Below are 57,671 nucleotides of genomic sequence, written 5' to 3'. Positions count from 1 at the left end.
GGCAGCCATCTTCATTGGTAATAATCTTATGATATGCAAAGGCATGGGAATAAGATGATTCAAAATTCACACTTTGCCCTCCATCAAAATTCGCCCATTTAAACTTATAAACTATTATATTCCTTCCATATTCTTTCTTTATCTGTAAACTCCTTCTTTGGAAAGCATTTTATTTACTCTAATTGAAAATTATGTTTTGGGTAAACTATTTTCTGGTATGTTCTGTTAGGGAGGTTTCTTGACAAGTCGTAAAATGAAGTTTATTGTACTCATAGGAAATTTAATAATTACAAGGCAATTGAAAAAATATACAAAGTATCACAATATGTCAATTTACATTCTGGAGGAATCAGATGAAAGATAAATATACCATTATATTCATTCCGCCTGATGATTCTGACACCCGCCAGCTTCAATTTTCGAAGCTTGGGAAGCGGTTCATTAAGGCAGGCCTGCTTCTTATAGGAGTATTAATTATCGGTTTATCGGCGCGAAACCTGTATCTAAGCTATTACATAAACAACTTAAAACCCACGAGTGAACACATTACTCAACTCAAATCCACCATTGCAGAGCGCGATCAAGAAATATCCGACTTAAAGGAAACTTCCATTCAAATGACCGAAGATCTCTCACGAATTAAGGACTTAGAGGGTAAACTCTCTTCTATGCTACAAATTAATCCGACATCCTCTGCCTCAACATCCCTTAGTCGAAGTATCAACCCAGACGCTCAGAATTTCATTTTAGCAAACACGCCCGTTCAAACTTCTAACCAAAGTGCCCAAATTGTAGCTGACCATTTAAATCTCTTAGAGAAATACTATGAAGCAGCTGTTCTACAAAAGGGACGTCTAGACCATACCCCGAGCATACTTCCAGTCGAAGGTGAAATAACCTCCCCTCACGGTTATCGCCAGAATCCCTTTGGTGGCTGGTCAAAAGAATTTCATAACGGAATCGATATAGCCTGTAACTACGGAACTCCAATTTTAGCTACTGCCGATGGTATTGTTACCTTTTCGGGCAGAAACTCAGTTTTTGGTCTTAGAGTTGATATTGATCACGGCGACGGAATCAAAACCTTTTATGGTCATAATTCCCGTCTCCTGGTAAAGGAAGGGGATTTAGTAAAAAAACGTGACCTTATCGCCTACAGCGGAAATTCCGGGCGAAGTACAGGATCTCATCTTCATTATGGCATCACAGTTAATGGAAAGAATGTAGATCCCTTAACGTTTACAATTATAACAAAGGAGCGTAATGAGGATGTTTAAAAAACTTTCAAACTCTCAATTAAATGGAGACACTACGTTTATTGCTACTGAGTGCCAAATAACCGGATCCCTTATCATCAATGGAAATGCAAGAATTGATGGAAAAATTGAAGGTAGTATCCAAGCTACCGGGGATTTGACGGTTGGTAATAGCGCTTACTTAAAAGCTGATATTGAGGCTAACACTGTGAGCATTGCCGGGGAAGTACACGGAAACATAAAGACGACAGATCTGTTAGAATTAAATGCTACTGCACGCCTATTTGGTGATATCTGTACACGTCAATTTAAGGTTGAACAAGGTGCTCAATTTATGGGAATGAGTCAACTCTTCGAAGAAGCTGCTCCTTCTTTAGTTGTTCATGAAACTAGTAAGGAACCCCGCTCGGCAAAGGAAACAAAACGAGTATCATCAGGAGCCTAAATCGGAAATTCAATCTAAAACTCTCCTCATTAACTCTTAAGGGAAGTCGAACTGTCATTTCAGTTTGACTTCCCTCGTTTTCGTGGCTCTGTTACGTTCTTCACACTTTGTTGATTTGAAACCTTTCAGGTCCCTTTATACAACCTTTGCCTGCGAAGTGCGAAGGTCTTTCTTATCCAAGGCATTAATATATGCCTTAGCACTAGCTTCAATAATATCCGTAGAAAAACCCTTACCTACTACAAGGCGACCATCCTCATAGCGCAATTTAACCGTTGCTTCACCTAGAGCCTCGCTGCTCCGGGTTACAGATTTCAGTGTATAGTCTTCCAAAGTTGCATTATTTCCTGTTATCCTGTCAATGGTGTTAAAAAGAGCGTTCACCGGTCCATTCCCACAAGCAGCATCCGTCATCATCGTTCCTTCTATTTCTAGGGTCACGGTGGCTGTTGCCATCTCGACGCCATTTGTCGCAATAGACATACTCTCTAGGACAATACTATTTGCTATACTTCCTGAATCCCCCATTAGCACATAGAGATCCTGGTCGAATACCTCTTTCTTCAAATCCGCTAACTGCAAAAATCGTTGATACACATCATCAAGCTGATCCCCTTCTACCTTGTACCCTAACTCCTCTAAGCAATGCTTCAGAGCATGCCTTCCTGATCTAGCAGTAAGGCTGATAAGGTTTTGTGGAACTCCAATAGTTTCAGGTTGAATAATCTCGTAGGTTTCTCGGTCTTTGAGAACTCCATCTTGATGAATGCCTGAGGCATGATTAAAGGCATTAGCGCCGACAATCGCCTTATGGTCCGGGACGGTCACGCCTGTAATCCTGGAAACAAGCCTACTAGTGGCCGATATCTCGCGAGTATTAATGTTGCTCTTTACCCCATAGCCGTCACGCCGGGTGTAAATTGACATGATTACTTCTTCCAGGGAAGTATTTCCCGCCCGTTCGCCGATACCATTGATGGTTCCCTCCACTTGGCTGGCACCCGCTTTAATACCTGCTAAAGAGTTGGCCGTTGCCATTCCTAAATCATTGTGACAATGAACGCTCACAATCGCTTTATCGATGTTCTTGACATTTTTAAGGACAGATGCAATCAGTTCTCCGTATTCCCACGGATTTGCATAGCCAACCGTATCCGGGATATTAACAACAGTAGCTCCTGCAGTTATTACATTCTCGATTACTCTTGCTAAGAAGATCGGGTCACTGCGAAAAGCATCTTCTGCGTAAAACTCTACATCGCTTACATATTTTTTTGCATATCTGACAGCTGCTACAGCCTGTTCCACAACTTGGTCAGGGTTTAATTTTAATTTCTTCTCCATGTGAACCGGTGAAACCCCAATTCCCGTATGAATTCGGGGATACTCTGCTTTGCGTAGAGCTTGAGCACAAAGATCAATATCTGGGGCTACAGCTCTGGTCAAACCACAGATGATAACTCCTTTAAGTTCTTTGGCAATGGTTTGGACAGATTCCATATCTCCAGGGGAAGATGCTGGAAAACCTGCTTCAATGATATCCACACCAAGCTTGACTAATTGGCGACCTATTTCTAACTTTTCTTTGACATTAAGAGTAATCCCTAAGGATTGCTCCCCATCTCTGAGGGTAGTATCAAATACATATAATTTACGCATTTTCAAATTCCTCCTTCAAAATAAATAAACCCTTCGTCTCTGATTGAGACGAAGGGTTAGTTCGCGGTACCACTCAAGTTGACAGCAAAATGCTGTCTTCTCTGCAGATACGGGGCTTATCGATATTCGTGGTTCGTTGTTCGTGGTTCGACCGAAAAGAATTACATAGATCGAACGACTAACATCGAACGACGATCTTCGAGTCATCCGATATCTCCTTCCTTTTAACGGTGGAAGCTCCGTCCGAGCCTACTTTAAATTATTTCGGTCGGCTACTCGAGGAAGAGTTCCAAACCCATGCCTTTACTGCCTTTCACCACCCGGCAGCTCTCTAAAAACGGCAATAGGGAATGTACTATTTCCTCTCATCGTCATTTTACCAGTTTTAAATATTTTACACTAGTTTCAGTGATTGTCAAGATCAATCGAAGGCTATTTTGAAACATTAGTTGCTTTGATATAATTTTTTCGGCTGTAGGATATTACTGCTGCAAGAAGAGCAATACCCATGGCGACTAGCATCACCGAACGATACGCAAACATAAATTCTTCTACTTGACCCGGTTGGGGCAGTGAGACACCACCCCATAGTTCAAATAATGAAACAGATAGAGCAATACCGATCACCATGCCAAGATTCCTGACGAGGCTATTAATCCCCCCTGCAATACTTAGTTTTTGAGGGGAAACCGAGCTCATCACGCTGCTGTTGTTCGGAGATTGGAACATGCCAGCTCCTAAGCCCATCAACATGGGGCCGGGAATAATCCGGATGAAACTTGCTGTGGTGGAGAGTGTGGAGAAATAAAACAAACCGAGGGCAGTTATAAGCAACCCGCTCGTTGTTAGAATCATAGGTCCCAATCTGTCCGAAGCATGACCACTAATTGGCGCTACAATAGCCATTACCATTGGGAAGATCATCAGTATCAATCCAACCTGTGAGGGTTTATAATTTAAAATTCCTTGTAAGTAAAAGGGCAACAGCATAGTGTTAGCAAACATAGCTACAAAGGACAGCCCACCTGAGAGATTACCAATAAGAAAAGGACGATTCCGGAAGAGAGATAAGTGAATCATTGGATGTTGGACTTTACGCTCAGTCATAACGAAGAGGATGATGGATACCATTCCTAGTATTAAACTCCCCAGAACAGGAAGACTTGACCAACCCCACGCCTCACCATTAGTAATTCCCAAAAGTACAGCAAGCATTCCGAAGGTAAATGTAAAAGCACCCGTAAAGTCAAAACGTTCTTTTTCTTTGTTCGGAACATCGTTAGGCAAAATCATAAGGACAGCAGCATAGCCAATAATGCCAATGGGGATGTTTATAAAAAAGATCGAACGCCAGCTAGTTAAGCCAATGATGACTCCACCTAAAGCTGGGCCTGTCAGCGAACCTAGGGCAACGACTGTCCCAATCAAGCCAAGGGCTCTTCCCCGCTCCTTAGGCGGAAATATTGCTGTAATAATAGCAGCACTATTTGACATTAACATGGAAGCTCCTATCGCTTGCAGAACCCTAGTCCCAACAAGAAACCAGATAGTTTGGGCAAATCCACAAAGAACTGAACCTAGAGTAAAGATTATAAAACCAAAGGCAAAGATCCTTTTGCGTCCTAACATATCAGCAATCCGTCCGAAGATTGGTAATAAACTGGTAATTGTTAAAAGATAGGCGCTAACCACCCATTGTAGTGTTGAAAGATCTGAATGGAGTTGACTAGATATAGTTGGCAGGGCTACGTTTACTATGCTGCTGTCTAGGGTAGACATAAATGTGCCAATAGCAACCGTGGCTAAAACATACCAGCGATAATTTGGAGAATCTTTAATTGTATGTAACATCATCTTTCTCCCCTCTGGTTACAAAGTATCTTCTAAAATTTTCTAGCTTATTATATCAAGGCTCTTTACAACCATCAACAACTTGGGTAATTAAGAAAAACGCTACGCGTCTTTTACGATACATGTCTTTCTGAGGCATAGCCGAAGAATCTTGACTTCTGCACTATTCCACACAAGTTAAGATCCTTCGCTGCGCTCAGGATGAAAGCTACTCAAGGGCTATATCATCCTGAAGGAGGTACAACTGAAGGATCTAGGGCTTATGATTCTTCACTTCGTTCAGAACGACAAAAGCGTAAAAAAAGAACCACGCAAAGGTGGTTCCTTTCTAACCATCACCTGAGTATTCTCTCCTTGCTTGGAAAATCTGTATAAATAATCTCTTTAAAAAATCTCTTTAAGGCGTTTACCTTCATTAAGCTCTTTTAAGTTAGGATCTTGCAAAACAAGATCCCCCTCGGCTAACCCTTCCTTAATTATTACTTGACTGTCATTCTCTAATCCCTTTTTAACCGGTATAATGGCAGCTTTGCCTTCCCGAATTATCCAGACTGCATCCCCGTCTTGATAGGGAAAAAGGGCAGTTTTGGGGATCATTAGCTGATCAGGAACCTCTAAAATAGTGAATTTTACATCGACGTTGCTGCCTAGGACGACCTTGGGAGCGTTTTCTGCCAGTTGAATGGTAACCTTAACACGGTTTTCCTTAAGCCCAAGGGGAGATACCCTCTCAACCGCTGAGATAGCGACTTGATCAACCGTACCTTCAAATGTCTTATTACCTGAGCTGGTTGCTTGAATCACTTGAACTAAACTCCCTACATTGACATCAAGAGCATCGCTGGCCAGAACAAAGCTCTCTAATTTATAACCTTCATTTGTGAACACGGTCATAATTTGTTGACCTTGAGGGATGACATTACCTTCTTTAAGCGTAAGATCTTTGATAACCCCGTCCTGCCAAGCGATTACAGAGGCTTTATTTATCTTATCTTCTAACTGGTCGATTTTTGCTTGAAGAGCTTTTTTCTGATGACTATAATACAGTTCCGTCCCTTGAGAGGTCTGATGTTGCTCATATATAAGTTGTAAGCCAAATCTCTGCTGCTCTAAGAGATTTTTTGCTCTCTCCAAGGTTCTTTCTGCTTCTTCATATTGAACACGTGAGATCGATCCGGCATCATAGAGCGCCTTCATTCGAGTCAAATTATCTTCCTCTGCCTGAGCATCCTTTTCCGCTAGCTGTATGAGTAAGGTTTGTTGGGCGATTTGCGCCTCATTAGGACGTTTATAACTCTGTAAGCGTTGCCCTTCGATGCTTTGCAATTGGGACTTCAGCCCTTCCAGTTGATACTGTAAATCACTGGTATTCATCTCCAGAAGCACTTGTCCTTTTTTTACACTATCCCCATTCTGAACCTTGAGAGATTGAAGTTCTCCCTCAAAGGGGTTGAAGATCGGCCACTCCTGGGCTACCATAACCTCCCCTTCCTCTGTAAACCCTTTACTAAAGTCTTGGGTCTGTAGAGCAATAACATTGACGGGCAAAGGCATGGTTTTAGAGATTGTGACGGAAATAAGCATCACAAGTATAAGCCCTCCAAAAATTAAGACCTTACGTTTAGGTAGTTTAAACAGTTTGGGGGATAGATTTAGCTTAGATTTTTCAACGGCCATTTTTCTCCTCCTACTCTTAATTTGAAATTTACAATTTAAACACATAATTACTAACTAACCATGGATTGCTTTAGTCCCGAGTTGCAAGAATCTCTACATAAGGAAGGGATTTTATTTTGTAGTAGGCCCTGCTTTGGGCTACCAGAACCGAAAAGGCAGTTCCTGCAGCTGCGCCTAACAAAGCTACCGGCGGCAGGTCGGCCGGCAGAGAGTACATATCATTGCTCATTGACTGCGCCATACTTATGCTTAAACCGTAAGCCATGGGTATCCCGAGCAAGATTCCAAAACCATACAATGTCCACTGTTCTGAGGTGATCACCCTTAATACCTCTCTGGGTGTCATTCCTAGCACTCGGAGGGACGCTAATTCGCGCTTCCTTTCTGATAGAGAGATGATACTAGCATTATAAATAAGCGCAAACCCGCAAAAACCTCCGAGAATGGCGAGGAGCCAAACCGTAAAGCCAAAGGATCCCATCATTTTTTCGATTTTTGCTCCTGTATCTTCTAAGGATTCGATAGAAGATACGTTACTGGCATTTTGGTATTTGCTTTTCATGGCCCCTATTTCAGTAGAATCCATCCTGATCAACATGGCTGTGCTGATTTCTCCTTGCCTTAGAAATCGCTGTAGTTCTGTATCTTTCATAAAGGCATTAAGTCCGACATATTGGGGGACAACCCCTTGGACCAACAAATTCTGACCCTTTTGACTAAGGGTCTCTCTCCGCAAGGGACTTTCTACGTAAATGGTATCCCCAACTTTAACGTTTAAGGATTTGGCTAAATGTTCCGATAGCAAAACTCCGTGGTCAGGAACCTCCAGACGTCGGCCGTTTTTATCTAGAATATTGTAGAGTGTCGACTCTTTAGAGAGACCCATAAGCGCCACTTCTTTCTTTAACCAACCGTTTCTCAAAGATGCAGGTACTTCTAACAAAGGTTCAACCTTTGATACCCCAGGTTCATGGGCGACAGCAAATTTCGTCGTTCCGGTAGGGGAAGGTCGGGCTAGCTGTAACTTGACATCAAAGGTTTGAACCTGCTCTAACTGGACCACGGTTAATAATTTAGTCATGTTTTGCATGGACCAAGACACTGTCATTAGGCTAAAAACAACAGCGATCCCTATGATATTAAAGAGACTCCTGGTGGGAGTGCGAAACACATCTCGAATACCCATCTGGGCTTGAGACGAGAGGGTTTGCCAAAACCACGTAAATTTTTCGATCAAGGTTTTGCGCGCAGTCCCTGGGGCCGGAGGCCTCATGGCTTCGGCAGGTTGCAAACGCAAAATATCCAAGCTCCCTTTTACTCCACTGAGAACGCTAAAGATAAACGCCAGGGCTAGGCTGAAAAGGAGGTATTTCAGTGAGAATTCACTTTTAAGACCGGGTAGAGCAAAGAATTCTTTGTACAGATCGGTTAAGGGAAAGGAGAGAGCTACTCCAGATAGTCCTCCGAGCAATCCCCCCGCTGTTCCAATAACTACAGGATAGGTTAGATAATGCAAGACTATCTCTCGATCCGTAAAGCCAAAGGCCTTTAAATTCCCGATGGACACTCGCTGCTGTTCTATAAGCCGTCTCAACATAGTGTATAAGATAATGGCCGCTACTCCTAAAAAAACCACAGGAAGGGTTTTGGTCATGGTTCGTATTTGTTTTATTTCACTGGTAAGAATGGCGTGACTTGTTTGATCTTTACGGGGAACAATACTTCGTACACCATAAGGTTTTAACTCAGCCTGGAGACTGTCTTTTACCGAATCAAAGCTTGCTCCATTCTTCAAAGTAATCACAATATCATTGACTTGTCCTTTTTCCTTCACAAGGGCTTTGAGGGTATTAAATGGAACGTAGGCAATGCCAAATTCTTCAGGCGAAGGATAAATATCTTGAGAATTTCTCATAATGTAGATAAATTCGGGACTTTGGGCAGTTCCTGTAATGTAGAAGGAAACTTGATTCCCATCAATACTTACGTTAATTAAATCTCCTAGCGATAAATGGTTGGCTGCTAAGTATTTAGGATCTACCAGAATTTCTGGTTGGTTTTCTTTGGGAAGTTGTCCCTCGATAAGATGAATCTGATTAATATATTGGGTATTGCCCGGGTTGAGAGTAACCATTTTAAGATATCGATTCGAGTCTTTCTGCTCGTCTATGACACGAACTTCTTTGACAATACGCCCTGCTGCATGATCGATCCCAGGCAAGAACGTGAGAGAATTCACTTTGTTCTCTGGATACCCTGTTACTGTTATAAATCCCTCAGCAAAATTTGTTTCCGTATAAAATTCCTGCTGTGCCTGATCCATACTCTCCACGGCAACGGACATTGAGGTATAGAGGATTAAGCCTAAGGCAATGACCATAACACAAGCGAGATAAACCCCAATATTCTCTTTGATATCTCTCCAAGTCTTTCTTCTAAGCATCACCATGATATCTCCTCAGGACAAAGTGGTTTTTCAATCACTTTAACATCGTCCAATAACCCGTCTTTTAAATAGAAAACCCGGTTGGCCATTTTGGCGATTTCTACATTATGCGTGATAATCATGACAGTCTTATGGTATTCCCGATTTAACTTCTGCAAGGCTTTTAGAACCTGAATGCCTGTTTGAATATCTAAGGCACCCGTCGGCTCATCACAAAGGAGAAGCTCAGGGTTTTTAACAATGGCTCGAGCAATGGCCACTCGCTGCTGCTGTCCTCCTGAGAGTTGGGATGGAAAATGACCGGACCAGTTTTCCAGACCGACTTCACGTAAGATATCTGAGACTGAGAGTGGATTTTGAGCAATTTCCACCGCTAGTCTTACATTTTCATAGGTTGTGAGATTTGGCATTAAGTTATAGTTTTGAAAGACGAAGCCCACTTCATTGCGCCGATAAAGTGTAAGCTGTTGGTCATCAATCATATGCAAGGGCTGTCCCTTGTAATAGAGCTCTCCTGAGGATGCCTGAGTCATCCCACCGATAATATTTAGTAACGTTGTCTTCCCTGAGCCGCTTTGGCCCAATACAACAATAAATTCTCCGTAATAAATCCGGAAGTCAATCCCCTTTAAGACTTCAATTTCCACTTCACCAGTACGATAGAGCTTACGCAAATCCTTTCCTTCCATAAGAACGTCCATCCTCTGACCTCCTCGAAAATTACTAATTCAGTCCATTGCCATAAAACAACTCAATGGCTATGTCATCCTGAAGGAGGGACGACTGAAGGATCTAGATCCTTCGCTACTCTCAGGATGAAAGAATCGCTTAGATCCTTCGGTATCACTCAGTTTGACGCGGGTAACGCATGGTAATTCTGAGGGTACATTCCATACTTTAAGATTTCCATGTACTCCATGTATTCTGCCAGGATTTTATCGTAGTTATCTAACATCTCTCGTTCCTTACCTTTATAGTCTTTGAGATATTTTTCTCCGAGGGCTCCCAGAAAAAGCATGATAACTTGAATTGCCTTAGTGGGGTCCACATCGTTTCGGAACCTTGAATAATCAATATTCTCGAAGAACATCGGCATGAATTCCTTTGAGACTCGAATATATTTCATCTCAATCTCAGAACGCATGTCTTGAGGAGAACTTGCAAGCGCTTCCATGAATAGTTTAACTATATAGGGATGCTCTTGAGCTATCTTAAGCTTGATCACTCCTACTTCACTTACCCGTTGAAAGATATCCTTAGTCTCTGTTAATGGGTATTTCTTAAATTCATCCATTACTGTCTCAATACAGTAATCAATGATATAGAAAAAGAGACTTCGTTTATTCTTAAAATAATGAAACAAAATTCCTTTAGAAATAGCTGCTTCTTTAATTATCCTATTTGTTGAGGCTTGATCAAATCCTTTGTCAGCAAATTCATGAATACAGGCATTTAAAATGATTCTCTTCTTATCGTCCTTTAGATTCTCGAAGTTATCGTACAAAGTGTTCTCTCCTCGTAAGATTTTGCTTATGATGATAGGATTATACACCTCTTTTGACCAGGTGGTCAATGCTTGAAGAAACTAAAGAAAACAGGGGTATCCCCTGCTTCCATTATTATGATTCCGTCTTATATCAGTGTATTTAAAAATATTTATTACTTTCTCCTACTTTAGCAAAGGTGCTAACCTTGAGTCTTTGCCTATAAGTATATATATTACAACAACTAAATTTTCAGGCTAAAGATACCTCTAGATGGAAATAACTAAAGTACGTAAGCTAAAGGGGGGTAAACGCTTGGAAAAGATATTTTCACCCAACAGCATTATAGACTTAGGTCCTGCTAACTTAGTCATTGTACCTCTGTTAAATTCAAATCTCGATACTACAACCTTAAAAGTTTTTGAGCGAGAACACTATTTCGCGAATCCTAGTCCTCCTCTTAATGACGATCAAATTGCGGTTTATTCTATTTGTTCGAGTTGCTATGACCAGGCTGTTGAAGATATCCGCAATTTATACGAAGGATGGTCCAAAATCGATAAAACTGAGACCACGAATGTGATTGGTATTCATAATCAAAATCCTAGGATTCTGTATATCCAGTTTTCCCACGGCGAACGTTATTTCATCTATAAACGATGCTTAACCATCAATAAAGATATGGTTTACGAAGAGTTATTCGGCAAAAAACAAAGCCTCAGTCGACGTGCACTAAGCAGCGAGGATGAACAGTATCTTATTTCAAAGTTAAGATTTATGCCAAAAACGAAAAACGCAATAAGCTTTTATGCTTTCAAAGCCCACATTCGTACCCGAAGACATTTTGCCTTTTCCCATTAAGCTTAAAAGCCTACAAGCCAAACCACAGGAGCGTAAAGAAAGATACTGACGATATTAAGACCGAAGCAATGATCATTGCTCCAATTGGACGCAGCGCCCGGTTCCGTAAACTTGATAGATGGACATTAAGGCCTAATCCAACCATGGCTGCTGCCAGTAGGAAAGAGGATGCTTGGGAAATATCGTTTAAAACAACTTCAGGAATTGGCAGATAGGTTCCTGCTAAACTTGTTAATATGAATCCTACTAAAAACCAGGGAAAGGGTGCACTTTGATTGCCCTCCCCCTCTCCTTTGTGCTTCATCCAAAGGGAAAGGATTAAGCTAAGAGGGATCAGCAGAAATACTCTACCGAGCTTAGCCAGTAAGCCCATTGCCAAAACATCCTGACCCGCAGGCATGGAAGCCGCGGCCACATGAGCGATCTCATGTAAACTCATACCACTCCATACTGCGTATTCAACTGGGCCTATAGGCAAAATCGGCATAAGGAAGGTATAAGTTAAGGCGAAGAGTGTTCCGATTAGGGCGATAATGCCCGCTCCAATTGCGGTATCTTCGTCATTAGCCTTAAGAATAGGGGATACAGCGGCAATTGCAGCAGCTCCACACACTCCCGTACCAATACCTAGAAGCAAAGATAAGTTCAGGTCTGCTTTGAACAACTTCGCTAAGAGCATAGTTGTTGTAATTGCAATAACTATGATCATTGCGTCATAAACAAGAAGCATCCCGCCCTTGTTGAGAACCATATCAATATTTAGCTTGAATCCGTAGAGTACGATGGCAAAACGCATCAGGTAGCGTGCAGAAAACTGAATTCCTTCGCGAATACTTTCCGGGTAACCTATAAGATTTCGATAAATTACAGCAAGTAAGATGGCACTTAGCATTGCTCCGATTCGATTGATTCCTGGTAAGTCCCCCAACCATGTTCCGGTGGCAGCAAAAACCATTGTAAATAGAATTCCGATTATGAATCGGTTCCTTCTTTCTGGATCTATCACTAAAGCATTCTGAAAGCTTAAATTCTCTTTTGCTTGAAACCACATTGTCATTGTCCCCCTAATCATTCTCTATAGTAAACGTCTGGTTGCCTAAAAGGCTTGCGTCTCTATCTAAACTATAGATTGATTGGGGTTATGGAGCAATATAGGTTCCTTTAGGATATCATTAGAAAAACGTATTACTTCTTCATTCTAAAATGGTGTATTATTATGTCGAACCATATCGAACTATAATGGCACAGTTATGGTATAACAGTGCCTAATTGGACTTGAGGTGCAAATAATGATTGCTGATCCTTTAAAGATCTTTGTAACCGTAGCTGAACTTAAGAATTTTTCCCGTGCAGCTGAAGAACTCTTTTTATCCCAACCTAGTGTAAGTTTACAAATACGAAACTTAGAAAATGAACTAGGCTCGAAGCTCATTAATCGTTCTCCGAAGCATTTAGAGCTAACACAATCCGGCGAAATCCTTTATGGATTAGCTAAACAAATATTATCACTCTATGACAAGGCTAAACAGGAAATTAACCAGTTAACAACCACAGTCACTGGATCCCTTAAAGTTGGAGCTAGCTACACAATTGGAGAGTACATATTGCCCTTTGCATTGGCAGAATTTGCGGCTCAGTTTCCTAATGTAGACATCGATGCATCAATTGCCAATACGGTAGAGATTACTCAGGCAGTTCGCACTAATCATCTGGACCTCGCATTGGTAGAAGGGGAAGTTAATCACTCAGACCTTGAAATCCAGGCTTTGATGGAGGATGAGATTATTCTAGTTGTCCCTAACCAACATGCTTTAGCAAGACTCCCCATTGTCACTGCCGATCATCTTCAAGACCAAGTCTGGATTTTGAGAGAAACTGGCTCCGGAACACGTGACTTCAGCGACAAACTAATCAAAGATTGGAAGATTAATATAAAAAAATCCCATATCTTCGGTAGCAGTCAAGCTGTAAAACAGGCGGTTATTGCTGGTCTGGGCATCGCACTTGTTTCAAACTGGATTGTACGTAAAGAATTGAAGGCCAAGGAAATGACAGCTATCCGAATAAAAGGAAAACGATTAATCCGTTCGTTTTCCATAATCAGACCAAAAAATAGCGAAATGTCTAAAGCTATGAGAGTTTTTACAGATAACCTCCTTTCACATGACCTTATTTCTTCACTTATTGATAACAATTCTACCGAACCTAGTTGAGAATTAACCCCTGTAACAAAGTTACAGGGGTTGTTTTTTGCTTACTTAAGTTATAAAAAACTTCCATTACTAAGCAATTCCGAAGGAATTTTAAAGGAGTAGCTCGAAGACTACTTTAGGCTCTTTCTGACTTAGGTGATCTCCATGGACTAAAGGTACAGAGACACAATGTTTATCACTTCATGATTTAGAGGAGGAATCGCGATGAATCTCAAGAAAAGTATCCCCACTGCCGTTATGACTCTTATCCTGTCCCTCATGGCATTATATGCCTCTCTACTCGGAGTGTTGGATGAAACCCTTTACAAGGATGTATTCTTAGCAGGTTCCTTAGCTGAGAAATTAATTGCCGGTTCAATGGCCCAAGATATCATATCTATCCCAGCCTCCCTTATTTTAGCTTTTTTGTCTCTTTCTTTTATGAAACACCATGGGGAGAAAACCTTTATAGCCCTTCTAGGGTTGGCAGGGTACTTCTTGTATGGCTACGGACTCTATACCATCCAGGGACAGTACTCAACCCTTTATCTCGTCTACCTGGGCATTTTTGGTCTCTCCTTATACAGCCTTATCTTTGGACTTCTAAGTTTCGAACCCGAAAGTGTGAAGTATTATCAGTTGCCAAGGTCACTGCAAACAGCTATCAGTATTTTTATGATTCTCATCCTCATAGTCCTTGTACCTCTATGGATCATCTTTATTAACGCTGACATTGCCAAACATATCCCCCGGGATACTTATGCCGTTTTTCTTTTAGATTTATGTGTGGTCTTTCCTGCCTTCGGTATTATAATATATCAACTACTACGCAATAAACCATTTGGCAATATTCTCGCAGGAGTCGCACTCTTTAAGGCAGGAACACTCTGCCTTTCCGTAGCATTCGGGGAGTGGTTCGGACCACATTACGGCGGATATGAGGCAAATAGTTTTAATATTACACTTTTCGGAGTCTTGACGGCCGTTAGCCTTGTGCTTACTATCCTGTACATAAGGAAGCTGCGAACGCTCCAATAGAGAAGGGACAAGGCATATAATCCTTGTCCCTTTTTCCGGTTGTATATAAGTTGAAATACATTATGGGATAGGAAGATTAGCATCGATCCAATCTAACAATTCATGGACACTATTTACTGTTAATCCAATATTCGCATGGTTTCTTTTAATAAGTACTATGTCTAAACCCAACTCTAAGGCAGCCGAGATTTTCGTATCTGTTCCCCCTGCAGCCCCACTATCACGAGTCAAAAGAATATCAGCTCCATAAAATTTCAGAGATACTTTATTGATCTCTTTTGAAAATTGGCCTTGCATAGCAACAATATTTCTAGGCGGTATACCCATGTCTTGGCACTTCTGTACCAAACGTCCTTCCGGTAGAACCCTTACAACAATACGAGCCAATCGGGCAAAAGGGCTTCGTATAATACTTTCCAATTGGTGACTTCCCGTTGTGACAAAAACCGTTATTGGTCTCCCTTTTTCTTGATGTAAAGCTCCTACGCGCTGTTCCAATTGGAGCAGTGCTTCCTCCCAGTTGCGGACTGTATATATTAAAGGGCTAACAGGAATGATTGTCTCAGGTCTTTCTAAGCGAAGATAAGGAATATCCCGTTGATCGCACCATTGACGCAAACTGGCAAACTTTACACTACTCGAAGGAGGGCTGGCATCTATGATCAAGGAAGGCATATATAGACAGGTTTTTTCACTCCACGTTTGCATCCGTGTTAGCTCTAGCCTTCTGCTATTAAGACATTCACTAATCTCACGGGCCGCGGCAGTTTCCCCTAAAAGTAATATCATGGTGTCCTCCATTAAGCTGTTGATCTAAGCTGTTTGCTGCCCGCTCTTAATCGGTATGATCTTAAATAAATCTTCTTTTGATTTCGGCAAAGGAGTAGACGGAAGTATCCATCCTTTCTTTAGCAACTCATTATATGTCTCAATCAGCCATGGCATTGTCAAATCAGCGTGTTGTACAAGCTCTGACCTTGAAAATAATTCGCCGGGTAATCCTTGGGCAATGATTTCTCCACGGTACATAATGGCTAAACGATCTGACCAACTATAGGCTAAATCCACATCATGAGTGGATAGAATAATCGTCTTACCTTTGTCACTTAACTTAGTTAATAGTTGCATAAATTCCTGAGAGTGCCGAGGATCCATTCCGGCGGTTGGTTCATCAAAAATAATGACATCGGGTTCCATAGCCAGAACACCCGCAATGGAAACACGTTTTTTCTGTCCGTAGCTTAACAAATGAGTGGGCTTATCTTGAAGATCTGTGGTTTCTGTATCTATTAGAGCTTGTTTAACTCTCTCTGTTACTTTTTCTTCTGAAAGTCCCAGATTGAGTGGGCCAAAAGAGATGTCCTGCCAAACACTGGCGGAAAACAATTGACTATCAGGATCCTGGAAGACGATTCCTACTTTCTTACGTAATTCTATTAATGCTTTGTTTTTGTAGGAAATTTCCTCACCCTGGTATTTAATACACCCTGAATCCGGTCGATAAATCCCGTTCATCTGCATGAATAACGTGGACTTTCCGGCACCGTTCGAACCTAAAATAGCCAGCTTCTCTCCCTGATGAATCGGTAAATTCACGTTACGTAAAGCGTTTGTGCCGTCTGGATAAGAATACTGTAAATTAACTGCTTCTAGTATGTACTTCGACAAACGCATTACCTCCAAAGAAAATTTATTAAGATTAAAAAAATTTCAAGCACTGTAATAATAACATAATTTTTCGGATTAATTGGATATTTTTTGGTCAGAACCCTAATTTCTCCCGTGTATCCTCGCGCTGACATTGAATCGTAAAGATCTCGTGATTTTAGGAACATCTTGCCGATAAGCGCTGAGAAGAGCTGACTTATCGAACGATAGGTACTTTTCATCGAAACATACCCTAGTCGGGAGGATTGAGCTCGGCGTATGGTGATGGCTGTATCCATAAAGACAAAGATAAAGCGATAGATAAGCACCATTAATTCTGTAATAATATAAGGAACTTTGATCTTATGAAGGATTGTTATTAGTTCGGTGATCGGAGTCGTAAGAGCTAGAAAGTAAAGGCAAGAAACCGCTCCTAAGGATTTGAGAAAGAGATGAACTGCTTGGACAAGGTCGGGATAGTGTATTCCGATAGTATAACCGTACAGGTTCTGGTAAAGCCAAAGACCTGAGGGATCCGTCGAAACCGTAACGACGATTGTGACTACACTAATCAGTAGAAAGGCGAGAGGAATCAGCAAAAGCTTGATAAAAACCCGAGCTGGAATCCCCGCTTTAACAATAATTCCTCCTGCCATTAATGCTAATATGACCAGAGGGGTAAGGATTGTTGGAGATGTTATACAAATGACCATGGTCATTATTGCAAATAGACTTTTTTCCGAGGGGTGAACTGTTTTTAACTGATTATTATATGCGTAAGAATCGATAGCTATCACGTTTGATCCCTCTTGCCCATACTATTTTTACCTTTTTTAAACCCAATATAATAAAAGACAAACCCACTTCCGAGAGCAGCCTGTAATGCAAACAAAAAAGATTCAACCTCTCCGCTTGGGGGTTCCCAGAATGACTCAAACCAAGGCGAGTAATTAGAGTTGAGGGTGCTGATCATCTCTGATGCTTGAGTATCAGCACCACTAAATTCAGCACCACGCGCAATATAAAGCGGCGCAAAAGCCAGTAGAACAACGAAAAATAAAAGTATCATATTTTTAGTCAACGGTTTCATGCTTTTATTCCCCCTTTTACGGTAGATATAGCCTTTCCTGTAAAGGCAGTTAAAACCTGCAACTCTTTTTGACTATAGGTATTGAGAATATTAAATACCATGACAGTAAGCAAACCTTCGCTGATAGCTAAAGGAAGCTGAGTGAAGGCAAAAACACCCAAGAATTTAAGTATTGATGCCAGTACCCCGCCCGTAGCTGGGAAAGCTAAACCTAATTGAATAGAGGTTGTAACATAGGTCATTACATTTCCTAAAGTAGCAGCAGTAAAAATTGAAAGCCATTGGGGAGCTCCCAATTTCTTTAGGCCTCTATAAGTACCGTAAGCAACGAAAGGACCAACCACCCCCATAGAAAACGTATTTGCGCCAAGGGTTGTTATCCCACCATGAGCCAGCAAAAGAGCTTGAAACGTTAACACAATCATCCCTAATACGGTCATAGCTGTAGGACCAAACAAGATAGAACCCAGGCCGACTCCAGTCGGATGAGAAGAACTACCGGTTACTGAAGGAATCTTTAAGGCGGATAGCACAAAGGCAAACGCCCCAGCCAGGCCAAGTAACATCTTTAGATTAGGATAGAGCGCAATGGTCCTTTTGATTGATCGTACTCCAGCAATAACAAAAGGGATCATAGCAACCCACCAAAAAGCTGCCCAGTTGAAGGGTAAAAAGCCCTCCATAATATGCATGGCATAAGCATCCTTCGGAAAGATGATATAGATTGCCAGTACATAAACTAATAGTAACCCAAATGCTTTTATTCTATGAGAATTCATTTATGTAACAACTCCTTTCATAGCGACCCAACTCTTACACTTTGTCCTCTGATGTTGTAAACCTCAGACAATAAGTTAAATCTGATTAAAAAATAACGAGACAACCTCACATTACTCGACTTTAAAGACAGCAATGTACTGGTTGCCTCGAACTATACGGTCTCTTCCACTTTCAAGTAGCACTCGCATTTTGAAGCAGATCCCGCTTGCACAAGACTTCTACCCGCAGGTCGGTTTCCCTCAGGAAACCATTATGTAAACGATAAATAGTTAAAGCCCTCCATGAGATGGAGGGCTGAATTAACATATAAACCCTGCCACCCATCCATCGTGAGTTAAAGCATGCGAGCAGTCAGGTCTCCTGGCTTAGGTTCCTCGTTTATGCCTCCTTCCCAAGTTTCCTCAGTGGATATGGCAATAAACTCCCCATTTACAGTGGCGGGACCGCGCCGGATTCACACCGGCTTCCCTGTTTAATTTTTCTGAAAGAAAAATTAACTTGCTCGAACTATTCACTTTTTATAAATTTAACACGAAAACTCTCCCTAGTCAAGCAAGAGTTTTCTCAATTTGCTAACTATTCAACCTCTTGAATTATTGGCAGAATCACAGGTCTGCGCCGTGTTTTTTCGTAAAAGTGTTTACTTAAAACATCACGAATCTGGTTTTTTAAGACAGCCCATTCCGTAATCCGATTTTCTCGGCATCGTGCCATAGTCTGCCGAATTTTTTGTTTAGCTTCATCTAACATTGACTCCGATTCACGAACATATACAAAGCCCCGTGTTACAACATCCGGTCCTGCAACTATTCCACCACTTGAGCGGCTTATAGTCATTACGACGATTAGAATGCCATCTTGGGAGAGTTGTTTACGATCTCGTAAAACAATATTCCCGACATCACCAATCCCTAAGCCATCAATCAAGACCTTACCTGCCATAACCTTGTTGCCTAAAGCTGCACCATGACGAGTAAACTCAACGACTCCGCCATTTTCAGTAATAAAAATATTTTCTCTTGGGATTCCAAGCTGCTCAGCTAATTGAGCATGCTTGATCAACATGCGATACTCCCCATGGACTGGCATAAAATATTGCGGTCGGACCATACTTAACATTAACTTTTGCTCTTCTTGGCTCGCGTGGCCCGATACGTGCATTCCCTCTGCCGATTCATAGATTACGTTTGCTCCGAGCTTAAATAACTGATCCACGGTTTTTGCCACAGACTTTTCATTGCCTGGTATTGGGCTGGCTGAAATGATGACCGTATCCCCTGGTTGAATCGCTACATGTCGATGGTCATGGTTGGCCATTCGGGTCAAGGCGGACATCGGTTCACCTTGGCTTCCTGTTGTTAAAATACAAGCTTGATTTCCAGGCAAGCCGATGATTTCATCTATATCCATCAGGGTTCCCTCTGGAATATCTAGATATCCAAGTTCCTCGGCAATTCCTACGATGTTCACCATACTTCGTCCCACAACCGCTACCTTGCGGTTGGTATTAACGGCAGCAGTGATAGCCTGTTGGAGGCGATATACGTTGGATGCAAAGCTAGCGAGAATAACACGATCCTTAGCATTGCGAAATGCTTCATCAATCATCTCCCCAACATGGCTTTCTGACGGCGTAAATCCAGCTCTTTCCACATTCGTGCTATCAGATAGTAAACACAAAACTCCTTTGTCCCCAAGTTCTGAGAACTTGTGGATGTCGAGGATTTCGCCAGAAACAGGCGTATGATCCAGTTTAAAGTCCCCCGTCACAACGACCGTACCTAGCGGGGAATGGATAGCTATCGATACTGAGTCAGGTATACTGTGGTTGACACGAATAAATTCAATGCGAAAAACTCCGAGCTTAATAACATCGCGAGGTTGTACAACCGTTGATTGAATGTTATTTAAGTTATTTTCTTTCATCTTGGATTGTATGATTCCCAAGGTTAAACGTGTTCCGAAAACGGGCACATCCAAATCTCTCAACAAATATGGAAGGGCACCGATATGATCTTCGTGTCCGTGGGTGAGTAAAATGCCTAATAGCATCTCTTTGTGCTCAATCAAGTATGTGTAGTCAGGTATGACAATATCTATTCCGAGCATATCATCATCTGGAAACGCTAATCCTGCATCAACTAATACCATTTGATTATCATAGCGAATTACTGTCATGTTCTTTCCAATTTCACCAAGTCCACCTAGGGGAATAATTTGTAATTTATGTTCTTTTGGCAATCAAATCCACCTCCAATTATATATATCTCTTGTGCCTAAAAAGCTACGGGATCCCCGTGGTTTCTTCGAAGCCCAAAATAAAGCAACAAAAAGACGCGAAATAACATAACGAACACACGACGCCCAGTATTCGCCAGTACTTCGATAATCATCTATGAAACTAGCCGCACAATCAAGATACTACATTATAGCGCGAAAAACGAAGGCATGCAAGTTAGTTCATATTCTCTCAAAGCACCTAAAATACGCTATTCTGACAGGGAATATGTATTAAAAACCATAATTCGGGAACTATAGCCTTGATGTCGTTTAGAAAGGTGGAATAGTAATGACCAATGTTGTTTGTTCTGCAACCCAATGTAATCATAATGAGGATGGACACTGTCAGCTTGAAACATTAAGTGTTACATCCAGTCTAATGGATCGTGAGGCTGAGTGTGCTTTTTACGAGCCCGGAGATAAATAATCCGTGCCATCTTAATCATTAGCTTATGAATTACTCATTAAGTCATCACCTCTTTTGGTGATGGCTTATTATTATTTTGGTAGCAGGAATTTACAATCAGCTAGAGAATACTATCTTAATATATAAAATATTCAATCATCTACTAGTTATGTAGTGAAGGGAGCTAAAAAAATGTTAAATTCTAAGGAAGATCTTACCAGAGACCAAGCTTTAGCTTTATTAGAGGACTTTGCCGTGCGTTGGTTAGCACACGATGGGCTTTGGTTCCAAGCCATTGAGAAGGCGCGGGGGCTCGACGAAGCAGTCGAGCATGATATTGAGGCTTGGCGAAATTTCACTGTCTTAGAGGCTAAACGCATCATGAAGTTTTTGAGTTTACCTAAGGATGGTGGGCTTGACGCCTTAGAAAGAGCACTTAAATTTAGACTTTATGCCTTTATTAATGTGCAAGAGTGCTTAAGGCCTGATGATCACACCTTAATTTTCCACATGAAAGATTGCCGAGTCCAATCTGCTCGAAAGCGAAAGAATATGCCTGACCATCCTTGTAAGCCCGTGGGTGAAGTCGAGTACTCCTTATTTGCTTCTACCATCGACTCAAGAATTAAGACAAGCTGCATCGCTTGTCCCCCCGACCCCCATCCAGAAGAATTCTATTGTGGCTGGAAGTTTACCCTGAACGAAGAGTAAAGGGCTGTCCTACAATTGTACAATAAAAAACAAGCGTTCTCACTCCACTTAACAGTGAAAGGAGAACGCCTTTTGATTGTGTAACACTTTGTATTTGGAAACCAGTCTATTAGACGATTGGGTAGCTTGGTTTCTCAGAAGCAACTTTCAATTCTGATAAACGCCCTTGAGTTGTATTATTGGCCTTCGATGGTTTAATACTTTTCAAAAGATCTTTCAGAAACTTGATTTCTTCAGCTGTTGCCTCAGCTAAGGGCAAACGAACTCCGCCAGCTTTGATGCCAATCATATTCATAAGTGCTTTAATAGGAACTGGATTTGATGTGACAAATATACCTTTGAAGATTGGATAGAGTTCTAAATGCCACTTTGTTGCAAGGGCTGTATCCCCATCAAACCATGCGTCGACCATTGCCTTCATCTCGTTTCCGATGATATGGGCGGCAACACTTACAATACCACTACACCCTAAAGCCAGCATTGGTAAGGTCATGGAATCATCTCCGCTGTAAACTTCAAACCCAGCGGGTAATAACCTCTTAAGCTCACTAACTTGATCAAGGGAACCTGCTGCTTCTTTTAAAGAAACTATGTTTGGAATTTCAGATAATCGCTTGACCGTATCGGGCAATAAATTAGCGGATGTTCTACCGGGAACATTGTAAAGCATTAATGGTAAGGGTGTCGCCTCAGCGATGGCCTTGAAGTGTTGAAACATACCCTCTTGAGAAGGTTTATTATAATAGGGTACAACGGCCATCACTCCATCAACACCCGTTGTAGATGCCTGGCGAGCAAGCGAAATACTCGAATTAGTCGAATTTGACCCGATTCCTGCAATCACGGTTGCCTTTGATCCTAAGGACTCTTTCACTACCTTAAAAAGTTTAAGTTTCTCCTGATCTGTTACTGTGGGAGATTCTCCTGTCGTACCACAGACTACAACCCCATCGGACCCGTGGTCAACTAAATAATGAGCTAAGCGTACGGCTTCTTGATAATTTACCTCTAACTCTTCGTTCATGGGAGTTACCATGGCGGTCAAGATTCTTCCAAAAGACATCTTTCTCATCCTTTCTGGAGGCTTCTCCGCTGAGTTAAAACGTGGGTCGACAATGTCTGCAAGAAGGACTAATACGTGGGGCGACAATGTCTTCCTGTGTGGTGGGCGCCAGACAAAATTTCTTTACTGGGTTCCCAATTTGCATACTATATGTCTAACTTGAACTTTTTGTGCAAGGCTTGTACTGCTGTCGCCATATCTTCCTGATGAACCAATACCCAAATCGTCGTATGGGAATCAGCCGATTGAAGGATAGTCACTCCAGCATCCGAAAGTGCCTCAACCATATCCGCCATAACACCTGGTACACCTGCAATTCCAGCCCCTACTATGGACACTTTTGCACAGCTAGGCACAACGTCAGGCTCAAAATCCATATTTTGTAATATCTTGACAGCCTTTGCTGCGACTTCATCAGAAACGGTATAAAGCACGGATTCCGGTTGCACACTAATAAAATCGACACTTATATCAGCTAAGGCCATTGCTTTAAAAATTCGTTTATCCGTAAGTTGTTTATTCGACATATCCACAGTTAGTATTCTTAGTTGCGTGACATTGGGTGTATGTGCAATCCCAGCGATTATTCGATCATTAGTAATATCCGTTCCTACTTCTCGATCTGGGTGCATGTTAGTAACCAATGTACCAGGGGCTTCCGAAAATGTCGATTTTATTCTCAGCGGGATATTCCGTTGCATTGCGATTTCCACTGCCCGGGGATGAATGACTTTAGCTCCTTGATAAGCCAATTGACATATTTCGTTGTAAGTGACGGTATCTAAGATACGTGCATTCTCTACGATCCTAGGATCCGCTGTCATAATTCCTTCGACATCAGTGTAGATATCGATTGATTCTGCATCAAGGGCAACCCCAAGTGCTGAAGCGGTAGTATCGCTTCCTCCGCGCCCAAGGGTTGTGATTTGACCGCCTTCCGTGACTCCTTGAAACCCTGTCACGACAACCACATTACCTTCTGCCAATTGCTCAAGTATCCGACCCGGCTCAACTCGTATTATCCGGGCATCCCCAAAGTCATTATTAGTAATTATCCCTGCTTGCCCTCCTGTTAAGAGAACCGCCTCAAAACCCAGACTGTTTAATGTGCTTACTAAGACAGTTCCTGAGATTACTTCACCGCAACTCATTAGAAGATCTAACTCACGTTTAGGTAAGTCAGGGTGTATTGCTTTGACCATACTCAAAAACGTATCCGTTGCGTAAGGGTCACCAGAACGTCCAATTGCCGATACCACAATAACTGGAGAATATCCTTCCTGAACAGCTTCCGAAACTTTGGAAACCACCTGAGCTCTCCGCTCTTCTGTAGCAAGGGAGGTACCACCAAACTTCTGTACTAAGATTCGCAACTCCCAACCCCCCTTTTCGTGGTTCGAGGTTCGATATTCGTGGTTCGAACCCCAACCGCTAACTTTCTTTTATCTAAGTTTTCCAGTCTTTGATCATCAATCATCGTATAATACCCTAAAACTGGGCATTAACTACCAAGCAATTCGAACTCAATCTTTGACCCTCGTACTTCGGACCACAGCAACTTATGTCAGATTTGTATCAAGGGCTACAAATACGCACCTCGCTTAAAACCTTATCTTGATTCTCAGCCAAGCACTCTAAATCTCGAACCACGAACCACCAACCACGAATATCGATTACAGTAGTAGCTCTGCAATCTGTACGGCGTTTGTTGCTGCGCCTTTACGAATTTGATCCCCTACTACCCACATATTGAATCCCTGAGGAATAGAGAAATCTTTACGCAAGCGTCCTACATAGACTTCATCTTTATCTGAACTAAACCAGGGCATCGGATATTGATCCTTACTAGGATCATCGATCACTATAACACCGGGAGCTTTACTTAATGCCTCACGTACTTCTGAAACACTGACTAACCTATCTGTCTCCACATTAATGGATTCCGAATGACTGCGGAACACTGGAACACGAACTGTTGTGGCAGTGATTGCCATATTGGGTACATGGAAAATCTTTTGAGTTTCTTTAACCATTTTCCACTCTTCTTTGGTATAGTCGCCCTCTTGAAATACATCAATACGCGGAACGAGATTGAAGGCAATTTGATGGGGAAAAACCCCCGGTATAAGCTCCCCTCCCTGAGACCAAGCTTTTACCTGTTCACCTAATTCTTCGATTCCTTCCCTTCCAGCTCCAGAAACTGCTTGATACGTGGAAACCACCACACGACGGATTCCAGCTAAATCATAAAGTGGTTTGAGGGCGACGACCATAATAATGGTGGAACAATTAGGGTTAGCAATAATCCCCTTATGCCATTTTACATCTTCTGGATTAACCTCGGGTACTACAAGCGGCACTTCCGGGTCAAGTCGAAAAGCGCTGCTGTTATCGATTACAACTGCTCCACTATCTACAGCGGAACGGGCATATTCTGTACTCGCTGATCCACCTGCAAAGAGAGCAATGTCTATTCCTTTAAAACTCTCGTGAGTCGTCTCCTGGACCTCTAATTCCTGACCTTGCCAGGTAATGCGTTTCCCTGCAGAACGTTTGGATGCTAATAACCTCAGTTCATTGACCGGAAACTTACGCTCGGCGAGAATTTTTAGAAACTCTTGTCCTACTGCACCTGTGGCTCCAACAATTGCTACATTAGACATTACTTATGTTCCTCCTTACATTTATCTAGGATCGAGACTAGGTAGGGGGTGCCCTACTGAATCAGCAAGGCACCTTGTGTTCTCAAAAGATGATCATTTTGCCGAATAATCCACTAGTACCGGTTGAATTTGTTTTCCAGCATAAGCCATGAGGATCGTATCTGGAATTTTATCCATATGCGCCACTAAAGAATTCGCTTTATCTACTGGATTATCTTGCCCAAAGGGCACTAAGAAAATATTTTTTGTAATGAGTAAGGTTCCAATATTACGAGCATTTAATCCTAGTCCATCATTACTAGAGATAGCTAATACCAAAGGCCTCTGATTTCGAAGATGAGATTTTGCTGCCATCAGCACCGGGGTATCAATAATGCCGTTGGCAAGTTTTGCTAATGTGTTTCCGGTACAGGGAGCAATTACTACACAATCAAACATCTTCTTGGGTCCAACGGGCTCAGCTTGGGGAATCGATTGAATGATTTCCTTATGAGTGATGTCCCGAAATTGATGTTTCCAATCCTCAGCCTTGCCAAATCGCGTATCCATACTTTCAACAGAATAAGAGATAATTGGTGTTAACTCAGCACCTTCATCAACTAGGCGTTTCATAACTTGGGTAACCTCATGTATGGTACAGTGTGATCCTGTAATAGCAAACCCAATTTTTAACCCAGCAAACTTCATCCCTTTACACCTCCACTTTACAAGTAGTGTTCACTGTGGTCAAGTGACGAAGAATAAGTTGCGGGTAAATATGAGCAAGAATTCGTCCGGCTGTCTTAGGAGCTACAGTGCCTGGCAAGCCAGGAGCTAAGAGCGCTTTTATGCCTAGATTCTGAGCATACTCAAAATCTGTGCCTCCAGGTCTGGACGCCAAATCAACAATGACCGCATCTGGCGTGACCTTTTCTAACATCAGTCGATCCAAGACCTGATGGGGTACAGTGTTAAAGATGATTTCAGCGTGACCAATCTCATCTTTAAGATTTGCAAAGTCGACGGCATGTAGTCCCATCTCGACTGCACGTGCTAAATCGGAAGGCTTACGAGCAACACCAGTTACCCGGGCTCCAATTCCTTTTAACATGTGAGCTAGAGTCCAACCACAGCGACCTAAGCCAAGCACAAAACTATTGCTGCCATGAATTGTGATCGTTGTGGCTTCCATTGCCATTTGAATAGCTCCTTCTGCCGAAGGAATAGAATTAAGGATTACGAGCTCATCCAACCTAGAGGTTTCGACCAATTTGATACCTAAATTGTTGGCTTCTGACTTTAAATCTGGTCGCGCAAAGCCGATGACCAGTGGTACCTGTGCTGGAATGGCTTCAAGTACTTTCTTGTTTAAGACAATGGGTGAATCTGAGTATTTTGCTTTGACTACTCCACATTCATCTGTGCCGAACAACGGAAAAAGCAAGACATCCACTTGACCAACAGCCTCTTCCAGAGATGGCGCAAGCGTCATTCCCGAAATGGGAGAAGCCTTTTCGAATCCGACCCCGACTATGTAGGCTCCCTGTTGTTGAAGTTCGGAAATTAAATAGAGTTCCCGATCATCTCCCCCGATAACAGCACAACGAATTCCTTTCAAACCCGCACTCATTTTTTATGCCCCCTTTGAGACAGTGTCCAATTGACTACTATTCATTATATGAGGGTATGCAGGCTGCGGTTACGCTGAAAGTCATCTAATCGAGGAAATTATCCAGTCCTATTACGAGGTCGGTCAGTTCTGCAGATTTGCGTATACTCAGAATAATTCCAGGCATATAGGTCTCTCTGGAGAATGCATCATGCCTAATTGTCAGGGCCTGCCCCAGTCCACCGAATAAAACTTCTTGGTGGGCGATTAAACCAGGTAAACGCACGGAATGAATATGAATCCCTCCAAGGTCAGCACCACGGGCGCCTGGGATTTTTTCGTATTCATTCGGGTGCCCTTGAACCATGGGGGCACGAACCTCTAAGATCCCCTCCGCCGTTTTTAGGGCAGTTCCCGAGGGGGCATCTAATTTTTGATCATGGTGCATTTCGATAATATCAACATTCGGAAAATACTTTGAAGCTTCCCTGGCAAAACGCATCATTAAAATTGCTCCAATAGAAAAATTCGGAGCTAGAAAAGCTCCAACTTTTTCTTTTTCTACAAGAGTACGAATTTCACTGATCTCAGTTTCATCTAACCCGGTGGTTCCAATGACTGGAACCACTCCAGCCATAATTGCAGTCTTAGAATTTTTAAAAACGGACTGGGGATTGGTAAAATCAACTAAAACATCGGCTCTAGAAGAACGCAAAGATTCAAGCTCCAAGGGGCCTGTTATATCGATACCAACTCTGGGGGAACCAACGACAAACCCGACATCCATTCCCAAATGCCGTGTATCTGAAGCTCCTACTAAAAGGAGATCATCTTCTTTCAGTATAGAACGAATCACTTCTTGGCCCATCTTCCCACTTGCTCCAGCAACAAAAACACGAATTTTCTTCAACGAAACCCCTCCTGCGATGCTAAGGCAAAAACCCCGTTGCTTAACGCAATGCGGGGTTAAAGCTTTTCCATACATTTTATTGGGTATCACGTCCTCTGTCAAATTGAATTTTCACCGAATTCTATCGTTTCTATTCTGCAAATCAACGATAATAACCTCAGACCCTACTTTTTTCACGGTTTGCCACGGGATACTCAAGTGTTCACGCTCTCGATCCCCTTTAGAACCCCAAAAACCTGAAAACCCTCCTCGGGAAGTAAGGATGATCGCTTCAACAGATCCATTCAAAGAAATGTCAAGATCTGCATCCCCCACCAATCCCAATTTTGCGCCATCAAAGAGGTTAATGATTTCTTTCCCCGCCAGATCACTTAAAAGCATTGTATCCTCTCCCCTATTCACTTCCGCAAATTCATCCAGGCCTTTAATACAAAGGGTTGCAAAATAGCCAAAAATAAAGAAATAACTGCTAGTGGTTCAACAAAAAACACTGAGGTACTCCACCAATCTTCTGGTATCTTTAAAAAAGAAAACAAGAGTTCCAAGGATAGGTAAATCCCCCCTGCTGTGCCTACCAATTGACTTAAGGCAGCAGCCAGTACGTTTGATGAGGGCTGAGATGACCGCCACATCATCCTATATTTTCGTTCCCGGACAGATATAGAAATCCCAATAACCAGAAGTATAACCCCAAGGGCTTGCATTCTTCACTCCCCCTCATGGGGAGTTTATGAACAGACAAACTTTGTTAGAACAAAAAACAGAAGGATTTTACATCTGCCTTCTGTTAGAGTGTTCCCTATTTAAGTTTAGTCACGAAGTATAATGAATGAAGGTGATCGCTATATGCCCGTAGAACCGAATCCACCTGTTCCTCTCGCAGTTTCTTCAAGCTCAGAGACTTCTTCAAAGACTGCCTTGAAAACTGGCATAAATACCATTTGAGCTATTCTATCTCTAGGATTGATTACTACGTTTTGTTGACCTAGATTTTGCATCAGTACTTGAATTTCCCCTCGATAATCAGAATCGATAACTCCTACCCCATTCGTCAGTCCAATTGCGTACCGACTGGCTAGCCCGCTTCGAGCAAAAACAAATGCCACAACCTGCGGACCTGGAAGTTCAATAGCCAATCCAGTGGGGATTTTAACATTCTCCCCCGGACTCACGGTTAAGGATTCATTAATATCTGCACAAAGATCAACTCCTGCCGAGGCAGCTGTTGCATAGGTAGGAAGGGCCAACGAATTGTCCCTTACCCTTTTGATTTTTACCTTTATAGAGTTTAACACTAAAAGTCCCCCAAACTCGTTGTTCGATATTCGGTATTCGTGGTTCGATATACGACTGTGGCTCATTTGCTTTATAGTATTAAGACAATAAGTTGAATTTCATAAAGTTGTCATCCTGAACTTCAGCGAAAGATCTTACGGCTTCAGAGAAGATCCTTCACGACCTTCAGGATGACAATTAGGACGCACTTTTCTATTAATGAGTAGATGAGCTTCGGACTATTGTCCAGATATTCGAACCACGATCCTCGAACCACGGACCTCGATTTACTCCCATCCTGTTTGCTTCAACAAATCGGATAATATCACTTCATGTCCAGCAGGTCCTAGTGTCATAATACTGATTTTATCCTTTTGCCATAGGCGCTGAACCAAGCGCAAAACATCCTCGACAGTTACATTTTCCAGCTTCTCTACCACTTCCTCTGGTGAGAGTACACGATTGTAGGTTAACTCCGTCTTTCCAAGACGACTCATCCGACTGCTTACGGCTTCTAAGCCGAGATATAAGCCACCTTTTATTTGGGCTTTTATTCTAACTAATTCCTCAGAGCTAATTCCTTTTTGCTTAAACTTCAGTAATTCTTCGAGAATACAGGCGATGACTTCTTGAGTATTTTTTGGGCTCGTTCCCGCATAGATGGCGAATAACCCTGTATCCACGTAGGTTGAGTGATAAGAATACACTGAGTAAGCCAATCCACGCTGTTCCCTTATCTCCTGAAATAATCGAGAGCTTAATCCGCCACCCAGAATATTATTAAATATATGCATAGCATAGATATCCTCATCATCCTGACCTAGCCCCGGTACTCCCAAGATGATATGCATCTGTTCTGTATCTTTCTTCTGATTATATTCAATAGTGTGGCCTCTCGGTGTTTCCTCAAGTACTCTTCGCCCTCCTCGCTTAAATGTACCAAAGTGAGGGGAAAGCTTAGCTACAACATCCTCATGGTTTATTTTACCAGCGACAGAGATCACGACATTATCTGGAGCATAATGTTCCGTAAGAAAATGCATAATCTTGTCTCTATTCAGAGATCTTATGCTCTCTTCTGTTCCCAAAATAGGCTTTCCTAGGGGATGATCATTCCAGACATGCTCTGAAAAAACATCATGAATTAACTCATCAGGAGAATCTTCATACATTTTAATTTCTTCTATGACAACGTTCTTTTCTTTTTCAATTTCCTTTTCATCAAAGAGGGAAGAGAAAAACATATCACTCAAGACGTCAATAGCAAGGTCTAGATCTTCATCAAGTATTTTGGCATAGTAACAGGTATATTCTTTAGTGGTAAAGGCATTCAGCTGGCCACCAACCGCTTCTAAGGATTCCGCTAAAGCACGAGCACTTCGATGCTCTGTGCCTTTAAAAAACATGTGCTCAATAAAGTGAGAAATCCCCTCAAACCCTTCACGTTCATCTCGAGACCCGGCTCCTACCCATATTCCTATTGCAGCCGAACGAACGTGGTCAATTTCTTCTGTAATAATCCTAACTCCGTTAGGAAGCAGCGTCTTCTTATACAATTAATTCACTCCCTCTTACTTCCTCCAGTGAAGGGAAATAATCGTCTTCAGGAACGATCTTTCTTGGACTTCATTTTCACTAATTAATGGAACGCTTTTGATCTTTTGTTCCCCCAACCATACTTCGAATCGGCCTAATCGTTCTCCAGCATGAATAGTACTATTGGTTGGCTTCTCCCATTCAATACGAGTTACTAGTTTCTCACGGTTAGCCTTTGCTAGACTTAACTCTAGAGGATCCGACGTAAAGACTTTAACTGGCTTCTTGTCATGAGGGAATTCTGCAATAACCTGTCCAACCTCTGCTAGACGAACAGTCTCCGTGTTCTGGAAGCCCCACTCTAAAAGCTTCTTTGCATCTCCAAACCGATCTGGTGCATTCAGTACAACAACTAACAGCTGCCGTCCTTCCTTCGTAGCGGAAGCAACCAGACATTTTCCTGCCGCTGTCGTGGTCCCTGTTTTTATACCATCTGCATAGGGATAGTTCCAAAGTAATTTATTTGTGTTCCTAACATCCATGAAAACGTCCGGCTCAATAAAGTGAATTTCTGTTTCCTTCTGCCGGGTAATTGATTGAAATTGCGGTATCTGCAAACCATATCGAGCCATTAAAGCGAGATCATAGGCCGTGGAATAATGTTCTTTACGAGGCAGACCATTGGTATTTATGAAATTGGTATTTTCAGCGCCAAGAGCCAAGGCCTTACGATTCATAAATTTGACAAACTGTTCTTCACTTCCTGCAATGTGTTCTGCTATTGCTACACATGCATCATTACCAGAACGAACCAAGGCACCCGTTATAAGTTCATAAAGAGTAATTTTTTCTCCAGGGTCAAGATATATGGTTGATTCTCCAACAGCAGCCGCTTTGTCACTGACGGTAACAACTTCCTCCGGGCGACCAAGCTCAAATCCCAGGATAGCTGTCATTATTTTAGTGGTACTTGCCGGTGGACGACGTTTATGTGCCTGTTTACTAAAAAGAATGTCCCCTGTAGCCACGTCCATCAGAACAGTTGCATCAGCGGTTATTCTCGAGGGACCTGCTACAGTTACTGGCTTATCTACGGCCTTTTTGGCTGGAGCACCATATACAGGGTTTACCAGTAGTAAGCTTACGCTAATAACACTAAGAAGAACGCAGTACCAAGCCTGCGTGCACTTTAGCCTGATCATTTAACCACCTCAACTTTTAATTTGTCATAAGGTAGTATCTCCGCTCTGGTCATATGTTATTAGCTTATCAAGAGGTTGGAAAATATAACCCTCCAAGGTCAGTCGTTCGAGAATAACAGGCAAAGCTTTGACGGTATTAGCTTTAGGATGCATTAATACTATGGCACCGGACTTATTTGGCTTAATTCCAAATCGTATTGCTGGATTAACAATTCGTTTTATAATAATTTCCGGCGTACTGTCTGGTCGCCAATCCACCGTGTCTAGTGTCCATAGTATAGTCTTGTAGCCTAGTTCATCAGCTGCTCGAAGTCCAGGTACACCCTTTTCACCGTAAGGCGGTGCATACAGGTGGGTTTTCTTTCCGATAATTCCCTCAATAATGCTTTCTGTCTTTTTAATTTCTTCTCGGTTTGCCCCTACGGACAGTTGATCAGGATGTGGATGCGAATATCCATGATTTTCGATTTGGTGCCCTCGGTTAAACATTTCCTTTAATAATTCTGGGTTTTTCTTCGCCCAACGCCCGGTAACAAAAAAGGTCACAAACGCCTTTTTCTTATCTAATTCATCTAAGATCGGTGGTATAAATTCTTCGCCCCAATCTACATTGATCGTTAAAGCCATGATTTTCTGATCCGTCTTAATTTGCTCAATGGGCTTGGAAACTGGCGTGTTGGAAGTTGCAACCCAACGTTGCGCTAAAACCCCAGCAAGTAACAGAAAGAAAATCCCGCCAAACGAGAGTATTCGTCGCGAGATTTTTAAGTTAATGAACATATGCGTCCCCCCTTCCTTAACATTTATGCGGAAAGGAGGACTCAAAGACTGATCATTCGTGGTTATTTCATTAAAAATCCTTAAGGTTTTGGAATCGTTGGGTTTTCCTTACGAGGCATAGCTTCTTTACGAGATAAATTCAACCTACCTTGTTTGTCGATGGCAGTTGCTTTAACGGTAATCTCATCTCCAACTTTGACAATGTCTTCTACCTTTTCAACGCGTTCGTGAGCCAGCTGAGAGATATGGACTAACCCTTCCTTACCTGTAAGTCCCAAGACCCCTGGTATAACTTCTACAAAAGCACCAAAGTCCATAACCCTAGTTACTTTACCTTGATAGATTTTACCTACTTCTACTTCTTGAGTTAGGGCTTGAATAATTTTTAAAGCTTTGTCTCCACCCTCACCACCGACAGAAGAAATAAAGACACGACCATCATCCTCAATATCGATTTTGACATCCGTTTCCTCAACAATCTTCTTAATGGTTTTTCCGCCAGGTCCAATGACATCCCTAATTTTATCAGGATGAATCGTTGTGGTGATGATTCTTGGTGCATAGATAGAAAGTTGTGGACGTGGTTTATCCATTACAGCTAGCATCTTATCTAGAATAAAGAGGCGTCCTGCTTTAGCCTGGGTTAAAGCCCTTAATAGAATCTCTCTGGATACACCCGCAATTTTTATATCCATTTGCAAAGCAGTTACCCCTTTGCTGGTTCCTGCCACTTTGAAGTCCATATCCCCAAAGTGATCTTCCATACCCTGGATATCTGTAAGAATAGCAATCTGATCCTCTTCCTTAATGAGACCCATAGCAATGCCTGCTACAGGCGCTGAAATTGGAACTCCAGCATCCATAAGAGAAAGGGTGCTACCGCAAACCGACGCCATGGAACTCGATCCGTTGGATTCTAAGACCTCAGAAACTAAGCGAATGGTGTAAGGGAAGTCGTTTTCGTCCGGAAGCACAGGGAGCAAGGCACGCTCTGCTAAAGCACCATGACCAATTTCTCTTCGTCCGGGCCCTCGCATTGGCCTAGTCTCTCCCACGCTGTAGGGAGGGAAATTGTAATGATGTATATAACGTTTAGATCTCTCTAGGCCTAAACCGTCTAAAATCTGTTCATCTCTGGCAGCACCTAACGTCGCAACCGTCATGACCTGAGTTTGACCACGGGTGAATAAGCCTGTCCCATGGGTACGTGGGAGGATACCTACTTCGACAGTAATCGGGCGAACTTCATCCACTGCTCGGCCATCCGGTCTGATCTGTTCGTGGGTGATCAATTTTCGTACAATCTGATGCACAATATCTTCTAATACATTTTTGATAATTCTTGTGTCATCCGGAAACTCTGCTTCAAAATGACTCAAAGTATCAGCTTTAACTTCGTCGATGGCACCCTCCCGTGCTTTCTTCTCTTCTACACGGACGGCCTTATCTAATTTTTCGTAGGCATAGGCATTCACTGCCTCTACTATCGTTTCCGGGTTACCAGCAATGATCACTTCGAGCTTTTCTTTTGCCAGACCTAACTTCATGGCGTCTTCGCGGTACTCTTCGATAAACTTAGCAATCGTTTTGATTTCCTCATGTCCAAACATGATTGCTTCTAGGATTTTATCCTCTGGCACTTCATGAGCACTAGCTTCTACCATCATAACAGCCTCTTGTGTTCCGGCTACGGTAAGAAGCATTTCACTTTTTGCTGCTTGTTCTATAGTAGGATTAATAATGTATTCATCTTCTATTAGTCCAACGGTGACTGCTGCGATAGGGCCCTCGAAGGGTATGTTTGATATGGTTAATGCTGCTGATGCTGCATTGATAGCGGTTATATCTGTGGCAGAATCTTGATCAACTGACATAACAGTTGCTACTACCTGGACTTCATTACGAAAGCCTTGTGGGAACAACGGACGAATAGGGCGGTCAATCAAACGTGCTGACAGGGTTGCCTTTTCACTTGCTCTTCCTTCACGTTTAATAAATCCGCCTGGTATTTTCCCCGCGGCATACATGCGCTCTTCAAACTCAACCGTCAAGGGAAAGAAATCAATCCCCTCCCTAGCTACAGCACTGCAGGTCGCAAATGCAGTTACAACTGTATCCCCATAGCGGAGAAAAACCGCTCCTCCCGCTTGTTTACCTAGTTTACCAGTTTGGAAAGTCATAGTTCTCCCGCCAACTGAGAGTGACTTTTCAAGTATTTCCTGTTTCACAATGGAACCTCCTTAAATCTATTCAAATCCTTTTTAACTTGTTTCCTCTTCGACATATTCTTATTATTTCCTGCAATTTGCAGAAATAAAACAGAATTAGGAATAATATCTTTAAAAAGCATATGTACAATGCTCGTCCCGTCCCACCTTGCATAAAGGAGAAAGAAGCGGATCACGTAGATCCGCTTCTTTCTCCTTTTGGGATAGATTATTTTCGCAACCCAAGTACACCAATAATATTACGATACCGATCAAAATTAACATTCTTCAGATAGGTTAATAACGCACGTCTAGAACCGACCATTTTTAAAAGTCCACGGCGGGAATGGTGATCTTTCTTATGCGTCTTAAAGTGCTCTGTTAAATAGGTAATTCGCTCAGTGAGAAGCGCAATTTGCACTTCCGGAGACCCAGTATCTCCTTCGTGTTGTGCATGCTTTAAAATAATCTCTTGTTTTCTCTCAGGTGTCATCATTATAGTTTTCCTCCAATTTTTATAATTCCCAACTGCCCAGGTGAACGTTGGAGACTTCGTTTAGCCGAGTCAGCGGGTCCTAATAGTTTCTCAAGTAGTATACATGGTAATTATGGTTTTGTAAAGTTGCACAGTTCTAAGGTACTCTTGGCATTTGAACAATCCTTTTCTAACTGCGCTAAGAGTTCGTTTACCCCATTAAATTTTCGTTCATCACGTAAACGTTCTTCAAGCATTACCGTAATCTCTCTACCGTATAAGTCGCCGTCATAATTAAAGAAATGAACTTCTACCACAGTATCATACATTTCATGAAAGGTTGGTTTCATACCTATGTTCATCATCCCTAAAATGCGCGTGCCATCGATGGAACTCCAAACCGCATAAACCCCTCGCTTCGGAATCAAAAAATCCTCCGAAGTAAGGATATTAGCCGTGGGATAACCCAGTAGACGACCGCGTTCTTCGCCATGGATCACAGTTCCACGCAAGCAAGGAAGTCGACCTAGCAGAGAGCTCGCTAATCGAATATCTCCTTGAAGTAAGGCTTTACGAATGCTGCTAGAGGAAATCACTCTTCCCCCCATTGTCTGAGCCTGAAGTACACTAACTCCGAATCCATGCTGCTGCCCTAAGGCCTGAAGTAACTCAGGGTTCCCCTTACCCTGGGCACCGAATGAATAATTAAAACCCACCACAACATGAATCACTCCAAGGGGTAGGAGAATCTTTTCTACAAAGTGTTCTGGAGAAGTGTTTGCCATCTCCATGGTAAAGGGCAGATGGTAAACATTACGGACCCCAATCTCCTCCATATAAAGCAACCGCTCTTTAGTCGTCGACAATAGCTTTACTCCCCGTTCGGGAAATAATACTTTGAGTGGGTGGGGTTCAAAGATCAAAACGTCAAGCCCCACTCCTAAACGTTTAGCTTGTTCAAGTCCATGCTCAAGCAATCGTCGGTGTCCTATATGCACTCCATCAAAATTTCCTAACGCTAAGATACAAGGCTCCCTCTCTATAGGTAAACTAGTTCGAACTTGCACCGATTTGACCTCCTATTATATAAACTTGACTCAGTAAGCCTTCATATCCCTGTAGCCAAGTATCATCCAAAAACTTTATGTGGGTAAAGACTTTCCTCTCGCCAGACCCCGATGCCGATGAGTTCCTCGTTCTCCATTACCTGAACGAAACGGGAGGCTCGATGTTCGAGGTTCGAGGTTTGAAGACCGGGTTTCGTTTCGGAGCACGAATTTCTTTCGGTAGGAGGAGTCTCGACTTGTGCTCTCTTAGTCGGTAATCCATGCCGGAAAGCCTTGGCACGTGGTCCAGCTAAAAACACTCGTGGCAGGTCAATGCCAGCGGTTAAGGGCAGCATAAACGAATTGTTACCATTCTGTACAGCTTCATCAATTTCCTCCAGGGTCCAGCTCTCTGCGATCTTAAATGGCCCAGAACGGACTCTTACTAGATAGGACATATGCGCTCCACAATCTAAAGCTTTTCCTAGATCATGACATAAGGTCCGTATATAAGTCCCTTTTGAACATTCAATATCTAAGATTGCCTTGGGCAACTCTCCATCAAACCATTCTTCTAGACTCAATCGATAGATAGAAACTTCACGCGAAGGTCGCTCAATGGATATCCCTTGACGAGCATATTCATAGAGATGTTTCCCCTCTTTTCGAACGGCGGAGTACATCGGAGGAATTTGAGAGATCTTTCCCATAAAGTTCGGCAAAACACCTTCTAAATCCTTTTGTTTTAGCCGGGGCAAAGTCTCATGAATCACTTTGCCATAGGAATCCTGAGTATCAGTTGTAACTCCAAAGGTTACTTCGGCTATATAAGCCTTCCCTTGCTCTGTTATATACTCTGCTAAACGTGTTCCCTTGCCTACACATATCGGCAGTACGCCAGTCACTCCAGGATCAAGGGTTCCGGTATGGCCGACTTTTTTTGTTTTCAAAGCTCTACGTATCCAGACAACGACATCAGAAGAGGTCATTCCCGGCGGTTTGAGGACGTTAATGATTCCTTCCAAGCCTTAACGCCTCCTCAATCGCTGTGATGATCCTTTGTTTCGCCTCTGCTAACGTGCCTCTAAAGGTAAAACCCGCGGCTCGATTATGTCCTCCTCCGCCGAACTGTGCAGCGATTTCATTGACATTAAGCCAGAGGTTAGAACGCAGCCCTCCCTTGATTTCTTGAGGTCCCACTTCTTTCAGCAAGACTGCCACTTCTACGCCAGCAATACTGCGTGCGTGATTAACCAGTCCCTCACTTAATTCTTGCTCTGCACCACTTTTGTGGAAATCCTCAGTGCTTAGGGTCATAAGGGCTAACTGACCTTCAGCGCACATTTCGAGTCCATTTAGAGCATATTGCAGCAACCTAATTTGAGAAAGAGGTTTTTGGTCGAAAATCCTGTGGTGAATGTCTGAGATATTAATACCTTTATCCATTAAGTCAGCCGACAATCGATGAGTTTGCGCTGTAGTATTGCTATATTGAAAGCAACCCGAATCTGTTACAATCGCCGTGTAAAGGTTAGCAGCTATGTCACTATCTATCTCTACTCCGAGACGATTAATCAGAGTCAAGGCCAACTCTCCAACTGCACTTGCTTGGGAATCAACCCAGTTCACTCGGCCAAAGTATTGGTTCGAGATATGATGATCTAAGTTAAGCACCGTACTTAGATCAGTAATATCGGATATCGAAAGATTGACACGACCTAAATCCGTGCAATCCACAAATAACAGGGTTTCTGGTTGTGGAGAGGGGAGTTGCCGTCTAATACGGGACGAACCAGGTAAAAAAACTAAATTACTAGGTACTGGATCGGGGTTATAGAATGACACCTCTTTGCCCATTTTCTCCAATGCCAGACCGATTGCTAACATAGATCCCAAACAGTCTCCATCTGGTGATACATGGGAGAAAAGCGCCACTTTTGGCGCTTTTCTTAGAACTGCGACGAACTCTTCGACAATGTTGTGCTCACTCATGAGAGTCTTCCTTACTTGGTTCATCGGACACCCCAACATCTTTTAGTAACCTAGCAATATGTGCGCCGTGTTGGATGGATGGATCGTATTTGAAAACGATGGACGGTACGTGTCTGAGTCGTACTCGTTTCCCAATTTCGCTTCGTACAAACCCAGCCGCCCGATTTAAGGCATCTAAGGATACATTTCCCTCTTCCTCAGTGCCTAGAACGCTGACATACACTTTTGCGTGTGACAAGTCATCCGCAACATCCACACTTGTCAGGGTTACAAATCCAATTCGTGGATCTTTTAGCTCCACTCGAATAAGTTGAGAAATCTCTTCCTTGAGTGTTTCTGCCAACCGATTAGGTCGATGTTTCGACATACCTATACCTCCATGGGCTGATTTACTATAATGTGCGCTTAACTTCTTCCATAACAAAGGCCTCAATGATGTCTGCTTCTTTGACATCATTATACTTTTCGATTCCAATTCCGCATTCATAGCCTTCAGCAACCTCTTTAGCATCATCCTTAAATCGCTTTAGAGATTCCATAACACCTTCATGAATGACAATACTATCACGGATAACTCGCACTTTAGCAGAACGTATGATTTTTCCTTCCATCACCATACATCCGGCAACCGTTCCCGCTTTTGGAACCTTAAAGACTTGACGGACTTCTGCTTTGCCTACCACAACCTCTTTAAAGGAAGGATCTAGCAAACCTGTCATTGCGGCTTTAACATCTTCAATGGCGTCGTAGATAACTCGGTACAGGCGCAAATCCACGCCTTCCAGTTCGGCCGTCGCCTTAGCATTTGCATCTGGTCGGACATTAAAACCTAAAATGATGGCATTTGAAGCTGACGCAAGCATAATGTCGGTTTTGTTGATCGCACCGACTCCACCATGGATTGGGTTGACTCGAACTTCACTTGTCGAAAGCCTTAACAAGGACTGCTTCAAGGCTTCCACTGATCCTTGAACATCAGCTTTAATAATAATGTTCAGTTCTTTGATTTCGCCCTCTTTTATCTTATCAAAAAGATCTTCTAAGCTAACTTTAACCGCAACGCTTTGCTTTGACTCTTCGACTTTTCGGACAGCAATGCGGGCGGAGGTAATCTGGCGAGCTAATTTTTCATCCGCTACTACATAGAAAGGTTCTCCTGCTTCCGGCACTTCAGATAAGCCTTGCACCTCGACGGGCATGGATGGGCCAGCTTTTTTCACCCGGCGGCCTTTTTCGTCCAACATTGCCTTAATTCGACCGTAAGCACAACCGGCGACAGCGACATCCCCAATGTTGAGTGTGCCTTTAGAAACTAGAACGGTCGCAACCGGTCCTTTTCCCTTATCTAATTCTGCCTCAATAACCGTTCCAGCAGCCGGTCGGTTCGGATTTGCTTTATAATCGCGAACCTCAGCAACCAATAAAATCATCTCGAGGAGTTGCTCGATCCCCATATTATTCTTCGCAGATACTGGAACGGCAATGGTATCTCCGCCCCATTCTTCAACAACGAGACCGTACTCGGTCAGTTCCTGTTTTACTTTTTCTGGATTTGAGCCTTCTTTATCTATCTTATTTATAGCCACAATAATCGGAACCTCAGCTGCCTTAGCGTGATTGATGGCCTCAATGGTCTGCGGCATAATTCCATCATCAGCTGCAACGACTAATATGGCGATATCCGTCACTTGTGCCCCACGAGCACGCATCGAAGTGAACGCTTCATGACCGGGTGTATCTAAGAAGGTAATCTTTTGATTATTGATTTCAACTTGGTAAGCCCCAATATGCTGCGTAATTCCTCCTGCTTCTGAATCTGTGACATGAGTTGTACGAATAGCATCTAGAAGAGAGGTTTTTCCGTGGTCAACGTGTCCCATTACGGTAACAACTGGTGGACGGAAAACGAGATCGTTCGGATCATCTTGGATTTCCTCAATAACCGCCAATGATTTCTCGGCCTTTACCTCTACAGTGACACCCATTTCACCGGCAAGAATAGTTGCAGTTTCAACGTCTAACTCCTGATTAATGGTTGCCATAACTCCCAAATTCATAAGCTGTTTAATCAGTTCTCCGGCCTTACGGCTCATTTTTGAGGCTAAATCTTGGACTGATATAGATCCTTGTATCACTATGTGCTTTGGAGTTGTATCTCGCACCTCTTTTTTGGGACGCTTTTGAAAGCGTTTATGAGGTGACCGGATAGCGTTTTCTCGTTCTCTTTCAACTTCGCGCTTCCGTTCATAAGCTTTGTCTTGGGCTTTCTTATTGGCCGGCATCTGCCTTTTAGCTTGCTCTACAATAATTGGTGGTGGTGGTGCACCCCCACCAGCACGTGGAGCTGATCCTGGACGGCCTCCTTGCGGCTGTCCCTGATAGCCTGGACGACCTCCTTGGGGTTGTCCTTGATACCCTGGCCGGCCTCCTTGTGGCTGTCCCTGGTACCCCGGACGTGGCCCCTGAGGCTGTCCTTGATACCCCGGACGTGGTCCCTGAGATTGTCCTTGGTACCCTGGCCGTGGTCCCTGAGATTGTCCTTGGTACCCTGGCCGTGGTCCCTGGGGCTGTCCTTGATACCCTGGCCTTGGTCCTTGTGGCTGCCCTTGGTAACCTGGCCGTGGTCCTTGTGGCTGCCCTTGATACCCTGGCCGTGGTCCTTGTGGCTGCCCCTGGTAGCCTGGCCGTGGTCCTTGTGGTTGCCCTTGGTAGCCTGGCCGTGGTCCTTGTGGCTGCCCTTGGTAGCCTGGCCGTGGTCCTTGTGGCTGCCCTTGGTAGCCTGGCCGTGGTCCTTGTGGCTGCCCTTGATACCCTGGTCTGGGTCCCTGTGGCTGCCCTTGATACCCTGGTCTGGGTCCCTGTGGCTGTCCTTGATAGCCTGGCCGTTGACCCTGTGGCTGTCCTTGATAGCCTGGCCGTTGACCCTGTGGCTGCCCTTGATAGCCTGGTCGTGGACCCTGTGGTTGTCCTTGATAGCCTGGTCGAGGTCCCTGTGGCTGCCCTTGATAGCCTGGCCGTGGGCCCTGTGGGCGTCCTTCCGCTCCTGGTCTTGGACCTTGCGGACGTCCTTCTGTGCCCGGACGGGGGCCTTGAGGCTGTCGTTCTATTGCTGAACGGGGTTCTTTCAGCTTACTATCTTGACCCAAATCGGATACTTTTGGTTTTGTTTCCTCAGTATTTTTGTGTTCAGAATGCTCCAAATTTGTCTCCTTTCCTTTGAGTTGGTTTCGTAAACGATCTGCGTCTTTTTGATCGACCGTACTTAAATGATTTTTCACATCTGTTCCCATAGCCACGAGTCTTGTCATCACTTCTTTACTACTAAAATTTAATTCTTTTGCTAATTCATGAACACGAATACTCATTTAACCACCCCCACATAATCGGCTCCCACATTACGCTCCAAGCATCAGCTCCTTGCTAGTAATATAGCTTTAGCAAACCCTTGATCCAAAACAAGCACTGCTGAACGCGGCGAAAGTCCTATAGAACAACCTAGTTCTAACTTTGTACCAGCAATTATGACTGGTAATTTTATATCTTTAGCCCACTGAGAATACTTTTTCTGTGCCCCGTGAGCATCCTCCGCAATAATTAGGAGATATCCTTTTCTTTTTTTGAACATGGCCTCAATTTGAGCATCTCCAGAAGCAATTTTTCCAGCCCGACGAGCAATTCCCACTAAAGATTCGATACGTGTATTCAAGAGGATATTTTTCCCTCCAAATTTGCAAATATTGCCGGATCGACATCAACTCCAAAAGCTTTACGAAAACGATGCTGCTTGACGGCGGCTTGAAAACAGACTGAGTTAGGACAGAGATATGCGCCACGACCATTCCGTTTTCCAGTTGGATCTAGCTCAACAATTCCTTCTGGAGTTCTCACGATTCGCAGCAGCTCTTTTTTAGGCTTCATTTCCTGGCACCCTAAGCACATCCGCATCGGAACTTTTCGTGTCTTCATACCCTCACCCCTTCTTTTTCTTTTTTCTTCCCTTAGAGGGTTCGTTCTTATCTGTCAATAAATTCCCCTCTGCATGAGGAACTTCGCCGATAACAATCTCATTAGTATCACTTTCCAAGGGCTCGAGCTCCTCGGCATAGCCGTCATATGTTTCTTCGTATTTGTACTCGTGATTTTCGGTATGTTGTTGTCCCAGCTCAGCTGAGGAGTCTTGTTCTTGATATTCTAGCACTTCTTGATAGCCATCTTCTTCAGCATACTCATCATATTCCGAGTATTCCTCATATTCCCCATACTCATCGTAACTCTCAAATTCTTCTTGCCCTTGGGGAATTATATTATGCGCAATAGCTTGGGATTCACTTTTTATATCAATCTTCCAACCCGTTAGCTTTGCGGCTAAACGAGCATTTTGTCCTTCCTTTCCAATCGCCAAAGAAAGCTGATAGTCGGGAACGACAACAACGGCAACCTTCTCATTGAGTTTTGGATATACTTGGAGTACTTTTGCTGGCGAAAGGGCATTGGCCACAAATTCATGAGGATCGACGGAGAAGTTGACAATATCTATTTTTTCTCCTTTTAATTCCGTGACTATAGTCTGAACACGCGCTCCTTTAGGTCCAACACATGCTCCAACAGGGTCAACATTTGGATCACGAGAATACACTGCAATTTTAGAACGTGCTCCTGCCTCTCGAGAAACTCCCTTTATTTCAACGATTCCATCATGAATTTCGGGCACTTCAAGTTCAAACAGACGTTTTATTAGCCCTGGATGGGTACGAGACAGCATAATTTGCGGTCCCTTCGTAGTTTTCTTAACCTCTACAACATAGGTTTTAATACGGTCAAAGGATTGGTATCCCTCGCCTGGTATCTGTTCCTGGGCCGGAAGTACGGCTTCTACCTTTCCTAAATCAACTATAACATTTTTTTGTTCATATCGTTGAACAACCCCTGTGACGATATCCCCTTCACGATTGACGAATTCATCGTAAATCATGCCTCGTTCTGCTTCTCTGATACGTTGTACGACGACTTGCTTGGCTGTTTGAGCTGCAATTCGACCGAAATCACGAGGAGTAACTTCGTATTCCACAATGTCTTCTAATTGGTAATTAGGATCAAGATTACGCGCCTCCACCAAGCTAACCTGAGTTCGAGCATCCTCCACGATATCTACAACGGTTTTGCGGGCATAAACTTTAAACTCACCTGTTAAACGATCAATGAGAACTCGTACATTTTGTAATGATCCGAAATTCTTTTTGTAGGCAGAAATCAATGCTGCCTCAATCGCTTCAAATAAAACTTCTGCAGAAATCCCCCGTCCTTTTTCTAATTCGTGAAGGGCCTCGATGAACTCCATATTCATTTTTCCATTTTCCTCCTTATTCTGTTGTACCTAGATTTAGATATCTAGCTCTAGATGAGCTTTCTTCACTATGCTTCTCGGAATTGCGACGCGTTCATTATTGTATTCTAAAACGATTTCATCGTTGATTAGTCCAACAAGATTTCCTGAAAACTTCTTAAATCCTTGATGTTGAGTCGTTGTGTGTACCGAAATCAAACTTCCCTGAAAACGAACAAAGTCCTCTTCCTTTTTCAGTGGACGTTCAAGTCCAGGAGAAGACACTTCCAGCATATATGCTTGCGGAATAGGGTTTTTCTGGTCAAGCATTTCACTCACTACGTGGCTGACAGCTGAACAGTCATCCATGTCCACACCGCCGTCTTTATCTATGTAAAGGCGCAAATACCAATGTGCACCTTCTCTTACATACTCAACATGAACTAGTTCGAGCCCTTTTTCCTTTACGAGGGGCTCAACGATTGATTCAATTTGTTTTTCAATTGGTTTATTCACAAGAATTCGCTCCTTTAAAACGTAACGTAACAGACTTTACCTAATTCCGCTTTCTCATAGTCTTGCGAAGATGTCTTAAAGTTATACTACGTCACGGTTTTTAAACGAAGACACTGTCACCAACGTGTTAACTCAGCAAAGCGAAGACACGTCGACCCACGGGTTAGCTTATCGTAACGAAGACACTGTCTTCGCACGGGTTAGCTTATCGTAAAAGACTTTCAGTCATAGGCTCCTATGCTTTCAGTCTAGTAGGACAAACGAAGGAGCGGGCTAGAACCCACTCCTTACCATCAAGACTACAAATTTCCTTCTATTAATATAGCATATTCATTGGAACTGTGCAACCTACAGTAAGTCTGATCAACAAAGCCATTTATCATTTTCCTTTAAATCTTTCTTCAATATAAAGGATCTAATTCGGGTTATTATCTTTAAAACGACAGCATCTAAAGATGATTCATTCTTTAGATGTGTTGACGGTATCCAGAAACAGAGGACTCTGTTTCGATTCTTCTTCAGATATGAGTAAATAATTTGCGCCTCATCAAGATCCTCAGGGGTTAATCGATTGCCATTGTTTTTCTTTGTCACCAAAAGCTTGTCGCTGAACACCTTAATTAGGTACAATCTCATCTCTATTTCAGACTTTGCCCTATCAACTATTTTTCTATAGAGAAGCTTATTCCCTTTGATCAGAAAGAGCTTAAGACGTGTATCTTCTAAGAATTCAACCACTAAAATAGTCCTATTTTTACTTGAAGATTGAACTAATTGCTGCTTTCCAATAACATGTCGAAGCCCTAGATAATACTCCCGATAGTTAGCCGCCTTTTCAAATTCAAGATTCTCGATAGCCGTATCTAACTTATTTGAAAGGTCTTGAACAGTATCCAGACTATTTCCGTTTAAAAGTTGCTGGATTCTCTCAATGTACATCCAATATTCTTCGGGGCTTACGTTTCCTGTACAAACGCCTAAACATTTACCTAATTGCCGGAAAAGGCAGCCATCAACCCTTTTTACTAATCTTGAGCTGGTACATTTGCGTATGGGATAGAAATCTTTCAAATATTGCACAGCCTTCTCTACCTGATTCTGGCTTGTAAAAGGACCATAATAAATTGCATCATCCTCTGTTTTTTCATTTACAGCTATCACTTTGGGGTATGGTTCAGTTGGTATTTTTATATACATATATCGTTTAACATTCTTCATTTGCCGGTTATACCTGGGTTTGATTTCCTTAATAAGTCGACATTCTTCAATTAAGGCATCCAATTCCGTATCCGTAACTTGATAATTAAACGAATGAATATGTTGTATCATTTCTGCGACTTTAGGATCTCGATCCTTTTGGTGATGAAAATATTGAGATACCCTGTTTTTAAGATTTTTAGCCTTACCGACATAAATAATATTTCCTAATGAATCAAGCATCATATAGACACCAGGTTTTTGTGGAAGTTGCTTTAATTTTCCCTTCAAAGTCATGATTCTCCATCGCTAACTATTTGAATACATGTAGTATAACATAAACCCCAAGCAAATGCCTGCCCGGCGTGTCAGGGTGACGGTCCTTTTGACACACTCACAGCTAAATAATAAAAGGAATGAATCGTTTTGTTGTTCTCATATACTCCCGATACTGGTTACCAAATTCAAAAAGCATATCCTTTTCCTCTTTCTTGGCAAGGCGTAGGTACATGGTGATCATTACTGGATACAGTAGGAGCATTGGTAAGGTTGCCCATTCTGCCATCATTCCAAAAGATAGCAGCAGTAAACCAGTATATTGAGGATGACGGATGTATCTATAAACCCCTGTCTTTACTAGTGAACCTGTTCCGGTTTCTTTTGACCAGTATTTCTTATGGATGTTATACCAACCGTTTAGGATCAAGAATAGCGCAACGACAGCACATATGATGTTGATATACATTCCCCAGTAACCGATTGAAGAAACCAGTGTATGCCCCCATAGAATCCCTACTGGAAGGTTCTTTCCTATAATCCAGGAAATAACCCACATGCTAAAAGGAATTCCATGCATCTCGATTGCAAAGGCAAGCAAAAAAGCAAAATACGTTCCTGCAGGTTTTTTGTCCATCTTTCTATAAAAAGGGATAAACAAGAGCACTACACTGTACAGTACGATAAAAAACATTACCCCAAACCAATTGTAATAATGACTTTCTAAGGTTTCCATAGATCAATACCTCCCTCTAGATTGGGTGCGAGAAATGGAAAACAGCCTCATTTCGTAACCCTATGCTATTACTATAGCAAGGCATACTTAACTGAGGCTGTTTCTAATCTTAAATTCACCTTAAATCTTTGGAATGGTAATGCAGAACTCACACCCACGGTTTTCATCGGTTTTAAGACTGATATTGCCACCGTGGGCCGTAATTATTTTTTCAACGATAGCCAGTCCTAAGCCAGTACCGCCAGTTTGTGAATTTCTCGCACTATCTGCTCTGACAAAGGGAAAGAAAATATCTTTGGCAATTTCTGTTGGTATTCCGATTCCATTGTCCTTGAAGAAAAGAACGATTTTATCAGTCTGTTCTATTAAGCTGATCCTAACTCTTGTGCCTTGTGGATTATATTGTACGGTATTGGCAACAAGATTTTGGAACACTCTATCCATTTGGACCGTATCAATCATTGTAAAAATTTCTGCTTCCGGAATATTAAAATCATAGGTAAAGCCTGCTCTGTCAAAGATTGGAATCACCATTCCAATCTCCTCCCTGATGTATTCGCAGACGTCTAACTTGATCTTGTTTAGTTTGAATTCTGAACTCTCTATTTTGGATAACTCGAATAAATCCGTGATAAGATTGTTTGCCCGGACACTATTTTCATAAATGATTTTTGTATAGGAATTCCTCTCTTCATTGGATAAATCTTGTTTAGTTCGGCAGAGTTCTGCATACCCCATAATGCTTGCCAACGGATTCTTTAGATCATGGGAAATATCAAGGACCATTTTTTTGCGATTCTCCTCCGACTGTCTTCGAAGGGATATCTCCTCTTCAATTTGCTGGGCCATGGCATTAAATGTATCCTCTAATTCTCCAAACTCGTTTTTTAGATTAAGATCAACCCTCGCCGAATAGTCCCCATTTCTTAGACTTTGTGCACTGTTGCATAGTTTTCTTAAGGGGTTCACTATGCCGATGGATGTTATTTTGGAATAAATTATGGTACATATCCCCAGCGACAGTAAATAAAAGATAATAACCGCTATCAGAAAACCAACAACATTCTGTGTATCCACCGAAGAGAAATCTTTATTATGTACTATAGCGAAATCAATTCTAATAGAAGTTGGAAAGGTTACTATTAGCCAGAATCGTTCTTTAGGATTGTATTCAATAGAATAGCTGTAGGGAATTCCAATACTTTTACTCATTATCAAAAAATCTGTAAACTCTGCTGCTGTTAGCTTATCCTTCGTGAAGGTGTTAAGCCCTTCCGAAAATACAACGTCATAATTTGAGCCAATGACTTGCACACCGCCACCATTGTCAAGAACTGACTGTATGTCAATGCTTTTATAATCATCTCTCATCAGGGTTTCCGCAGTATAATTGTTTTTTACAAGGGTCTTTGAAATCACATCATTGGCAAAGTCTAAAAGCAGAAAGGCTACGATGGCTATCATGGTCGAGATAATAAACATGAGTATATAGTTTATCAAAAATCTATTTACAATTTTCATGAGAGTATCTCGCCTTGTTTATGAAACTTATATCCTATACCTCTAATAGTTTTTATATAATGGGGATTCTTTGGATCAGCCTCAATCTTATTTCTGATATGACTGATATGCACCATTATGGTGTTATCATCGAAAAAAACGTCCTCATCCCACACAGCCCTGTATAGCTGCTTTTTGGTAAATACCCTTTCAGGGTTCTCCATGAAATACTTCAACAACAAATATTCCTTCGCATTTAATTCTATAAGCGCTGCATCTTTATAAACACAGCAGGCATCTTTATCTAAGCATAAACCTGCATATTCTATCTTATTGCCAGTTGGTGGTTTCTGATTGGAGTATTCCAGGTTTCTTCTTAGCTGAGCATTAACTCTCGCTAGCAGCTCGGCCATACTAAACGGCTTAACAAGGTAGTCATCTGCACCGATACCAAGCCCTAAAATTTTGTCCATTTCATCCCCTCTAGCTGTGAGAAAAATAACAGGGATGTTGCTTGTTTGTCGAATCTTTCGAAGCAGATTAAAGCCATCCAGTCTCGGCATCATTACGTCAAGGACAGCCAGGTCTATTGCTTTATTCTGCATCTCCTCCATGGCCTCTAATCCATCCTTTGCAGTAAAGACAGAGTACCCTTCCTGCTCAAGCTGGAGCTTTAATAGGTTTCTTATATCCTTTTCATCCTCAGCGACTAATACGTTCAGAAAAACACCCCCTCAGGAAGCCCTAGCTTTACGTGGCATTACATCACACCACTCATTTTTTAGTATATATTACCATAGGAGTGCTGGAAAAGTAATTCCTAAACTTTAAAGTTATTCCTTCTATAATTATTTACTCAACAAAAAAGAAGGCCGATGAATCGATCTATAAATCGTCAATCGGCCTTTTGGCGATTAGAAACGCGCAATCGCTCCGGGGGACAATTATCTATCCCCTTTGCTTCCTATTTAACCCAAAGATTCATGTCTTCAAAGGATCCTGCGATATGGCAATTGTTTATCAATCGTCCTTGAAATCTGTAACCAAGTCTATGAAATACTTTATTCATTCCAAAGGACTGGGCACGTGCTAGTGTGTATATGTTAAAAGAGCCGCGCTTTTGAATTTCCTGTTCTAAAAAAAACAGTAAGCTTTCCGTAAGGGAATTTCCCCTATGTTCTTCTATGGTTGCACAATCTGTCATTTCACAACGGTTAAAGTTTAAATCAGGGTAAGCCGCTGAAACAGCGATCAGCTTCTCTTCTGAAAATATTCCGGCGAAAATATTCCCATTCTGTATTAAAGAGGTAATATACTGAGAGTCCATAGGGGTGGGATAACTTATGAAAACCTCTTTCAATACTTGTGATATTTGCCGGGCGAAAGATTCATTTAAGAGTTTTAATTCCATTCCTTGAGGTAAAACAGGTGGGCGTCTGATGGGTTCTGTCCGAATGGAATGAATAATGTCATTCTCAGCTTGTAACTTGTCAGAATACGCCCTTTTCCTACTGACATAATAGGCGATGCTAACTGAAAATTCCTTATCATAACCACGGAAAATGTTACCTTCAGTACAAAATCCACCTTGAATAAATTCAGGAACATCGGCGGGTAATGCCCAAAGCCAAATTTTTTCCAATCTGTTTTTGATTGCTAAATCGATAAGCTGAGCGCTGAACAGCGATGGCTTAATCCCTTGCGTATAGCCATTGATAATTAGGCGTTTATTCTTCTGGTCTACCGTGATGTGGCTTGAGAAATCGCCAAGGTTCCAAGTATTAAGCATTTGCTTTACCACCATAATTACTGGAAACTTTCTTTCTTCTCTCCAGTCGCATGTTCTCTTGGGGTATAAGGCTAATCCGTTCACCTTTCAGCAATTTAGCCAGACCTGTCTGACGGGTCTTGGAGTTGGTACAGACCTCTGAACAACTCTTACAACGGCTTGCATTATTTTCTGGCTCCTGATAAGCGGTGATTACACCTTCATAATTACGCAAGATAACTTTGTCGTTTGATTGTAAAATCATATAGTTAGGTTGGAGGGGAATCTTACCACCACCTCCTGGGGCATCTACTACAAAGGTGGGAACGGCAAAACCAGAGGTGTGTCCCCTGAGCATCTCTATAATTTCTAGACCCGTACTGACAGATGTCCTAAAATGCTCAATCCCCGTGGATAAGTCACATTGATACAAGTAGTAGGGTCTTACCCGACATCTTACAAGATCATGAACCAGTTTTTTCATAACCACAGAACAATCGTTGATTCCTTTAAGTAAAACCGATTGGTTTCCGAGGGGGATTCCTGCATTGGCTAGTTTATTTAGAGCACTGCGAGCTTCAAGGGTAAGCTCTTGAGGATGATTAAAGTGGGTATTAATCCAAATTGGATGGTATTTTTGTAATACCTCAATAAGGTGATCCGTAATGCGCATGGGAAGAACAACTGGGGTTCTTGTACCGATCCGGATAATCTCAACGTGGGGAATCGAACGCAGATTGGATAGGATATAATCCAAGCGATCATCAGAAAGGGTTAATGGATCTCCCCCTGAGATCAGTACATCCCGTATCTGTGGGTTGGCACGGATATATTCTAAAGCAGCTTTAAAACGGTTCAAAGGTAAGGCTTGGTCTGTCTGTCCAGCCATTCTTCTTCTGGTGCAGTGTCGGCAATACATTGAGCATTGATCGGTTACTAGAAGCAGCACACGGTCAGGATAGCGGTGTGTCAGTCCACGTACGGGTGAATCAGCCTCTTCATGTAAGGGATCTTCTAAATCGCATGAGGATTTACTCAATTCGTGAATTGAAGGTACTGCTTGTTTTCTAATAGGGCACTCCGAATCCTGAGGATCCATTAAGGAAAAATAGTAGGGTGTAATTGCCATGCGAAAATTTTCCAGGCAACGCTTAATTTGATCGGCTTCCTCTGCAGGAAGAGACATAGCTTTGATTAATCCCTCGTGGCTCGTGATTCTATTAGACATTTGCCAATGCCAATCATTCCATTCCTCGTCACTGATATGTGACCATAACTTCCTTCGTTGCTCGTTCATTGGTTCAACCTCCTCGTTTTTTCAAGTGTTATTTACTCGTTTTATATATCTGCGCAAGTCTAGTTCAAAAAGAATAAACCATAACGCTAAGGGAATAGTGCACAACTAACAACCTCGCGTATAATATTAAGTTGTCTGTTAGCAAATGTCAACCCCATTGATTGGTTATATCTACCTATTCGCCATGTAATAGCATGTTCTTGACAAAAGCATCAATAATTACTTACGGAATTCTATTTTTTTCTGTTTTGGTCGTTGCTGTAAATGGACAGGATAAATTGACCATAAGATATAAAACATGGTATACTTTATAGGTGACAACTTAATATGTACTGTTAAGTTGTTGGATAAACCATTCCTGGAGGTGGTTTGATTGTCTATACCATGAGAGGAAAGTAATTATGCTATAAATCTCGGCAGATTTAGAGGAGGTAGAAAGAAACAATGAAAAAGTTTAATGTGCTTATCCTTGTTACTCTAATCTTATTGATAGCAACTGGCTGTGGTGCATCAAAGAGTGATTCTGAACCATCAACAACCTTAGATAGGATTAAATCCGATGGAAAATTAAGCTATGCCATGAGCGGGCAATACCCACCCTTCAACTTTTTTAACGAGCAGAATGAACTTACTGGATTTGACGTAGAAATAGGCCATGAAATTGCCAAACGAATAAACGTGAACCCAGCACCCATTGCAACTGAATGGGATGGGCTGATTGCAGGGTTAACTACCGGCAAATTTGATATGATCTTAGGAAGCATGGCGATTACAGAAGAACGCTTGGAAAAGGTCAACTTCAGCACCCCCTATTACCGTTCGGGAGCCCAAGTTATTGTGCCTTCTGACTCAAGTATCAGCGGAGGAGCAGATCTTAAAGGTAAAACCGTTGGGGTAGTTCTAGGTACAACATTTGAAACAAAAGCAAGAGATTTGGGGGCAACTGTGAAGACCTATAAAGGTGACCCCGATGCTTTTAATGATATGGCCAACGCAAGGTTGGATGCCGTTATTACTGATAAAATTGTCGGTCTAAATGCTATCAAACAAAACGATTACCCCTTTAAACTGGTAGGTGATTTACTATATACAGAAAAGATGGGGATCGCGATTCGCAAAGATAGTCCTGAATTGTTAGAAGCTGTGAACAGTGCTTTGGCTGAAATGATGGATGACGGATCCTATAAGAAAATTAGTGAAAAATATTTCAGCGCGGATATCCGTTAAGCCGTAAGTAAGTTGCAAAGGGGTACTGCTCTGATCAGACTGGAGGTAACTTGCTTTGAATCTTGACTTTAGTATTATCCTTAAATATCTGCCTTTTTTGTTACAGGGGGCAGGTTTGACCATAGAACTTGCAGTACTGGGAATTGCTTTTGGTATTTTAATGGGTCTGCTAGCGGCTCTCCTAAAGATATCTCATACTCCTCTAAGGTATATTGCGCATTTTTACATTTGGCTGATTCGGGGAACCCCTTTGCTTGTACAGCTATTTCTCATCTATTTTGGTTTACCGCAACTTGGTATCACCTTGGACGCCTTTACTTCTTCAGTACTGGGACTGGGAATAAACAGCGGAGCGTATCTGGCCGAGGTTTTTAGGGGGGGGATTGAAGCAGTCCCAAAAGGGCAAACCGAAGCATCGTTATCTCTTGGCATGGGGAAATTCTTGACCATGCGTCGAATTATATTTCCACAAGCTTTGCGGATATCAATTCCATCCTTAGGCAATCAGTTTATTATTACTCTAAAGGATTCTTCTCTTTGTTCCGTTATCACAATGTCGGAACTCCTTCAAACCTCCCAACGCTTTGCCAGTGTGACCTTTGGTTCTCTGGAATTCTACACTACTGCAGCAGCGCTCTATTTGCTAATGACCACTGTCATATCCGCTCTTTTACGCAGTCTTGAATGGCGACTATCTAAAGAAAATAGGACAAGGGGGTGTTAATCATGCAATTAGAATTAGATTACATTCCGAAAAAGTCAATGATCGGTGTCCATGGACTAATTAAAGACTTTGGCAAAACACGAGTTATTGATGGTATCAATGCCACAGTGTCTGCAGGCGAAGTTGTCGTGCTTATTGGGGCTAGTGGTTCCGGAAAAAGTACGTTCCTGCGCTGTTTGAATGGATTAGAGACGCTGACAGCAGGAGAAATCCTGATAGATAATGTACCACTTGAAAGGAAATCAAGCAGTCTCAAGCAGATTCGTCGTCAGGTGGGAATGGTGTTCCAACAGTTCAATCTCTTCCCTCACCTGACAGTTTTGGAGAATATTATTGAGGCTCCCGTTCATGTTCTTAAACAGGATAAGAAGGATGCCATGGAAATAGCCCGTGAGCTGCTCTCAAAGGTTGGCCTCTACGATAAACAAAACTGCTACCCGGGAACTCTATCTGGAGGACAGGGTCAGAGAGTGGCAATAGCAAGGGCCTTAGCAATGCATCCAAAAATAATGCTCTTTGATGAGCCTACATCAGCTCTTGATCCTGAGCTGGTCGGGGAAGTTCTCACTGTAATGAAACAGTTGGCTGAAGATGGTATGACCATGGTAGTAGTGACCCATGAAATGAGTTTTGCTAGGGAAGTTGCAGACAGGGTACTCTTCTTAGACCAAGGTCGAATTGTCGAAGAAGGTTCTCCTATTCAGATTTTTAGTAACCCTCGGGAAAAAAGGACCAAAGCATTCCTAAGCAGGTTAAGTCATTGATTGACTTAACCTGCTAATTTTTCAACTGATATGTATGCTAAAAAGCATCGGCAGTCTTTAGCCGATGCTTTTTTATGGATATGCGTTTGCTATTCAAGCAATTGCTGTTTGTAGGAACTATACTCTTGCTTTTCTTTTTCTTTACTTCTTTACTAATGGAATGGGATCTGTTGAGACCTCATCCAAATTATCTTCCCAAAGATACTTTTTCGTTTCTGATACTATGACCCCGCTTAAGAGGAGCAGAGCGATAAGGTTCGGTATGGCCATCATTGCATTCATGGCATCTGCCATATCCCAAACGAGTTGAAGGGTCATTATAGAGCCGAAGAATACAGCGATTACCCACAGAACGCGGTAGGGGACTATGGCTACTTTTCCAAATAAGTATTCAATTGCTCTTTCACCATAATAGGACCATCCAAGGATCGTCGAAAATACAAAGGTTAACAGTCCAACAGTAAGAACAATTGGACCAACGACAGGAATCTGAGCAAAGGCCATGTTAGTCAGAGCAGCTCCTTTTAGTCCTTCAGCTGCTGCCGGGTTGCTCATTATGCTGCTTACTACGACAATACCTGTCATTGCGCAAACCACAACAGTATCCCAGAAGGTTCCGCTGGCAGAGACTAACGCTTGGCGAACAGGGTTTCTTGTTTGGGCCGCTGCTGCCACGATAGGAGCAGATCCTAAGCCTGACTCATTAGAGAACAAACCGCGGGCTATACCATAGCGAGCAGCCATCATAATAGAAGCTCCGATGAAACCACCGCCGGCAGCTTGAGGGGTGAAGGCAGATTTAAAGATTAAGCTGATGGCAGGCAGTACATAGGAAGAATTAAGAACTAAAATAACAATGCAACCAAGCACATAAAAGAACGCCATAAAAGGTACAAGTTTCTCACACACGCGAGCAATGGACTTTACACCACCGAGAATGACAATACCGGTAAGTAAAGCCATAAAACCACCAGTAATATAAGGAGAGATATGAAACGTCTCATTAATCATCCCTGAAATTGAATTAGCTTGGACCGTATTGCCAATCCCAAACGCGGCAATGGCCGTAAAAATACAGAATAAGACCGCTAGCCACTTTTGGCCAAGACCGTTCTCAAGTGCATACATAGGGCCGCCAAGCATTGTTCCATCGGAGGTCTTAACCCGATATTTAACAGATAATAGCGCCTCGGAGTACTTGGTGGAGATCCCGAATACCCCCGTTAGCCAGCACCAAAGCACAGCACCAGGCCCCCCCAGGGCTACTGCAGTAGAGACACCGACGATGTTACCAGTACCTATCGTAGCTGCTAATGCCGTCGTGAGGGCACCAAATTGACTTACATCTCCCTCAGCAGATTCATCCTTAGTTAGAGATAGTTTAATGGCTTTGAAAATGTACCTTTGGATGAAACGAGTCCGAAAGGTTAGAAATAAGTGCGTTCCAAAAAGTAATATCAGCATCGGGGGTCCCCAGAGATAGTCGTTTAACCAGATAATAAGATCGTGAAATGCTTGCATGTCTTTTTCCTCCTCCTTAACTTTCCTTCTCTAATCCCTCTGTGTGTAGTTTATTAGTACTACATCTTTTATATAAAAAAGAGCCAAATCTTAGCGATTTGACTCTGGATTGCATTGGTAATATAAGCCTAAAAAAGATCACTCTAAAAAGTGCCCTTTTATTAAACCTATAATACTCTGTCCTTTTGCCTGAGAGATTAGCAATGCATCGTTGCGTTGCCCCTTCGGCGCCCATTCATTTGGGTCTCTCCAGAGTCCTGTCCATTTACGGTCCTACTTGAATTCAAGCGCCTGAAAGTACAACCTCTTCGGCAGGCCATAGCCACTCTCCCGTAAATTTCATCCAGCTGTATTTAGTTAAGAATAATTTAATTAACATTATAGTTTTTTGTAATGCATTATTCAAGAAAAATTTTTGAATTAATAACGTGGAGGTCATTTCCTCTTGGTTGGAAAAGACCTCCACTACTTCTCTACTCTCTTGAAACCGAGATGTCGACGTCCTTAATACTAACAAAGTAACGCTTTATCAATGATTTCCTTTACCTGTTGAGCCAGGTCTGCAACCTGCACCAGGTGTGTTTCACCGGTTTTACGCTCTCTTAGTTCAACTTGACCATTGGCTAAGGTTTTACTTCCTAAGGTCACTCTTAGAGGATATCCAACCAGATCTGCATCCTTGAATTTTACACCCGCACGTTCATCTCGATCGTCAAGAACCACTTCCACTCCGAGGTTCTTTAGCTCCTGATAGAGTTTATCAGCGGTCTCTACGACTAAGGCATCTTTTGTGCTTGCAGTTACGATGATACAGTGGTATGGAGCAATCGGCATAGGCCAGATAATTCCATTGTCATCATGGTTCTGTTCGATGGCAGCGGCAATGGTTCTGCTTACCCCAACACCATAACAACCCATTACACAACTCTTCTCGACTCCGTTTTCATCTAGATAGTTCGCTCCCAGTGCTTTACTGTATTTTGTTCCAAGTTTGAAAACTTGACCTACTTCAATTCCTCTTGCTTCTTTAAGGGGGGCCCCACATTTTAGACATTCTTCACCGGGTTCAACCATCCTTAAATCGTGGACCTGATCAATTCTGAAATCTTGACCAGGAATAGCATCAACATAGTGATGCTCCGCCTTGTTTGCTCCGCATACAGCCCTTTTCATAAGAGGAACCTCTGCATCAGCGATAACCATAAGCCCCTCAGGCACCCCTACTGGTCCCACAGACCCTGGTCCACATCCAAGAATGTTTTCGACTAACTCGGGAGCAGCGAGTTGGAGAGATATAAATCCACCTAAAGCATTGTTCAATTTTATCTCATTCAAGGTACGGTCACCACGTATCAAGACTAAAAAGGTCTTTTCATCTCCTTGATATAGCAATGACTTAACTAGGGAGCTTTTTGGTACAGCCAAAAACTTACTGAGGTCGTCAATGCTCTTAACTCCTGGAGTCGGCACTAAGGCTCGCTGTCCTTCAGGAGCTGTGTCTTCGGTTGCTTGGGGACGACACTCGGATTTTTCCATATTTGCAGCATAATCGCAACCTGAGCAATAAACTACCGAATTTTCCCCAGAATCCGCCAGCACCATAAACTCATGTGATCCACCCGTACCTCCAATGGCACCCGGATCCGCCTCGACAGGACGATAGGTTAAACCACAGCGAGAAAAAATTCGACAGTAGGCATCGTACATTTTTACATAATTCTCGTGAAGGCCTGCCTCATCACGATCAAAGGAATACAGATCTTTCATAACGAATTCCCGTCCCCGCATTAATCCAAAGCGTGGACGTCGCTCGTCCCGATATTTGTTTTGAATTTGATAAAGAAGTACGGGCAGCTGTTTATAAGATCGTATCTCACCCCGAACAAGGTCAGTGATGATTTCTTCATGGGTAGGACCGAGGCAGAACTCTCGATTATGGCGATCTTTTAGGCGAAATAACTCTGCGCCGTATACATCCCAGCGACCACTCTCTTTCCATAATTCTGCTGGCTGCATAATTGGCATCAGAACTTCTTGTCCGCCTTTAGCATCCATCTCTTCACGAACAATGGACTCGATCTTTCTTAAGACTCTCAACCCCAGTGGCAAATAGGTATATAGACCAGATGCAGATTTGCGAATTAATCCTGCCCGAAGCATCAGTTTATGGCTGATGATTTCAGCTTCTGCCGGAACCTCACGGAGTGTAGGATTTAATAGTTGGCTGACGCGCATGATGTCCATTCCTTTCATTATTTTATC

General features: G+C 42.5%; 55 protein-coding genes, 2 riboswitches and 1 other annotated feature (1 of these 58 running past the window's edge). Of the genes, 10 read left to right on the top strand and 45 right to left on the bottom strand.

The window, feature by feature from the left end; all coding sequences use genetic code 11:
- Positions 1-70, bottom strand: partial view of an EAL domain-containing protein gene (locus tag HGJ98_RS18160; RefSeq protein WP_291353095.1) — the start only. It extends 2,579 nt beyond the left edge of the window; only the first 70 of its 2,649 coding nucleotides appear in the window; its start codon is at positions 68-70; its stop codon lies beyond the left edge, outside the window.
- A gap of 283 nt (positions 71-353) precedes the next feature.
- On the opposite strand from HGJ98_RS18160, the gene HGJ98_RS18155 reads away from it, so the two are divergent.
- Together HGJ98_RS18155 and HGJ98_RS18150 are read left to right on the top strand one after the other, a co-directional pair.
- Positions 354-1,277, top strand: a complete 924-nt coding sequence (locus HGJ98_RS18155) for a M23 family metallopeptidase (RefSeq protein ID WP_291353094.1) — start codon at positions 354-356, stop codon at positions 1,275-1,277.
- Complete coding sequence (locus HGJ98_RS18150) at positions 1,270-1,701, top strand: polymer-forming cytoskeletal protein (protein ID WP_291353093.1); 432 nt, start codon at positions 1,270-1,272, stop codon at positions 1,699-1,701. Before HGJ98_RS18155 ends, HGJ98_RS18150 begins: the two co-directional genes overlap by 8 nt.
- A gap of 135 nt (positions 1,702-1,836) precedes the next feature.
- On the opposite strand, the gene HGJ98_RS18145 is transcribed toward HGJ98_RS18150, so the two are convergent.
- The 6 genes from HGJ98_RS18145 to HGJ98_RS18120 all read right to left on the bottom strand — a co-directional run bounded on the left by HGJ98_RS18145 (position 1,837) and on the right by HGJ98_RS18120 (position 10,838).
- Positions 1,837-3,360: a 2-isopropylmalate synthase gene (locus HGJ98_RS18145; RefSeq protein WP_291353092.1), complete on the bottom strand. Its 1,524-nt coding sequence runs from the start codon at positions 3,358-3,360 to the stop codon at positions 1,837-1,839.
- Between the two features lie 41 nt (positions 3,361-3,401).
- Positions 3,402-3,738, bottom strand: a binding site (T-box leader).
- 54 nt (positions 3,739-3,792) lie between these two features.
- Complete coding sequence (locus HGJ98_RS18140) at positions 3,793-5,211, bottom strand: MFS transporter (RefSeq protein ID WP_291353091.1); 1,419 nt, start codon at positions 5,209-5,211, stop codon at positions 3,793-3,795.
- Positions 5,212-5,595: 384 nt separating this feature from the next.
- Positions 5,596-6,888, bottom strand: coding sequence for an HlyD family efflux transporter periplasmic adaptor subunit (locus HGJ98_RS18135; RefSeq protein ID WP_291353090.1), 1,293 nt, complete (start codon positions 6,886-6,888; stop codon positions 5,596-5,598).
- 70 nt (positions 6,889-6,958) lie between these two features.
- Positions 6,959-9,337, bottom strand: a complete 2,379-nt coding sequence (locus tag HGJ98_RS18130; RefSeq protein ID WP_291353089.1) for an FtsX-like permease family protein — start codon at positions 9,335-9,337, stop codon at positions 6,959-6,961.
- Positions 9,331-10,035 (bottom strand): ABC transporter ATP-binding protein, encoded by a 705-nt coding sequence (locus tag HGJ98_RS18125; protein ID WP_291353088.1) that lies wholly within the window; start codon positions 10,033-10,035, stop codon positions 9,331-9,333. The genes HGJ98_RS18130 and HGJ98_RS18125 overlap by 7 nt, the downstream gene beginning before the upstream one ends.
- A 146-nt stretch (positions 10,036-10,181) precedes the next feature.
- The gene (locus HGJ98_RS18120; RefSeq protein WP_291353087.1) at positions 10,182-10,838 is read right to left on the bottom strand and encodes a TetR/AcrR family transcriptional regulator; all 657 of its coding nucleotides are present in this window, start codon (positions 10,836-10,838) and stop codon (positions 10,182-10,184) included.
- A 295-nt stretch (positions 10,839-11,133) separates the two neighbouring features.
- Between HGJ98_RS18120 and HGJ98_RS18115 the strand changes: the two genes are divergently transcribed.
- A complete protein-coding gene (locus HGJ98_RS18115) occupies positions 11,134-11,679 on the top strand; it encodes a hypothetical protein (protein WP_291353086.1) in 546 nt (181 codons plus the stop codon).
- Between the two features lie 10 nt (positions 11,680-11,689).
- On the opposite strand, the gene HGJ98_RS18110 is transcribed toward HGJ98_RS18115, so the two are convergent.
- Positions 11,690-12,730 (bottom strand): putative sulfate exporter family transporter, encoded by a 1,041-nt coding sequence (locus HGJ98_RS18110; protein WP_291353085.1) that lies wholly within the window; start codon positions 12,728-12,730, stop codon positions 11,690-11,692.
- A gap of 238 nt (positions 12,731-12,968) precedes the next feature.
- On the opposite strand from HGJ98_RS18110, the gene HGJ98_RS18105 reads away from it, so the two are divergent.
- Positions 12,969-13,892 carry a LysR family transcriptional regulator gene (locus HGJ98_RS18105; RefSeq protein WP_291353084.1) on the top strand — a complete coding sequence of 308 codons (924 nt, stop codon included), beginning with the start codon at positions 12,969-12,971 and terminating at the stop codon, positions 13,890-13,892.
- Positions 13,893-14,096: 204 nt separating this feature from the next.
- Positions 14,097-14,909: a hypothetical protein gene (locus HGJ98_RS18100; protein ID WP_291353083.1), complete on the top strand. Its 813-nt coding sequence runs from the start codon at positions 14,097-14,099 to the stop codon at positions 14,907-14,909.
- 60 nt (positions 14,910-14,969) lie between these two features.
- Here the strand turns inward: HGJ98_RS18100 and HGJ98_RS18095 are convergent, their stop codons facing one another.
- The 6 genes from HGJ98_RS18095 to HGJ98_RS18070 form a co-directional block, all read right to left on the bottom strand.
- Positions 14,970-15,698 carry a precorrin-6A/cobalt-precorrin-6A reductase gene (locus HGJ98_RS18095; protein WP_291353082.1) on the bottom strand — a complete coding sequence of 243 codons (729 nt, stop codon included), beginning with the start codon at positions 15,696-15,698 and terminating at the stop codon, positions 14,970-14,972.
- 24 nt (positions 15,699-15,722) lie between these two features.
- A complete protein-coding gene (locus HGJ98_RS18090; protein WP_291353081.1) occupies positions 15,723-16,577 on the bottom strand; it encodes an energy-coupling factor ABC transporter ATP-binding protein in 855 nt (284 codons plus the stop codon).
- Positions 16,578-16,582: 5 nt separating this feature from the next.
- Positions 16,583-17,353, bottom strand: coding sequence for a cobalt ECF transporter T component CbiQ (cbiQ, locus tag HGJ98_RS18085; protein WP_291353080.1), 771 nt, complete (start codon positions 17,351-17,353; stop codon positions 16,583-16,585).
- The gene (locus HGJ98_RS18080; RefSeq protein WP_291353079.1) at positions 17,350-17,646 is read right to left on the bottom strand and encodes an energy-coupling factor ABC transporter substrate-binding protein; all 297 of its coding nucleotides are present in this window, start codon (positions 17,644-17,646) and stop codon (positions 17,350-17,352) included. The genes cbiQ and HGJ98_RS18080 overlap by 4 nt, the downstream gene beginning before the upstream one ends.
- The gene (locus HGJ98_RS18075) at positions 17,643-18,425 is read right to left on the bottom strand and encodes an energy-coupling factor ABC transporter permease (protein ID WP_291353078.1); all 783 of its coding nucleotides are present in this window, start codon (positions 18,423-18,425) and stop codon (positions 17,643-17,645) included. The genes HGJ98_RS18080 and HGJ98_RS18075 overlap by 4 nt, the downstream gene beginning before the upstream one ends.
- 333 nt (positions 18,426-18,758) lie before the next feature.
- Positions 18,759-18,942, bottom strand: a riboswitch (cobalamin riboswitch).
- A gap of 60 nt (positions 18,943-19,002) precedes the next feature.
- Positions 19,003-20,667 (bottom strand): ribonuclease J, encoded by a 1,665-nt coding sequence (locus HGJ98_RS18070; RefSeq protein ID WP_291353077.1) that lies wholly within the window; start codon positions 20,665-20,667, stop codon positions 19,003-19,005.
- 328 nt (positions 20,668-20,995) lie between these two features.
- On the opposite strand from HGJ98_RS18070, the gene HGJ98_RS18065 reads away from it, so the two are divergent.
- Together HGJ98_RS18065 and HGJ98_RS18060 are read left to right on the top strand one after the other, a co-directional pair.
- The gene (locus tag HGJ98_RS18065) at positions 20,996-21,133 is read left to right on the top strand and encodes a DUF1540 domain-containing protein (RefSeq protein ID WP_291353076.1); all 138 of its coding nucleotides are present in this window, start codon (positions 20,996-20,998) and stop codon (positions 21,131-21,133) included.
- A gap of 171 nt (positions 21,134-21,304) precedes the next feature.
- Complete coding sequence (locus tag HGJ98_RS18060) at positions 21,305-21,823, top strand: DUF6125 family protein (protein ID WP_291353075.1); 519 nt, start codon at positions 21,305-21,307, stop codon at positions 21,821-21,823.
- 109 nt (positions 21,824-21,932) lie between these two features.
- Here HGJ98_RS18060 and dapA read toward each other — a convergent pair whose 3' ends face one another.
- The 29 genes from dapA to ablA form a co-directional block, all read right to left on the bottom strand.
- Positions 21,933-22,886 carry a 4-hydroxy-tetrahydrodipicolinate synthase gene (gene dapA, locus HGJ98_RS18055; RefSeq protein WP_291353074.1) on the bottom strand — a complete coding sequence of 318 codons (954 nt, stop codon included), beginning with the start codon at positions 22,884-22,886 and terminating at the stop codon, positions 21,933-21,935.
- A 146-nt stretch (positions 22,887-23,032) separates the two neighbouring features.
- Positions 23,033-24,259, bottom strand: a complete 1,227-nt coding sequence (dapG, locus tag HGJ98_RS18050; RefSeq protein WP_291353073.1) for an aspartate kinase — start codon at positions 24,257-24,259, stop codon at positions 23,033-23,035.
- Between the two features lie 300 nt (positions 24,260-24,559).
- A complete protein-coding gene (locus HGJ98_RS18045; RefSeq protein ID WP_291353072.1) occupies positions 24,560-25,549 on the bottom strand; it encodes an aspartate-semialdehyde dehydrogenase in 990 nt (329 codons plus the stop codon).
- Between the two features lie 93 nt (positions 25,550-25,642).
- Positions 25,643-26,236 (bottom strand): dipicolinate synthase subunit B, encoded by a 594-nt coding sequence (locus HGJ98_RS18040; RefSeq protein ID WP_291353071.1) that lies wholly within the window; start codon positions 26,234-26,236, stop codon positions 25,643-25,645.
- 4 nt (positions 26,237-26,240) lie between these two features.
- The gene (gene dpsA, locus HGJ98_RS18035) at positions 26,241-27,158 is read right to left on the bottom strand and encodes a dipicolinate synthase subunit DpsA (RefSeq protein WP_291353070.1); all 918 of its coding nucleotides are present in this window, start codon (positions 27,156-27,158) and stop codon (positions 26,241-26,243) included.
- Positions 27,159-27,243: 85 nt separating this feature from the next.
- Positions 27,244-28,047 (bottom strand): 4-hydroxy-tetrahydrodipicolinate reductase, encoded by an 804-nt coding sequence (gene dapB / locus HGJ98_RS18030; RefSeq protein WP_291353069.1) that lies wholly within the window; start codon positions 28,045-28,047, stop codon positions 27,244-27,246.
- Between the two features lie 111 nt (positions 28,048-28,158).
- Positions 28,159-28,428, bottom strand: coding sequence for a YlmC/YmxH family sporulation protein (locus tag HGJ98_RS18025; protein WP_291353068.1), 270 nt, complete (start codon positions 28,426-28,428; stop codon positions 28,159-28,161).
- Between the two features lie 17 nt (positions 28,429-28,445).
- Positions 28,446-28,751, bottom strand: coding sequence for a hypothetical protein (locus tag HGJ98_RS18020; RefSeq protein ID WP_291353067.1), 306 nt, complete (start codon positions 28,749-28,751; stop codon positions 28,446-28,448).
- Between the two features lie 138 nt (positions 28,752-28,889).
- Positions 28,890-29,342, bottom strand: a complete 453-nt coding sequence (dut, locus tag HGJ98_RS18015; RefSeq protein ID WP_291353066.1) for a dUTP diphosphatase — start codon at positions 29,340-29,342, stop codon at positions 28,890-28,892.
- A 267-nt stretch (positions 29,343-29,609) separates the two neighbouring features.
- Entirely contained in the window at positions 29,610-30,878 is a 1,269-nt protein-coding gene (locus HGJ98_RS18010; protein ID WP_291353065.1) for a pitrilysin family protein, read from the bottom strand.
- A 15-nt stretch (positions 30,879-30,893) separates the two neighbouring features.
- Positions 30,894-32,060 carry a D-alanyl-D-alanine carboxypeptidase family protein gene (locus HGJ98_RS18005; protein WP_291353064.1) on the bottom strand — a complete coding sequence of 389 codons (1,167 nt, stop codon included), beginning with the start codon at positions 32,058-32,060 and terminating at the stop codon, positions 30,894-30,896.
- Between the two features lie 24 nt (positions 32,061-32,084).
- Positions 32,085-32,840, bottom strand: a complete 756-nt coding sequence (locus HGJ98_RS18000) for a polysaccharide deacetylase family protein (protein WP_291353063.1) — start codon at positions 32,838-32,840, stop codon at positions 32,085-32,087.
- 80 nt (positions 32,841-32,920) lie between these two features.
- Positions 32,921-35,068 (bottom strand): polyribonucleotide nucleotidyltransferase, encoded by a 2,148-nt coding sequence (locus HGJ98_RS17995; RefSeq protein WP_291353062.1) that lies wholly within the window; start codon positions 35,066-35,068, stop codon positions 32,921-32,923.
- A gap of 208 nt (positions 35,069-35,276) precedes the next feature.
- Positions 35,277-35,546: a 30S ribosomal protein S15 gene (gene rpsO / locus HGJ98_RS17990; RefSeq protein ID WP_252468833.1), complete on the bottom strand. Its 270-nt coding sequence runs from the start codon at positions 35,544-35,546 to the stop codon at positions 35,277-35,279.
- Positions 35,547-35,653: 107 nt separating this feature from the next.
- Complete coding sequence (locus tag HGJ98_RS17985) at positions 35,654-36,589, bottom strand: bifunctional riboflavin kinase/FAD synthetase (protein ID WP_291353061.1); 936 nt, start codon at positions 36,587-36,589, stop codon at positions 35,654-35,656.
- 62 nt (positions 36,590-36,651) lie between these two features.
- Positions 36,652-37,593: a tRNA pseudouridine(55) synthase TruB gene (gene truB, locus HGJ98_RS17980; protein WP_291353060.1), complete on the bottom strand. Its 942-nt coding sequence runs from the start codon at positions 37,591-37,593 to the stop codon at positions 36,652-36,654.
- On the bottom strand, positions 37,577-38,560 hold the full coding sequence (locus tag HGJ98_RS17975) for a bifunctional oligoribonuclease/PAP phosphatase NrnA (RefSeq protein WP_291353059.1): 984 nt from the start codon (positions 38,558-38,560) through the stop codon (positions 37,577-37,579). Before HGJ98_RS17975 ends, truB begins: the two co-directional genes overlap by 17 nt.
- On the bottom strand, positions 38,553-38,927 hold the full coding sequence (gene rbfA / locus HGJ98_RS17970; RefSeq protein WP_291353058.1) for a 30S ribosome-binding factor RbfA: 375 nt from the start codon (positions 38,925-38,927) through the stop codon (positions 38,553-38,555). Before rbfA ends, HGJ98_RS17975 begins: the two co-directional genes overlap by 8 nt.
- 25 nt (positions 38,928-38,952) lie before the next feature.
- Positions 38,953-41,925: a translation initiation factor IF-2 gene (gene infB / locus HGJ98_RS17965; protein WP_291353057.1), complete on the bottom strand. Its 2,973-nt coding sequence runs from the start codon at positions 41,923-41,925 to the stop codon at positions 38,953-38,955.
- A 44-nt stretch (positions 41,926-41,969) separates the two neighbouring features.
- Entirely contained in the window at positions 41,970-42,266 is a 297-nt protein-coding gene (locus tag HGJ98_RS17960; protein WP_291353056.1) for a ribosomal L7Ae/L30e/S12e/Gadd45 family protein, read from the bottom strand.
- The gene (locus tag HGJ98_RS17955) at positions 42,263-42,526 is read right to left on the bottom strand and encodes a YlxR family protein (protein WP_291353055.1); all 264 of its coding nucleotides are present in this window, start codon (positions 42,524-42,526) and stop codon (positions 42,263-42,265) included. The genes HGJ98_RS17960 and HGJ98_RS17955 overlap by 4 nt, the downstream gene beginning before the upstream one ends.
- Positions 42,527-42,530: 4 nt before the next feature.
- Complete coding sequence (gene nusA / locus HGJ98_RS17950) at positions 42,531-43,904, bottom strand: transcription termination factor NusA (RefSeq protein ID WP_291353054.1); 1,374 nt, start codon at positions 43,902-43,904, stop codon at positions 42,531-42,533.
- Between the two features lie 36 nt (positions 43,905-43,940).
- Positions 43,941-44,399 (bottom strand): ribosome maturation factor RimP, encoded by a 459-nt coding sequence (gene rimP, locus HGJ98_RS17945; RefSeq protein ID WP_291353053.1) that lies wholly within the window; start codon positions 44,397-44,399, stop codon positions 43,941-43,943.
- Positions 44,400-44,762: 363 nt separating this feature from the next.
- Entirely contained in the window at positions 44,763-45,887 is a 1,125-nt protein-coding gene (locus HGJ98_RS17940) for a GIY-YIG nuclease family protein (RefSeq protein ID WP_291353052.1), read from the bottom strand.
- Positions 45,888-45,996: 109 nt separating this feature from the next.
- Entirely contained in the window at positions 45,997-46,608 is a 612-nt protein-coding gene (locus HGJ98_RS17935; protein WP_291353051.1) for an isoprenylcysteine carboxylmethyltransferase family protein, read from the bottom strand.
- Positions 46,609-46,728: 120 nt separating this feature from the next.
- Positions 46,729-48,129, bottom strand: a complete 1,401-nt coding sequence (locus HGJ98_RS17930) for a HAMP domain-containing sensor histidine kinase (protein WP_291353050.1) — start codon at positions 48,127-48,129, stop codon at positions 46,729-46,731.
- Entirely contained in the window at positions 48,126-48,830 is a 705-nt protein-coding gene (locus HGJ98_RS17925) for a response regulator transcription factor (RefSeq protein ID WP_291353141.1), read from the bottom strand. Before HGJ98_RS17925 ends, HGJ98_RS17930 begins: the two co-directional genes overlap by 4 nt.
- Positions 48,831-49,072: 242 nt before the next feature.
- On the bottom strand, positions 49,073-49,897 hold the full coding sequence (ablB, locus tag HGJ98_RS17920; protein ID WP_291353049.1) for a putative beta-lysine N-acetyltransferase: 825 nt from the start codon (positions 49,895-49,897) through the stop codon (positions 49,073-49,075).
- The gene (gene ablA / locus HGJ98_RS17915; RefSeq protein WP_291353048.1) at positions 49,890-51,173 is read right to left on the bottom strand and encodes a lysine 2,3-aminomutase; all 1,284 of its coding nucleotides are present in this window, start codon (positions 51,171-51,173) and stop codon (positions 49,890-49,892) included. Before ablA ends, ablB begins: the two co-directional genes overlap by 8 nt.
- Positions 51,174-51,617: 444 nt before the next feature.
- Between ablA and HGJ98_RS17910 the strand changes: the two genes are divergently transcribed.
- The 3 genes from HGJ98_RS17910 to HGJ98_RS17900 are packed head-to-tail and all read left to right on the top strand — an operon-like array spanning position 51,618 to position 53,888.
- On the top strand, positions 51,618-52,400 hold the full coding sequence (locus tag HGJ98_RS17910) for an ABC transporter substrate-binding protein (RefSeq protein ID WP_291353047.1): 783 nt from the start codon (positions 51,618-51,620) through the stop codon (positions 52,398-52,400).
- A 55-nt stretch (positions 52,401-52,455) separates the two neighbouring features.
- Positions 52,456-53,124 carry an amino acid ABC transporter permease gene (locus HGJ98_RS17905; protein WP_291353046.1) on the top strand — a complete coding sequence of 223 codons (669 nt, stop codon included), beginning with the start codon at positions 52,456-52,458 and terminating at the stop codon, positions 53,122-53,124.
- Positions 53,125-53,162: 38 nt separating this feature from the next.
- Positions 53,163-53,888, top strand: a complete 726-nt coding sequence (locus HGJ98_RS17900) for an amino acid ABC transporter ATP-binding protein (protein ID WP_291353140.1) — start codon at positions 53,163-53,165, stop codon at positions 53,886-53,888.
- Between the two features lie 141 nt (positions 53,889-54,029).
- Here HGJ98_RS17900 and HGJ98_RS17895 read toward each other — a convergent pair whose 3' ends face one another.
- Both HGJ98_RS17895 and HGJ98_RS17890 read right to left on the bottom strand, forming a co-directional pair.
- A complete protein-coding gene (locus HGJ98_RS17895) occupies positions 54,030-55,409 on the bottom strand; it encodes a sodium:alanine symporter family protein (protein WP_291353045.1) in 1,380 nt (459 codons plus the stop codon).
- A gap of 167 nt (positions 55,410-55,576) precedes the next feature.
- Positions 55,577-55,672, bottom strand: a riboswitch (glycine riboswitch).
- Positions 55,673-55,919: 247 nt separating this feature from the next.
- On the bottom strand, positions 55,920-57,644 hold the full coding sequence (locus HGJ98_RS17890) for a proline--tRNA ligase (RefSeq protein ID WP_291353139.1): 1,725 nt from the start codon (positions 57,642-57,644) through the stop codon (positions 55,920-55,922).
- Between the last annotated feature and the right edge of the window lie 27 nt (positions 57,645-57,671).

This window comes from Desulfosporosinus sp., from assembly GCF_014237355.1.
In the GTDB taxonomy this organism is placed as follows: domain Bacteria; phylum Bacillota; class Desulfitobacteriia; order Desulfitobacteriales; family Desulfitobacteriaceae; genus Desulfosporosinus.
This window is presented reverse-complemented; position numbering and strand designations above follow the sequence as displayed.

Coding starts and splice junctions, on each gene's coding strand:
- HGJ98_RS18075 (WP_291353078.1), bottom strand. CDS start 18,425: ATGAATTCTCATAGAATAAAAGCATTTGGGTTACTATTAGTTTATGTA.
- HGJ98_RS17895 (WP_291353045.1), bottom strand. CDS start 55,409: ATGCAAGCATTTCACGATCTTATTATCTGGTTAAACGACTATCTCTGG.
- HGJ98_RS17910 (WP_291353047.1), top strand. CDS start 51,618: ATGAAAAAGTTTAATGTGCTTATCCTTGTTACTCTAATCTTATTGATA.
- HGJ98_RS18100 (WP_291353083.1), top strand. CDS start 14,097: ATGAATCTCAAGAAAAGTATCCCCACTGCCGTTATGACTCTTATCCTG.
- HGJ98_RS18020 (WP_291353067.1), bottom strand. CDS start 28,751: ATGCAAGCCCTTGGGGTTATACTTCTGGTTATTGGGATTTCTATATCT.
- HGJ98_RS18060 (WP_291353075.1), top strand. CDS start 21,305: ATGTTAAATTCTAAGGAAGATCTTACCAGAGACCAAGCTTTAGCTTTA.
- HGJ98_RS17975 (WP_291353059.1), bottom strand. CDS start 38,560: ATGAGTGAGCACAACATTGTCGAAGAGTTCGTCGCAGTTCTAAGAAAA.
- HGJ98_RS18155 (WP_291353094.1), top strand. CDS start 354: ATGAAAGATAAATATACCATTATATTCATTCCGCCTGATGATTCTGAC.
- rbfA (WP_291353058.1), bottom strand. CDS start 38,927: ATGTCGAAACATCGACCTAATCGGTTGGCAGAAACACTCAAGGAAGAG.
- HGJ98_RS18140 (WP_291353091.1), bottom strand. CDS start 5,211: ATGTTACATACAATTAAAGATTCTCCAAATTATCGCTGGTATGTTTTA.
- HGJ98_RS18065 (WP_291353076.1), top strand. CDS start 20,996: ATGACCAATGTTGTTTGTTCTGCAACCCAATGTAATCATAATGAGGAT.
- ablA (WP_291353048.1), bottom strand. CDS start 51,173: ATGAACGAGCAACGAAGGAAGTTATGGTCACATATCAGTGACGAGGAA.
- infB (WP_291353057.1), bottom strand. CDS start 41,925: ATGAGTATTCGTGTTCATGAATTAGCAAAAGAATTAAATTTTAGTAGT.
- HGJ98_RS18130 (WP_291353089.1), bottom strand. CDS start 9,337: ATGGTGATGCTTAGAAGAAAGACTTGGAGAGATATCAAAGAGAATATT.
- HGJ98_RS18105 (WP_291353084.1), top strand. CDS start 12,969: ATGATTGCTGATCCTTTAAAGATCTTTGTAACCGTAGCTGAACTTAAG.
- dpsA (WP_291353070.1), bottom strand. CDS start 27,158: ATGAGTGCGGGTTTGAAAGGAATTCGTTGTGCTGTTATCGGGGGAGAT.
- nusA (WP_291353054.1), bottom strand. CDS start 43,904: ATGAATATGGAGTTCATCGAGGCCCTTCACGAATTAGAAAAAGGACGG.
- HGJ98_RS18080 (WP_291353079.1), bottom strand. CDS start 17,646: ATGAAACCGTTGACTAAAAATATGATACTTTTATTTTTCGTTGTTCTA.
- HGJ98_RS18095 (WP_291353082.1), bottom strand. CDS start 15,698: ATGATATTACTTTTAGGGGAAACTGCCGCGGCCCGTGAGATTAGTGAA.
- HGJ98_RS18025 (WP_291353068.1), bottom strand. CDS start 28,428: ATGCTTTTAAGTGATCTGGCGGGGAAAGAAATCATTAACCTCTTTGAT.
- HGJ98_RS17930 (WP_291353050.1), bottom strand. CDS start 48,129: ATGAAAATTGTAAATAGATTTTTGATAAACTATATACTCATGTTTATT.
- HGJ98_RS18135 (WP_291353090.1), bottom strand. CDS start 6,888: ATGGCCGTTGAAAAATCTAAGCTAAATCTATCCCCCAAACTGTTTAAA.
- HGJ98_RS17955 (WP_291353055.1), bottom strand. CDS start 42,526: ATGAAGACACGAAAAGTTCCGATGCGGATGTGCTTAGGGTGCCAGGAA.
- HGJ98_RS18125 (WP_291353088.1), bottom strand. CDS start 10,035: ATGGACGTTCTTATGGAAGGAAAGGATTTGCGTAAGCTCTATCGTACT.
- HGJ98_RS18040 (WP_291353071.1), bottom strand. CDS start 26,236: ATGAAGTTTGCTGGGTTAAAAATTGGGTTTGCTATTACAGGATCACAC.
- HGJ98_RS17890 (WP_291353139.1), bottom strand. CDS start 57,644: ATGCGCGTCAGCCAACTATTAAATCCTACACTCCGTGAGGTTCCGGCA.
- dapA (WP_291353074.1), bottom strand. CDS start 22,886: ATGTCTTTTGGAAGAATCTTGACCGCCATGGTAACTCCCATGAACGAA.
- ablB (WP_291353049.1), bottom strand. CDS start 49,897: ATGCTTAATACTTGGAACCTTGGCGATTTCTCAAGCCACATCACGGTA.
- HGJ98_RS18000 (WP_291353063.1), bottom strand. CDS start 32,840: ATGTTCATTAACTTAAAAATCTCGCGACGAATACTCTCGTTTGGCGGG.
- HGJ98_RS18145 (WP_291353092.1), bottom strand. CDS start 3,360: ATGCGTAAATTATATGTATTTGATACTACCCTCAGAGATGGGGAGCAA.
- HGJ98_RS17900 (WP_291353140.1), top strand. CDS start 53,163: ATGATCGGTGTCCATGGACTAATTAAAGACTTTGGCAAAACACGAGTT.
- HGJ98_RS17935 (WP_291353051.1), bottom strand. CDS start 46,608: ATGGAAACCTTAGAAAGTCATTATTACAATTGGTTTGGGGTAATGTTT.
- HGJ98_RS18110 (WP_291353085.1), bottom strand. CDS start 12,730: ATGTGGTTTCAAGCAAAAGAGAATTTAAGCTTTCAGAATGCTTTAGTG.
- HGJ98_RS18045 (WP_291353072.1), bottom strand. CDS start 25,549: ATGTCTAATGTAGCAATTGTTGGAGCCACAGGTGCAGTAGGACAAGAG.
- HGJ98_RS18150 (WP_291353093.1), top strand. CDS start 1,270: ATGTTTAAAAAACTTTCAAACTCTCAATTAAATGGAGACACTACGTTT.
- HGJ98_RS18005 (WP_291353064.1), bottom strand. CDS start 32,060: ATGATCAGGCTAAAGTGCACGCAGGCTTGGTACTGCGTTCTTCTTAGT.